The sequence below is a fragment of the Angelakisella massiliensis genome (genome assembly GCF_900104675.1).
Lineage (GTDB): Bacteria > Bacillota > Clostridia > Oscillospirales > Ruminococcaceae > Angelakisella > Angelakisella massiliensis.
In genome coordinates, this window is record NZ_LT629945.1 from 991,034 (window position 1) to 1,048,704 (window position 57,671).

Here is a 57,671-nt window from a genome sequence, read left to right on the forward strand (position 1 = left end):
TTCTACCTTATCCGCGCAACGGAATACCGGTTCCGCATCAAATAAAAACACCGTCGCCCGGAAAAAGTTGCTAGCGCAGCGGAGGCGTCGGGAGGACGTTTACAACCGAGCAGCCGGAGCAAGCGTGACTTTTTCCGGAGAAGCAGACGCAAGGGAGCGGGCGGATGGTCCCCGTACAGGGGACCGGAGCATAGCGGACTTTGCGTCTGCGAGGGCGGCAGCGGAATTCCGGTATTAGCAAGGCGGCGGTATCTGTACTTCCTGCCGTGGGTAGGAGCGAGGGAATGCCGCCCCCGTGTGTCAGGCGGCAACTAAAACTACCTTAGCATACCGAAAAAAGTTGCTAGCGCAGTGGAGCCGTTGTGAGGGCGTTTACCAACCGAGCAGGCGAAGCAAGCGGGACTTTTTTCGGAGAAGCGGGGGCAAGGAAATGGAGTGGATGGTCCTCGCTTAGAGGACCGGAACGAAATGAACTTTGTCCCCGCGTCGGAGCGGAGGGGCGACTTGAAGCGATTTTCCGAGCGTACCAGGCGGGACAGCAAAAGCAGCCGTTCTTTTTTCCTTATACAATGGAAATAACCAACGCCCGGGAAAAGTTGCTAGCGCAGCAGAGGCGTCGTGAGGGCGTTTACAACCGAGCAGCCGAAGCAAGCGTGACTTTTCCCGGAGGAGCCGACACAAGGGAGCGGGCGGATAGCCCCCGCCCAGGGGGCTGGAGCACAGCGGACTTTGTGTCTGCGAGGGCGGCAGCGGAATTCCGGTATTAGCAAGGCGGCGGTATCTGTACTTTCTGCCGTGGGTCGGAGCGAGGGAATGCCGCCCCCGTGTGTCAGGCGGCAAAAAATGGACCACGGGGCGGAGCAGGCCCCTTGGGCCATTTTTCCGAGCGTACCGGGCGGGGAAGCAAAAGCAGCCGTTCTTTTTTCCTTATAAAATGGAAATAACCAGCGCCCGGGAAAAGTTGCTAGCGCAGCGGAGGCGTCGGGAGGGCGTTTACCAACCGAGCAGCCGAAGCAAGCGTGACTTTTCCCGGAGGAGCCGGCACAAGGGAGCGGGCGGATGGTCCCCGTACAGGGGACCGGAGCATAGCGGACTTTGCGTCTGCGAGGGCGGCAGCGGAATTCCGGTATTAGCAAGGCGGCGGTATCTGTACTTCCTGCCGTGGGTAGGAGCGAGGGTATGCCGCCCCCGTGTGTCAGGCGGCAAAAAATGGACCACGGGGCGGAGCAGGCCCCTTGGGCCATTTTTCCGAGCGTACCGGGCGGGGAAGCAAAAGCAGCCGTTCTTTTTTCCTTTAAAACGGAAATAACCAACGACCGGGAAAAGTTGGTAGCGCAGCGGAGGCGTCGTGAGGGCGTTTACCAACCGAGCAGCCGAAGCAAGCGTGACTTTTCCCGGAGGAGCCGGCACAAGGGAGCGGGCGGATAGCCCCCGCCCAGGGGGCTGGAGCATAGCGGACTTTGTGTCGGCGAAGCGGAACGCTGGTGAATTTTGCTTCCTTTGTTTCATTACAAAGGAAGTGCCCGCCCGGCATGAGGGCTGCAGACTAGTGCCTCAGCAAAAAAGTAATCCTCCCCGGCTGTGCCGGGTCCGCAATCTTTCACTTTCTTTTCCAAAAGAAACAGCGTTTGTTTTGCTGCACAAACTTTGTTTTCATGCCAGAGCCTAGGGGCAACTTGAAGCCATTTTCCCAGTGTATCGGGCGGAGAGACAAAATCAGCCGTTCCTTTTTCCTTAAAAAAATAATTTCCGTTGCGCTTTCCTTCCCTCCCTGCCGGACGCATTTCTTTCTCTGGCGGAACAGATGGGAAAACCACCCTGCGGGAATGTAAATTTATCAGGTGGAAAGAGGTAAAAGAAGACATTTCTCGGCCCCATGCACTTTACACTTCCTGAAAAAGGTGATAAAATTTAGATAAGTGTGCGGCACCTTTGCCAGAGTATACGGCAAAGAGGCACACAGGCATGGGAAACCAAAAATAACAGGGAGGAAAAATCTATGGTAAGAAAAATGAAAACCATGGACGGCAATAACGCTGCGGCATATGTGTCCTATGCGTTTACCGAAGTGGCGGGCATTTACCCCATCACTCCGTCCAGCCCCATGGCTGACTACGTTGACCAGTGGGCAGCTGCTGGCCAGAAGAACATCTTCGGCACCGAAGTAAAGGTAATCGAGATGCAGTCTGAGGCGGGTGCTGCCGGTACTGTTCACGGCTCTCTGGCCGCGGGCGCTCTGACCACCACCTACACCGCTTCTCAGGGCCTGCTGCTGATGATCCCCAACATGTACAAGATCGCCGGCGAGCTGCTGCCCTGCGTGTTCCACGTTTCCGCCAGAACCGTGGCTTCTCACGCGCTGAACATCTTCGGTGACCATTCCGACGTCTACGCCTGCCGTCAGACCGGTTTTGCGATGCTGGCTGAGTCCAATCCTCAGGAAGTTATGGACCTGGGCGCTGTGGCTCACCTGGCTGCCATCGAGGGCCGTGTTCCCTTCATCAACTTCTTCGATGGTTTCCGTACTTCCCACGAGATCCAGAAGATCGCTATCTGGGATTACGAGGACCTGAAGGAAATGTGCAACATGGACGCTGTTGATGCGTTCCGTAAGCGCGCTCTGAACCCCGAGCGTCCTGTAATGCGCGGTTCTCATGAGAACGGCGATATCTTCTTCCAGCATCGTGAGGCCTGCAACGAGTACTATGAGGCCGTTCCCGCTGTTGTTGAGAAGTACATGGACAAGGTCAACGCCAAGCTGGGCACCGACTACAAGCTGTTCAACTACTACGGCGCTGCCGATGCTGACCGCGTCATCATCGCTATGGGCTCCATCTGCGATGTGGCTGAGGAAGTTATCGACTACCTGACCGCCAAGGGCGAGAAGGTTGGTCTGGTGAAGGTTCGTCTGTATCGTCCCTTCGCTGCTGACAAGCTCCTTGCCGCTATCCCCGCTACCGCCAAGAAGATCGCTGTTCTGGACCGTACCAAAGAGCCCGGTGCTCTGGGCGATCCTCTGTATCTGGATGTGGTCACCTCCCTGGCCGAAGCCGGCAGAGCGATGAAGGTTGTGGCTGGCCGCTATGGTCTGGGCTCCAAGGATACTCCTCCTTCCAGCATCTTCGCTGTGTACACCGAGCTTGCCAAGGACGAGCCCAAGCGCCGCTTCACCCTGGGCATTGTGGACGATGTCACCAACCTGTCCCTGCCTGAGGAAGTTTCCCCCAACACCGCTGCTGAGGGAACCATCGAGTGCAAGTTCTGGGGTCTGGGCGGCGACGGTACCGTTGGCGCCAACAAGAACTCCATCAAGATCATCGGCGACCATACCGACAAGTATGTTCAGGCTTACTTCCAGTATGACTCCAAGAAGACCGGTGGTATCACCATCTCCCACCTGCGCTTCGGTGATCATCCCATCCGCGCTCCTTACTATATCAACAAGGCCGACTTCGTGGCCTGCCACAACCCCTCTTACGTCATCAAGGGCTACAAGATGGTCCGTGACGTTAAGCCCGGCGGTGTGTTCCTGATCAACTGCCAGTGGGCTCCCGAGGAGCTCAACGAGCATATGCCCGCTGAGGCCAAGAGATACATTGCCAAGAACAACATCCAGCTGTACACCGTTAACGCTATCGACCTGGCTATCCAGATCGGTATGGGCAAGCGTACCAACACCATCCTCCAGGCTGCCTTCTTTGCTCTGGCTAAGGTTATGCCCATCGAGGAAGCTGTTCAGTACATGAAGGATGCTGCTACCAAGTCCTACTCCAAGAAGGGCCAGGACGTGGTGGAGATGAACCACAAGGCTATCGACGCTGGTGTTTCCGCCTTCGTGAAGATCGACGTTCCCGCTGACTGGGCTACCGCCGAGGACAAGAAGGACGACGTCAAGCTGGCTGGTCCTGAGAAGCTGGTCACCATGGTCAAGGATATCATGGAGCCCGTTTCCAAGATGGACGGCGACAGCCTGCCTGTTTCCGCTTTCGTTGCTCACGCCGACGGTACCTTCGAGCAGGGTGCTTCCGCTTACGAGAAGCGCGGTGTTGCCGTTATGGTGCCCGAGTGGCTGCCTGAGAACTGCATTCAGTGCAACCGCTGCTCTTATGTTTGTCCTCATGCCACCATCCGTCCCTTCGCGATGAACGCTGACGAGGCCGCCAAGGCTCCCGAGGCCACCAAGAAGGCTAAGATGGCCGGCAAGGGCTTTGAGAACTACACCTTCACCATGAGCGTGTCTCCTCTGGACTGCATGGGCTGCGGCGTCTGCGTCAGCGTATGCCCCGCCAAGACCAAGGCTCTGGTTATGAAGCCCAGAGAGTCTCAGGAGGTTCAGCAGCCTGTCTTCGATTACATGGTTGCCAACGTCTCCAAGAAGGACGATATGCCTGCTGTTGACACCGTTAAGGGCAGCCAGTTCGCTCAGCCCTACCTGGAGTTCTCCGGCTCCTGCGCAGGCTGCGCCGAGACTGCTTATGCCCGCCTGATCACTCAGCTGTTCGGCGACAGAATGTATGTCTCCAACGCTACCGGATGCTCCTCCATCTGGGGTGGTCCCGCTGCTACTTCTCCCTACTGCACCGACAAGAAGGGCCATGGTCCCGCTTGGGCCAACTCCCTGTTCGAGGATAACGCCGAGCATGGTCTTGGTATGCTGCTGGGTCAGAAGGCTGTCCGTAACCGCCTGATTGCCAAGGTTGAGGCTCTGGCTGCTTCTACCGACAACGAGGCTGTGAAGGCTGCTGCTGAGAAGTACCTGGCCACCAAGGACAACGGCAAGGAGAACACTCCTGCTACCGATGCCCTGATCGCTGCTCTGGAAGCTTGCGGCTGCGACGCTGCCAAGGAGATCCTGAAGGATAAGGAGTACCTGTCCAAGAAGTCCGTCTGGATCTTCGGTGGTGACGGCTGGGCCTATGATATCGGCTTCGGCGGTGTGGACCATGTTCTGGCTTCCGGTGAGGATGTCAACGTGATGGTCTTCGATACTGAGGTTTACTCCAACACCGGTGGTCAGGCTTCCAAGGCCTCCCAGATCGGTCAGGTTGCTCAGTTCGCTGCTGCTGGTAAGGCTCTGGCCAAGAAGAGCCTGGCTGAGATCGCGATGTCCTATGGTTATGTCTATGTTGCTCAGATCGCTATGGGCGCTGACATGAACCAGACCATCAAGGCGATTTCTGAGGCTGAGGCTTATCCTGGTCCTTCTCTGATCATTGGCTACTCTCCCTGCGAGATGCACAGCATCAAGGGCGGTATGGCCAACTGCCAGATGGAGATGAAGAAGGCTGTGGATTGCGGTTACTGGAATATGTTCCGCTTCAACCCCGCTGCCAAGGCCGAGGGCAAGAACCCCTTCACCCTGGACAGCAAGGCTCCTACCACCAGCTACAAGGACTTCATCCTGGGCGAGGCTCGTTATTCCTCCCTCACCCGCTCCTTCCCCGAGAGAGCTTCTGTTCTGTTCGAGAAGGCCGAGGAGAACTCCGTTGCCAGATACAACCACCTGCTGAAGCTGAAGGATCTCTACGAGTAATTTCAGCCGTACGCCGGTTTTATAAGGCATCAAGGCCCCTGCTGGTCCCTTTGGGTCCCGCAGGGGCCTTTGAGCGTGTCGAAAAAGTTCGACACGCTTCCAGGGGGTATCCCATACCCCCTGGATACGCCGCCTGGTTCCTGACGAAACCAGCGGCGATACCCCCGGTTTCGCGCCCCGGTGGGCGCGGGTCGTGGTATAAAAATCAGGCACATGTCCTGATTTTTATGATTTTCAATTTTGTTTTCTCTTTAAAATAGGTTTTTCTACAGTCTGCAAGGTCCTGCTGGTCCCTTTGGGTCCCGCAGGGGCCTTTTACTGCGCCGAAGGGGTTTGGCACACTTCCAGGAGGCCACAGTCCCCCTGGATACGCCGCAGATTCCCCAGAAAACCAGCGACGATATCCACGGTTTCCCGACCTTATGGAGCAGGTCGAGGTATAAAAATCAGGATATGCGTTTGATTTTTTATGACTTTGAATTTGGTTTGTCATGGGAAACATGTTTTGAGACAGATTGGGGGGCGGCGGTTTATCCGCCGCCCCCTTTGGCCGCCTTGGGCGGCCAGAATCTTTTTTCCTTATAAAATGGAAATCACTCCCGCCCGAGAGCAGCGAGTGGATTGTCTGGCTTTACCCAGACAACCGGCGAGCGGATGGCTTTGACGATACTCTGATAGAGACACAAACCTGCCTTTCTGTCCGTTCCCCTTAACACTAAAAGGTACAGACCAAAACTGTGGCAGGCTGTTTGCCGGACTAACTAGATCGCTACAGCCTAAACAATGGGATTCCAAAGGGACGAGTCCCTTTGGGCGTACCCCTTGGTACAAACTTTTCTCCAACTTCCATCCAAAAAAGAGAGTACATCTGCACCTGATCGAAAGCGGCAACTACCCCTGATAAAAGGTTCCCCTTTCTTTTAGAGCCTGGTTGTGCTATCATAATCACTGTAAATGAAGGGGCGGCTTGTATGGATCAGCCTGGAATGAAAGGGGAACAGCATATGGCTATGGAGCGGCAGACCATCGCCGCCATCGCTACCGGCGCCGGCGGAGGAATCGGTGTGGTGCGGATATCGGGACCAGAGGCATTGAAAATTACAGATCGTATATTCAAAGGTAAAAAGTCCCCATTGGATATGAAAGGGTACACCGGCTGTCTGGGACGGGTTCATGATGGGGAAGGGGATCTGGATGAAGCGGTGCTGTTTGTCTATCGGGCTCCCTACAGCTATACGGGAGAAGATGTAGCGGAGCTGAGCTGCCACGGCAGCGCTTTCCTGCTGGAAAAGGTGTTGGCGGCAGCAATCGGGGCGGGGGCGGTTCCCGCCGGACGGGGAGAGTTTACCAAACGGGCTTTTCTCAATGGCAAGATGACCCTGCCTCAGGCAGAAAGTGTGGTTGATCTGGTGGCCGGGGAGAGCCGTCAGGCGGCGAGAGCTGCTTTGCAGGCCCGGGACGGCGCCTTGTTCCACGCTATCCGGGAGATCAATGACCTGCTTATGGATGCAGCCGCGCATATTTCAGCTTGGATCGATTATCCGGAGGAGGATGTGGAGGAGGTACTGATGAGTGACCTGTCCCACACCCTGACAGAGGCTGGGAGCCGTCTGGCCAAGCTGGCCTCCGGTTATGACCAGGGCCGGATGATCCGCCAGGGGATCTCCACCGCTATCGTGGGCAGCGCCAATGTGGGCAAGTCCACCCTGATGAATTTGCTGACCGGTTATGAGAAGAGCATCGTCACCGATATCCCCGGCACCACCCGGGACGTGATCGAAGATACCGTTCGGGTAGGGGATCTGGTGCTCCATCTCAGCGATACTGCCGGTATCCGCAATACCTCCGATGTGGTGGAGCGGATGGGAGTGGAGCGAAGCGTCAGCCGTCTGGAAACCTGCGACCTGATTCTGGCGGTCTTTGATGGTTCCCGGCCCCTCACCGAAGGGGATCGAAGCTTGCTGGAACGGCTGGATGGTCGCTTGGCAATCGGTCTGTGCAATAAAAGCGATCTGCCCCGCCAGGCGGACCTGGATGAAATCCGCCGTCATGTCTGCCGGGTGCTGGAGATTTCCGCCCGGGAAGGAGAGGGGTTGGAACAGCTGGAACAGGCCATCAGTGAGCTGGTGGGTCTCAATCAGCTGGACAGCAGTGCCGGGATGCTGGCAAATCAGCGGCAGCTGTCCTGTGTCACCAGGGCCCTCCGGAGCTTGGAGGAGGCGAAAAACGCTCTGGGCTACGGCCAGACTTTGGATGCTGTCTCAGTGGAGCTGGAGGAGGCCATTGATGCTCTGTTGGAGCTGACTGGGCAAAAGGCCAGTGAAGCGGTGATCGACCGGGTATTTGAGCAATTTTGTGTAGGAAAATAAATACGATTAGTATTATATAGAAAAAGTAAACTGGTAGTATTTATTTTAAATGGGTAAAAATAGTCGAACATAACCATTGTGCCTGGTGTTAGATGGAAAAGAACAAAGCCGTATCACTGTCCTGTGATTGAATCATCGGGCCACTGATTCATGTTTTGGCTTTGCATCTTTTTCTTATGATATTCCGATTTTTATCATGTAACGGCTCTGGATCAAAATATCCAACTATAGGGCCATAGATGGGAAAGCAGCCCATCCTGACAAGGAGGATACAGCAATGGCTTTTTTGGAATTGGAATTTTTTTCTCAGATGCTTCATACCAATGCCCAGCTGCAGGTTATTTTGCCCCAGCCCGGAAGTCAGAGCGGATGGGATGGCAAGACCCCTCTTCCGGTCCTTTATCTGCTTCATGGTCGGGGAGGAGATCACAGCGACTGGCAGCGGATGACTTCGGTGGAGCGGTATGGGGAGAAAAAGCCCCTGGCCATGGTGATGATGTCCAATCTGTTGGGGGAGTACACCAATCAGAGATACGGATATCCTTATTTCGACTATGTCTCCCAGGAGGTTTGGGAAATCAGTCACAGCTATTTTCCTTTAAGCGAAAAACGGGAGGAAAACTTTATCGCCGGACTTTCCATGGGTGGTTATGGCGCACTGAAGATCTGGCTGCGTATGCCGGAACGGTTTTCTTATGCGGCTGGTCTTTCCGCCGCCTGCGACCGGTATAAGCCCCTGCCGGAAGAAGCCCGGAGCATCCAATCCATTGAAGAATTTCGGGCAAAGCGGCAGATGTTTGACCGTGATGTCTATGAAAAAGCCATGCATTTTTATCTCAACTACGGCTCCCCTCAGGAGTTTTTGAATTCACGGGAAGACAATCTTTTCCTCATTGCGGAAGATGCCGCCAAGGGTAACAAAGTCCTTCCAAAACTGATGATGATTTGCGGTACAGAGGATGAATGGGTGCTGCCCTCCAACCGCCGCTTCCATGAGCACCTGCTTTCTTTGGGCATTCCCCATACTTATTATGAATCTCCGGGAGCACATACCTGGGATTATTGGGATACTGAAATCCAGAGGGTGCTGGAATGGCTGCCGGTGTAATCCAGGAGCAGTAAGGATGGATTGCAGTATCCATTTTGTTGGAATTTTCTGCCGGCACCTCCTTGTGATTTTCCCCTTCAAGGGTGATAAATAAATTTACTTTTTGATGAACATAAGCGCATTTCAACTATTTGTATTATATTTTAGACCGAAACAGGAGCGAGAACATGAAAGATACCATGGAACCCTACGCCGCGGGGCGGTTTGATGTGGCAGTGATCGGGGCCGGACACGCCGGAGTGGAAGCGGCTTTGGCGGCGGCCCGGCTGGGCTGCTCGGTGGTGCTGTTCACCATCAGTCTGGATGCCATTGCCAATATGCCCTGTAATCCTTCCATCGGCGGAACTGCCAAGGGCCACCTGGTCCGGGAACTGGACGCTTTGGGAGGACAGATGGGCAAGGCTGCCGATGCCACCATGCTCCAGAGCCGGATGCTCAACCGGGGTAAGGGACCTGCTGTCCACAGCCTCCGGGTCCAGTCGGACCGGCAGGCATACCATCGGTATATGAAACAGGTGGTGGAGACACAGCCGGGTTTGCTGGTGCGCCAGGGCGAGATCGTCTCCCTGGAGGTGGATGATCAGGGCCGGGTGGCTTCGGTGACCACTGCCATGGGCGGACGGTATGAGGTTTCCGCAGCCATTATCGCCACAGGAACCTTTTTGAAAGGCAAAATCTTTGTGGGAGAATATTCCCAGGAGAGCGGTCCTGACGGAATGCACCCAGCCAATCATCTGAGTGAAAGCCTGGAGGCGCTGGGCATCTCCCTGCGGCGCTTCAAGACAGGAACCCCCGCCCGGGTGCTGAAATCTTCCATTGACTTTTCAGTGCTGGAGGAGCAGCCGGGAGAGGAGCCGGTGATTCCTTTTTCCTTTGAGACTGACGCCTCCACCCTTTCCAATAAGATGGTGTGCCATATCGCCTATACCAACGAGGCCACCCATGAGGTGATCCGCCGTAATATTGGCCGTTCCCCCTTGTATGGCGGCAAGATTGAGGGCATCGGCCCCCGGTACTGCCCCAGCATCGAGGATAAGGTGATGCGCTTTTCGGACAAGCCCCGGCATCAGATGTTTATTGAGCCCATGGGTGCCGATACGGAGGAGATGTATCTTCAGGGGATGAGCTCCTCCTTGCCGGAGGAGGTACAGGTGGAGTTGTACCGCACTGTCCGTGGATTGGAGCGGGTGCAGCTGATGCGCACCGCTTATGCCATCGAATATGACTGCATCGATCCCACAGTGCTGCTGCCCACCCTGGAATTCAAACAGGTTCCCGGGCTGTATGGAGCGGGACAGTTTAACGGCACTTCCGGTTATGAGGAAGCGGCGGTCCAGGGCTTTGTGGCTGGCGTGAATGCCGCACGAAAGATTCAGGGAAAATCCCCCCTGGTGCTGGAACGGTCCGGTTCTTATATCGGAACCCTCATTGACGACCTGGTGACCAAGGGATGTATGGACCCTTACCGGATGATGACCAGCCGAAGCGAATACCGTTTGCTGCTGCGGCAGGATAACGCCGATGTCCGTCTCACTCCTCTGGGATATGAGCTGGGCCTGATTTCCAAAGAGCGGTATGAAAACTTCCTGGAACAGCAGCGGCAGAAGGAGGAGGAAAAAGCCCGTTTGGCCCGGGTGACCCTTCCGCCCATTGATGCGGTAAATGCTTACCTGGAAGGGGTGGGTACCGCACCCATCACCCAATGGACCAGGATGACCGATCTTCTTCGCCGTCCTCAGGTGGATTATGCGGGGTTGGCTCCCTTTGATCCGGAACGGCCCCAGCTCCATCCCCATGTGGTGGAACAGGTGGAAATTGAGATCAAGTATGAAGGCTACATCAAAAAGCAGCTGGCGCAGGTGGAGCAGATGCGCCGTTTGGAATCCACCTCTCTGGAGGGGATCGAGGACTTTCATGAGATCCGAGGACTGCGTCTGGAGGCCATCGAGAAACTCAACCGTATCCGTCCCCTGAGTTTGGGACAGGCTTCCAGAATTTCCGGGGTGAGCCCGGCGGATATTTCGGTGCTGCTCATTTCCCTGGAACAACGGAAGCAAGGAGGGACCCGCCATGATTGAAAAACAGGCTTTTTTGGATCTTCTTTCTCAGGCAGGAATAGAGCCGATGGAGGAAGATTATCTAAAATTTTCCATTTATTGCCAAATGCTCCAGGAGTGGAATGAAAAAATCAATCTCACCGCCATCACAGACGATGAAGGTATTGCAGTAAAGCATTTTGTGGACAGCCTGCTGCCCATGACCATGTTTGATCTGCCGGAGCATCCCCGCCTGATCGATGTGGGGACAGGAGCGGGTTTTCCCTCCATCCCCATGAAGCTCATTCGCTCGGATATTCAGCTTACCCTTTTGGACAGCCTGGAAAAGCGGCTGAATTTCCTGCGGAATCTTTCCGCCCGGTTGGGTATTGATGCTGTCACACTTCATGCCCGGGCGGAGGAAGCGGGAAAGGACCCCAAACACCGGGAAAAATATGATGTAGCTACTTCACGGGCAGTGGCGGCTATGGGTGTATTGGCAGAATATTGCCTGCCGCTGGTGAAGGTGGGGGGCGTATTGCTGGCCCTCAAGGGAAGCAGCGGCCGCCAGGAAGCGGAGGATGGAAAGCGGGCCATTGAGCTGTGCGGCGGCAGGGTGGAGGCGATTCATGACTACGCTTTGCCCAATGGCGACCCCAGAACTTTGGTGATTGTGCGAAAGATATCGCAAACTCCCCCTAAATATCCCAGAAACGCTGGTCAAATTTCAAAAAGACCGTTGTAAAGAGGCGAAATTGATCTTTTTCAGCGGAATTTTCACGGACGAAAAGCTTCGCCTTTTTTGGCGCCTGATGGTATGATAGGTCCAGAAGGACCTGAACCGGGACAAGCCCGGCTGCCACAGGCGCTGTTTTTTTGGAGGTGAGGGGATGAAATTCGGCGGACGGCCCAAGGTGGTCAATAAAGTGGTGCTGCTGCCGGTGGAGGAGATTCATCCCAGTCCCTATCAGCCCCGCCGGTATTTTGGTGAGGAGGAGCTGGATAGTCTCGCCCGAAGCATCGCTCAAAATGGTCTGCTCAGTCCCATTATCGTCCGAAAGGATGAGGAGGGCGGATATCAGCTGATTGCCGGGGAGCGGCGGTTGATGGCCTGCCGAAGATTGGGACAGTGGGAGATCCCCGCCATTGTGCAGGAGAAGGATGATCTTTCGGCGGCGGTGCTTACCCTCATCGAGAATCTACATCGGGAGAATCTCAGCTTTTTTGAGGAAGCGGAAGGAATTTACCAGCTGATACAGGAAAGCGGACTGAGCCAGCAGAAAATATGTGCCGTGCTGGATATGGCTCAGCCTACTGTCGCCAATAAACTGCGGCTGCTGCGTCTTTCTCCGGCTGTGCGGGATACGGTGGAAGAACTGGGTTTGACAGAGCGGACTGCCAGAGCGCTTCTTCGGTTGGAAGGAGAGGAACGGCAGCTGAAAGCCTGTCGTTATATTGCGGCCCATCATCTCACATCGGCCCAAGGGGAAAGCTATATTGCCCGTTTGGCAGAGGAGCAGGGAAGAAGGAATCGGCCATCGGGACATTTGCGGGATTATCGTTTGATTTTTTCCACCATGGATAAGGCGGTGGCACAGCTGAAGGAGGCAGGTATTCCGGTAAAAACGGAGAAATCCGAAGAGGAGGACTGTGTTTGCTACACTGTTCGGGTGCCAAAGGCCAAGACTGCAAAAAAACGGTCTCAGACGGTTGCAGTTTGAAAGAAGGCTTTTTATTTTACAGTCACTCTCTCTCATCAGAGAGTTGATCATATCACTTCCCAACCTGATCTGTTCTTCGGAGCAGAAGAAAGGAGCCGGTCCTGAGGGCCGGCTTTTTTCTTTTCAGGCAAAATGGATGGAATGAAACGTAAAATGGCGGAAAACAGGACTGCGGATATCCTGCGTTTCTCAATTTTTTCAGCAGCAGCAAGAAAATCCTTTCATTCCAGGACTTGAGAAAAATCCGGAGCTGTTTTGAATGTGGGTTGCCAGAGACACAGCAGCAAGGGGGGACAGTGGAGAGAAAAAATGTTAGAATAAATTAACCTTGTTATTGCTTTCATATCTGGTGAGAACTTGTGGTTTTATCCTGAAGAGCGGCAAGCTATCTGATGGGGAAAATGGAGTGGTGGTGGAGATAAGAACGGTGTTGGTGAAGCAGGCAAAGAAGTATGATCTTTGGGCTGAAAGGAAAAATACCGGTTCAAGAATTGCCGGGCTGCTTTTATAATGGCTATCTTTTCGGAAACGATGAAGCCTCTGCTGAGGAACCGCGGAAGAATCAGTAAGGTCAAAGAAATTACAGGGAGGAGGTCTTACATGATTTTGCCTCTTAAAAATCTATTTTCAGCGGTTATATTGCATCTTTCTTCTGAAAATCCTTTTCTGGCTCCTGATGTTTCACGTGAAACATTACTGATTTGGCCGGAACCAGGCTGGACGTGTCTGTTCCATGCTGCCATTGTTTGAAAAGCTTTCTCTCAGTGTGATTTGAGAGGAACGGGTGATGTTTCACGTGAAACACTGCTTGATCTGGCAGGAGCAAATTGTTTAGAGCTATCTTCTTGATGCTGCTTTTTGAAAAACTTTGTTTTCCAACTGCTTTGACAAAGACATCCTGGGTCATGTTTCACGTGAAACATTTTCTGAAACCAGTGAAGCACCCTTGTTACACCCATAAAAAGTGTGCTATAATAGTTTTTGTCGAAGAAAGAACGCTCTTTTACCTCGGTTTTCAGGAGGAAAAGGAGTGATTTGTCCCCCAAAAGGGGATTTCCAAAGGATTTTGGCCCCATGGTGGGAAGATCCCTGGAAGATGATGCAGCGATCCCTGGAGAGCCACAGATCGGCCCAGGAGAGGGAACAGCCGCTTCACCGGCTGGAGCAAAACAAGGAGAGATGGAAAAATGGGCAAAATTATTGCTGTGGCCAACCAGAAAGGCGGCGTGGGAAAGACCACAACGGCAGTGAATCTGGCGGCCGGACTGGGTGAAAAGGGCAAAAAGGTGCTGTTGGTGGACCTGGACCCCCAGGGAAATGCCACCAGCGGCTTTGGCATCAGTAAAAAAGAGGTGGAAATTTCCGGCTATGATGTGCTGATTTTAAGCACTCCGGTGGAAAAGGCCACCATCCGTACCAAATTTAAGAATGTCAGCATCGTTCCCAGCCATATTTCCCTGGCAGGAGCGGAAATCGAGCTGGTGGAGCTGGAAAACCGTTCCCTGGGCCTGCGCGCCTCTCTCCTTCAGGTAAAGGACCAGTATGATTTCATTATCATCGATTGTCCGCCCTCTCTGGGGTTGATCACCGTCAACGCTTTGGCGGCTTCGGATACCATCCTCATTCCCATTCAGCCGGAATATTACGCTTTGGAGGGCCTTTCTCAGCTGATGAGCACCGTGCGCACCGTAAAACGGATGTACAACAGCCAGCTGGAAATCGAAGGGGTGCTGCTGACCATGTACGACAGCCGCCTGAATCTCACCCTCCAGGTGGTGGATGAAGTGAAAAAATTCTTTGCGGGCAAGATTTTCAAAACCATTATTCCCCGGAATGTCCGGCTTTCTGAGGCGCCCAGCTTCGGCCAGCCAATCATGTATTATGACCGCAGTTCCCGGGGAGCGGAAGCTTATATGAACCTGACTGCGGAGGTCATCCGCAACAACAGGACCAAAAAATAAAGGAGGGACCTGAAAATGGCCAAAAAAGGCGGTTTGGGCAAGGGGCTCAATGCCCTGTTTTTGGATAATGAAGCGGAAGAATCCGGTTCCCTGATGCGGCTGCGGCTTTCAGATGTGGAGCCAAACAAGGATCAGCCCCGGGACCGGTTTGATCAGGAAGCCCTCCAGGAGCTGGCGGATTCCATCCGGGAGCATGGGGTGCTGCAGCCCATTGTGGTGCGGGCTATTCCCGGCGGCACCTATCAGATCATCGCCGGAGAGCGTCGGTGGAGAGCCTCCCGTCTGGCGGAGCAGCGGGATATTCCCGCCATTGTGGTGGATGCCGATGATAATAAGGTGATGGAACTGGCCCTTATTGAGAACCTTCAGCGGGAAGATCTGACGGTGATTGAGGAGGCTCAGGGCTACAAAGCACTGATGGAAACCTATGGCATGACCCAGGAACAGGTGGCTGCACGGGTAGGAAAATCCCGTCCGGTTATCGCCAATGCCCTGCGGCTGCTGTCCCTGCCGCCCCGGGTGCTGGATGAACTGGAAAACGGCGGCATCACCCCTGGCCATGCCCGGGTATTGGCAGGTGTGGAGGAAGAGCGGATAGACAGTCTGCTGGACCGGGTGATTGTGGAGGGACTGACAGTCCGGCAGCTGGAACAGCTGGCCAAAAAGCCCGATGCCCCCGCCAAAGAGCCCAAGGAAAAGGAAAAATCCGCTTGGGGTGATTCCTATTATAAAGAAGTGGAGCTGAGCCTGCGGGATACTTTGGGCAGAAAGGTGAAGGTCCGCAAAAAAGGAGACACCGGCACCCTGGAAATCCAGTTTTATTCCCGGGAGGAGCTGGAGGATCTGGCCGCCCGGCTGGCAAAAGAGGAGCAGTAAAGTCACTTGGGGCAGCAGCGCTCTTTTGTGACAGACCGCATTCTCAATTCCCAATAACATCAAAAGCAGAAAAGGGCGTTTTCCCATTGCTTTTCAGGGGAAAATCGCCCTTTCCCTTCTTGATAATGGTTTAAAACAAGGCGACTTTGATAAAATACCATATTTAATTTTGGACAAGATATACAGCAAATCAATGCTATTAGGACACCAAAGGAGAAAACCATGGACCAACGACTGACCCTGATCAAAGAAATGGCACGCCCCTGCCGCTGCGGGGCGGATATCGGCACCGATCACGGTTATCTGATCTGTTCGCTGGTGGAAGAGGGAATCGCTCAGCGTGGCATCGCCGCGGATATCAATGCCATGCCTCTTGATAAAGCCCGCCAGGAAGTGATCCGCCGGGGATTGGAGGAGCGTATTCAGCTGGTGCTCACCGACGGTCTCACCGGCATCGACCCCGAAGAGGTGGACGAGGTGTTTATTGCGGGAATGGGCGGGGATTTGATGGCCCAGATCCTGGACCGTTGGCCCGGCAGCCGCCGGTCAGACAAGGTCTTTTGCCTCCAGCCCATGTCCAAGGGGGAACACCTGCGGAGATTTCTGTTCCAGGAAGGGTTTTATGTGGAGGAAGAGAAATGCTGCGTGGCCGCCGGACGTCCCTATTCGGTGATGAGAGTGATCTATACCGGCCGGAGGGAAGCCCATCTGCCGGAGGAAGAATATGTGGGAAAAATCGACTTTTCCACCGATGAAGCTGAGGCCTATGGGAAAAAGGTGCTGGCGGCGCTGGAAAAGCGGCGGAAAGGGCTGGCTCAGGGAACCGGCGACCGGATGGGAGAGCTGCAGGAAACGGAAGCACTGATACAAGCTGTCAAAAGGAGGATGGAGCAATGAAAATCAAAGAAGTGGTACGCTGCGGGGATCAGCTGGCCCCGCTGAACAGCGCTTTGGATTGGGACAACAGCGGTTTATTGGTGGGGGACCCGGAGGAAGAGGTAACAGGTATCCTCACTGCGCTGGACGCTACCCTGCCGGTGGTGAAAGAAGCGGAGGCCAAGGGCTGCAATCTCATTGTGACCCATCATCCGGTGATTTTTCATGCTCAAAAGAGATTTACCGCCGGAAACATTGCCTTTGAGGCGGCCCGCCGGGGAATCTCCATCCTTTCCCTGCACACCTGTTATGATATGGCGGATCAGGGGGTCAACCGGGCGCTGGCGGAGACATTGGGACTTGAAAATATCCGCCCGCTGCTGAGAGAAAAAATGAAAAACTGGAAAAAACTGACAACCTATGTGCCCAAGGCCCAGGCGGAACAGCTGTATCAGGCTTTGTCTGAGGCTGGCTGCGGCGATGGGGGAGACTACAGCGGCGTTTGTTTCTTCACCCAGGGCCAGGGCCGCTTCTGTCCCATGGAGGGCTCCCATCCTGTGTTGGGAACGGTGGGACGTATGGAAAAGGTGGAGGAAGTGCGGATGGAAACCGCCTTTCCCCCGGAGCTGGAATCCCAGGTGGTGGAGGCTTTGAAGCAGAATCACCCCTATGAAAAACCGGTATGGGATATCTGGACCCTGGAGAACTTTGGGGAAGAATATTGGCTGGGCTGTGTTGGAGAGTTGCCGGAACCCATGACCGAGAAGGCTTTTGCCCAGCTCATCCAGGAGCGGCTGCATATAACGCCCAGGTACAATCCTGGCCAAAGATTGATCCGCCAGGTGGGACTGTGTGGAGGAAGCGGCGGGGAACTGATGGCCGAAGCCATGAAAGCCCACGGATGGCAATACCAGGCCTTTGTGACCGCTGAGGTCAAACATCATCAGTTTATGGAAGCTGAGCAGCTGGGGGTCACCCTCTATGACGCCAGCCATTACGCCACTGAAGTGGTGGCCATCCCATGGCTGACCCGGCAGCTGGCCGCGCAGGTGGTGGAGAAAGTTCCCGTTGCCATGGCCACAGCCTATCAGGGGGAGATTGCAGGCTGAAAGGAAAGGGGACAGTGAGGAGCTTTCCCTCTCCCTCCCATTGAAGGGCGAAGATTTCAGCCGGCAAGGGAGCAGATCTTTTCCGGCACCAGCAGGGCGGTTGTGTCTGGGGACGGGATTTCAAGAGAACGGGGGGTTGGGTGCGGTTTGCTGCCGCTGGAATCCCTTTTTCCTGGAGCGGCTTCTGTCCCGCCGGCTCTGATTCGCCGGTAAAATCCGCCCACTTTCCACACTGCGGGGAAGATTGCGTGGAAAACTTTTCAGATCAAACCGCCCCGGAGCAATGATAAGGAGAATAAAATGGCATTTGACGGAGCCTTTCTGCATAAAATCAAACAGGAGATCGACGCCCTGGCGGGAAGCCGGGTGGACAAGATCAGCCAGCCGGACCGGGAAACCATCATCATCGTTCTTCGGGGAAACGGCGGCAATCACAAGCTGCTGCTGTCCGCTTCGGCGGCCGCGGCCAAGCTGCATTTTACCAAAAACTCCATTGAAAACCCCAAAGCCGCGCCCATGTTTTGTATGCTGCTGCGAAAGCATCTGGGAAGCGGAAAGCTGCTGCGAACTGAGCAGGAGGGAATGGACCGTATTCTTACTTTGGTGTTTGAGTGTGTCAACGAGCTGGGGGACCGGGTGGAACTGCGGCTGGTTTGCGAAATTATGGGCCGGCACAGCAATATCATCCTGACTGATGCCTCAGGAAAAATTCTGGACGCCGCCAAGCGGGTGGATTTTGTCACCTCAGAAGTGCGGCAGATCCTGCCGGGCATTACCTACCGTTTGCCTCCCATGCAGGATAAGCTCAATCCCCTCACCGCCACAGCCCAGCAGATGGGAGACCAGATATTGTCAGGGCGGGATATTCCTCTGTCCAAGGGAATCCTGGAGCAGATCCAAGGATTTTCCCCCACCCTTTGCCGGGAGATCGCCCATTTTGTCTGTCCCCAGGGGGAGCAGACGATAGCCAATCTCACGGAAGAACAGCAGCGGCGGCTGGTGTTTTATCTGGGGATGGTGAAAACCGCTCTGGAGCCGGGAGGCGGTACGCCGGTGATGGTCCGGGACAGCCGGGACAAACCGGTGGAGTTCGCTTTTCTGGAGCTGTCCCAGTATGGTCAGGGGTATACCATCCAAAAGATGGACAGTTTCAGCGCTGTACTGGATGAATTTTATGGGGCCCGGGATCTGGCCGAGCGGATGCGGCAGAAAAGCGCCGACCTCCACAAGCTGCTGGCAAATGTCCGGGACCGTCTGGTGCGGAAGCTGGCAGCGCAGCAGCAGGAGCTGGAGCAGTCCCAGGACCGTGAAATCAAGAAGCAATGGGGAGATATTATCTCAGCCAACCTATACTCTATGTATAAAGGGCAGACAGTTCTCCATACGGTCAACTTTTACAGCCCGGATCAGGAGGAAATTGACATCCCCCTGGACCCCATGCTCGCCCCCGCCAAGAATGCCCAGCGATATTATAATGAGTACCGCAAGGAGGCCACCGCTGACGCCAAGTTGCGTGAGCTGATTGAAAAGGGGACCCAGGAATTGGCTTACATTGAAACGGTATTGGGGGAGCTGGCCCGGGCGGAAACCGAGGCGGAGCTTCAGGGTATCCGGGAAGAAGCGGTAAGTCAGGGATATCTGCGCCTTCAAAGCCAGACAAGCCGGAAGCCGGTGAAGTTGGCGCCCCGGCGGTATCGTTCCTCTGACGGCTTTTTGATCCTCTCCGGCAGAAACAATCTCCAGAACGACCAGCTGACTCTGCGGGAAGCCTCCAATTATGATCTGTGGCTCCATACCCAGAAGATTCCCGGCTCCCATACCATCATCATCACCGACGGCGTCCGGGAGATTCCCCAGCGCACCATTGAGGAGGCGGCAGTCATCGCTGCCTGCAATTCCAGTGCCAGAGAAAGCGCCAAGGTACCGGTGGATTACACCTATATCAAGAATGTGCGCAAGCCCCGGGGCGCCCGTCCGGGAATGGTGATTTATGATCCTTATCAGACTGCCATTGTGGACCCGGACCTGAAGCGGGCCGAAGCGCTGCGGGAGAAATAAAGCCTGTAAAGCGGGAAGGGGAACCCCTGTTCCTTCTTTCCAGGGGAGGGATGCACCTGCAGAGGAAAGGGAAATTGACCGGCGGCTTGAGCGGAAAGACACCGGAAGGAGCTGCGTCCTTTTTGGAACCCCGCTGTGGCGGCACGGGTGGTCTGGCTGGCAGAGAAAATCTGCTTGCCTGTGTTTTGCTGGTTTTCTTTTGGTTTTGCAGGGAACAGGCCGGGAAGATGCTGTTTGCTTTGCCTGAGTTTGGATGATATCCGCCACTTGGAGTTCCTGGGGCAAAGATGCTTACAGGGGGCTCCACATAGTGTGCCCGGGTGGCTGCTGCGGCATTGGTCAGGCGCACAGGGAAGCTTGCGCCAGGTCAGGACCATCTGCTGCTTTCCGCTTTTGGGTCAATGTTTGGGACAGAGTTTTTCTGCCTGTTGCAGCGGCAAAGAAACATCATTTCAAATACTTTAAGCATAAAAATATAACTTAATTACTTTTAGTATTATAATTTTATGAATAAAGTGTGAAAACAGGCTTTACAACCTGTGGGATTTTTGCTATAATTTCGGTTTGAAAAGTGCTGACAGGTGTAAAAAGAAAGGGGGCCGCCGCAATGCTTAAGCAGATGAAAGAAAACCAGCTGTTGTTGGCGGAGCCGTTTTTTCTTTCCCCGTTTTCTTTTTTCAGTTGAAATACAGAGGCATTGGTTTTTTCTTTTGAAAAACCGGTGCCTCTTTTTTTGGCCTGCCGGCGGTCCCCAAAAGATAGAGGAGGTCTAAATCAATGAGCAACGAAAAAATCCAAGTTGGAGAGGAAGGCATTTATGATGCCCGGGTGCTGGGTGTGCCCAAAATGATGATCCTGGGCTTCCAGCACGTTTTCGCCATGTTCGGCGCTACTGTGCTGGTGCCGCTGATCACCGGACTGAATGTTTCCACCACCCTGCTGATGGCCGGCGTAGGTACCCTGCTGTTCCACCTGATCACCAAGGGGAAGGTTCCCGCCTTCCTGGGTTCCTCCTTCGCCTTTTTGGGTGGATTCGCCCTGGTGGCTCCCAAGCTGGCAGACGCCAATGGTGAGCTGACCATCGCCAATGTGGAGCGGCTGCCTTATGCCTGCGGCGGCGTGGTGGCTGCGGGTCTGGTTTATGTCATCGTGGCGCTGCTGATCGGTGTTTTCGGCGTCAATCGGGTCATGAGATTCTTCCCCCCCATTGTCACCGGCCCCATCATCATCTCCATTGGACTGATTCTTGCTCCCTCCGCTGTTACCAACGCCAGTTCCGACTGGCTGCTGGCCATTATCGCCCTGGGCTGTATTGTGGTATGTAATATCTGGGGTAAGGGTATGGTAAAGATCCTCCCCATCCTCATTGGTGTGGCTGTTTCCTACGGGGTTGCGGTACTGACCAATAAAGTGGACTTCAGTCTGGTGGCCCAGGCGGATGCCTTCGGTGTGGCTCTCAATCCCTCCGCCTTTGCCAAGTTTGATGTGGGTTCCATCCTCACCATCATGCCCATCGCTCTGGCTGCCATGATGGAGCATATCGGTGATATGGCCGCTATCAGCGCCACCGTGGGTAAGAACTACATTGCTGACCCCGGCCTCTGCCGCACCCTTCTGGGAGACGGTCTGGCCACCTCTCTGGCCGGTTTGTTCGGCGGTCCTGCCAACACCACCTATGGCGAAAATACCGGCGTGCTGGCGCTTACCAAGGTCTATGACCCCAGAGTTATCCGCATTGCCGCGGTGGTTGCCATCCTGCTCTCCTTCTTCCCCAAGTTTGATGCCATTGTCAATACCATTCCTTCTGCCATCATCGGCGGTATTTCCCTCATCCTCTACGGTATGATCTCCGCTGTAGGCGTGCGCAACGTGGTGGAAAATCAGGTGGACTTCACCAAGAGCCGCAACCTGATCATTGCCGCTGTGATTCTGGTTTCCGCCCTGGGCTTCAACAGTGTGGGCGGCCTGGTCCTCTACAGCAGCGAATCCCTCACCGTCAGCCTGTCCGGTCTGGCCATTGCTGCTATCCTGGGTATCTTCCTCAACGCGGTTCTTCCCGGCAACGATTATCAGTTCGGCAAGGATCTGGAAGGAGACACCTCCGCCAATCTCCAGCTGTAAAAAGTAAAATCTCAGACATAAATGGCCGGCCGGAAGATAATTCCGGCCGGTCAGACTGTAGAAAAACCTATTTTAAAGGGAAAACAAAATTAAAAATCATAAAAATCAGGACATGTGCCTGATTTTTATACCACGACCCGCGCCCCGGTGGGCGCGAAACCGGGGGTATCGCCGCTGGTTTCGTTAGGAACCAGGCGGCGTATCCAGGGGGTATGGGATACCCCCTGGAAGCGTGTCGAACCTTTTCGACACGCTCACCGGCCGGAAGATAATTCCGGCCGGTTTTATGCTGTCAAAAGCTTGTGACCCAAAGGGAGATTCCTTCCCGGACATAAAAACAGGATAGACCCATAAACAGGGAAAAGCCATACTTTCAGCAGATCCGGGAAAGGCGGCTCAACGGCTTTTTCCTCAAGGGTTACAGACCCCGTTTGGGCAGAATAAAGGAGCGTCAGGACATTATCCCGACGCTCCTTTCAGACTGCAGAAAACCCTGTTTCAAAGGACAAATAAAATTCAAAATCACAATAAAAATCAGGCGTATGTCCCTCTGTGTGTGCTGAACTTTTTCGATACGCTCAAAGGTCCCGGAAATCATTGCAAGCAGATTCTTTTCCACTTGCCGGTGCGATACTCCAGGAAAGAGATAATCCAGTTGACAAGCCAGCCCAGGGGTACCGCATACCAGACCATGGCAATACCATATATAGGGGCAAAGACCACAGCGAAGGAAACCCGGATAAAGAGGTTGACCAGGTTGGCCAGAGTAAACATTTTTACATCTCCGGAGCCCCTGAGGACGCCGTCCACAGCGCATTTGAAGCCCATGAGGCAGAAAAAGAATCCTGTAAAGGCCAGATAATCGCATCCGGTGGACATAGCCACGGCAGTACCGTTTTCTCCCAAAAACAGAGAGATGATCTGCCGGTTGAACAGCTCCAACACCACACAGATGATGACAGAACAGAAAAGAACCAGCAGATTGGCTACTTTATAGCCCTCCGTCACCCGGTGCTCTTTCTGTGCGCCGATGTTCTGAGCGGTATAGGAGGAGACAGCGTTGCCCAGGCTGGTGAAGGGGACGATCACAAGGGACTGAATACGGATGCCGGCGGAATAACCTGCCAGAGCCTCGGAGCCGAAGCTGTTGACCACCGACTGCACCAGCATCATACCGATGGAAACGGTGGATTGCTGGAGGATGGAGGGGAGAGCGATCTTGACCATGGCGGGAATCTCCCGGAAGGAAAAGATCCCGTCATTTTCCCGGCTGATACTTGACAGCAGCCTGAGCAGCACACCGAAGGACAGCACCGCCGAGATACTCTGGGCGATAAGCGTAGCCCAGGCCACACCGGTGACCCCCATTTGGAACTGAGTGACCAGAATCCAGTCCAGAGCGATATTGAACAGGGAAGAGAAAATAAGAAAATACAAAGGGATCTTGGATTTGCCCAAAGCATTGAACATGGCCGAAAGCACATTATACATAAAGAGGAAGGGCAGACCCAGGAAATAGATGTTCAGATAATCAATGGCCATATCCAGCACGTCCGCGGGGGTATTGAGCGCTGTCATGATCTGCTCACTGAGGAGCAGTCCCACACCTCCCAGCAGAATGCTGATGGCCAGAAATGCGATGAGGGCGGTAAAAATCGCGGTACACATCTTTTTATAGTGATGGGCGCCGAAATACCGGCTGACCACCACCGAGGAACCAATGCCTCCGCCGATAGCCACACAGATAAAGATGTTGGTCAAAGAATAGGAGGCTCCTACAGCAGCAAGAGCCTGTTCACTGACAAAGCGCCCCACAATGGCGGAGTCGGCCATGGTGTAGGTCTGCTGAAAAAGGTTTCCCACAATAATGGGCAGTGAAAACAGGACCAGCGCGTTGAAGGGCTTTTTTTGAATCAGATAATCATTTTCCATATCCCTGTTCCTCCAAGATGAAAAAAGTCAGGCTGATATCCATGGGAGAATTGCTTCAGGGATACTCCTGATTCTCTGAGGCGGTGCTTTCCACAAACACAAAAAAATGAGCCGCCATTCCGGCAGCCATCAAAGGTTTGGCTGGTATGGCTTCTTTTGGAATGGTGAAAAGTATCATAATCAGTCTAAAAAATGATTATAAATACCTAAAAAGAAAATGTCAATGAAAGGGCGGAGAAGAAAATGTATGTGGTAAACAAGCTGTGATGGATCCCGGTGGGCAAGCGTCCCTCAACGCCCCATTTCCATTTTGCATTCCAGCTCATAAGAGGCTTTGAGGATTGAGCAAAAGCCCATCCGTTTCAAATGCAGAACGGATGGGCTTTACAAATGTCAGAGGTTTTACATCAGGTTTGGTGGGGCAGATCAATCCTCATGCAATACAAAGCGATCTACCTGGTCTTTCATGACCTGAGACTGGCTGGACAACTCCTCGCTGGCAGCAGCACTTTCCTCAGCAGTGGCAGAGTTGGTTTGTACGACGCTGGAAATTTGATCGACACCTTGGGTGATCTGCGCGATGGAATCTGCTTCTTCCAAAATATTATCCACAACGGTCTCGATAAGTGTGACAGCATCGCTTGCCAAAGCAGTAGTTTCATCCAAAGCCGCGCTTACTTCTGTGGTCAGTGCGCTGCCCTTCTCCACATTTTCAGCAGACCGCTGGATGAGCTCCTTTGTGTGCTTGGCTGCCTGGTCGGATTTGGTGGCCAGGCTGCGTACCTCGTCCGCCACTACAGCGAAGCCCTTGCCGGCAGCACCGGCCCGCGCGGCTTCTACAGCGGCATTCAGGGCGAGAATGTTGGTCTGGAACGCGATATTCTCAATGGTACTGATGATTTCTCCAATTTCCTCATGTCCCAGCAGAATATCAGACATGGCAGACTGGAGCTTTTTCATTTTCTCATTGCTCAAGGTGATTTGCTCACCGGCAGCATTTGCCTTATCCTTGGCAGACTGAGCGGCCTCACGATTGTTTTGGGCTCTGGAATTGATCTCATCAGTGGTAGCGGAAAGCTGTTCCACCGCACTGGCCTGTTCGGTGGCTCCCTGTGCCAGGGCCTGTGCGCCGGAGGACACATTTTCGGCACCGGAGGATACTTGACCGGCAGCGTCTTCAATCTGACGCAGCGTGTTGCTCAGGCTGCGGCTGATATGGCGCAGAGACTCCAATACAACGGCGATATCTTTCTGATAAATCTCGTAATTGCGGGAGCGAACATTCAGATTGCCCTGAGCCATTTCGCCCAGCAAATATCCGATATCGTCAAAGAGCGCATTGAGGGAGGACACAATCTGGCAGGTGGAGTTTGCCAGCACGCCGATTTCATCATCGCGGTTGAACTGAGGAGTTTCGCTGGACAGATCACCCTGGGCCAGCAAATTCAGGCGCTCTGCACAGGCGCGAACAGGCACGCTGATGCCCCGGGCCTGATGAACAGAAATAAACACAGCCAGGACAATGATCACTGCCAGCAGCACCAGCATAATGACGATGCTCAAATAAGTGGAGGCAAGGAAATCACTGGTATAAGAGGTGACGCCGAGGCTCCAGCCGTCGGTGCCGGGAATGGGAGCGTAACCGATACATTTGTCAATGCCGTCCATTTTATATCTTCCCTGGCCGCTTTCACCGGCCCGCATCTTGGCATGGATATCTGCCAAAGCCTGAAGGGAGCTGTCGCTTTCGGCCATCTGCTCAATATTCTGGACAGCCACAGTTTCAATGGTGGTGTCGGCAATGGTGGTTCCGTTCTTGTCGATCATATAAGTGCCGCTGTGCTCACTGGTATGGATGGTAGCCATAATGTCGTTGAGGAATTTCTCAGGCGGCACAAAATATACCACGCCCACCACAGTGCTGTTGATGATGCCGTCCTGCCAGATGGGCGCAGCTACCATGATAGACAGTTCACCGGTGATTTTACTGATGGTAGGTGTGGAAATGGACACCTCACCCTGAATGGCACTCTGGAAATACTCCCGGTCGGCATAGCTGTTGCCGTCAAAAAGGCTGACGCCGGAAGCGTCCAGCAGATTGCCCCGGACCATGCCGTAGGTGGAAGCCCATTGATCAATGATCTGCTTCTTTTTTTCGATGGGGGTTTCACTGTCGCTCAGTCCCGGCAGCATACCCAAGCCCTCTACAACATTTTTATATGAGGTCAGTTCATAGGCAACCCGCTGTGCCACGGTTTGGGCAGTAATGGTCAGTTCCTGTTCCAGAAGCTGGTTGGAATTGGTGTAGTTGGTAAAAATACCTACTCCTCCGCACAGAAGAGCAGCACACAACACCAATACCAGAGTGTTGGTTACCAGCTTCCTTTGAATACTTTTCATGGTATCCCTCCAAAAGAAAATTTAATCTGAATCAATACCTACTATTGGTAATCGGCTGATACGCGCAGAAAATAATGGTTTTCCTCTGAAAAGTTAACAAAATATGACTATTGTATTTCTCAGGAAAAAACACAAGCAGTTCCGGAGGCTGTATGGGACCTGGAAAAAGGAAAGAATCATCCCAGAGGGACACAGTTTTACGCAAAAAAACACCTCCGTCCATTTAAGACGGAGGTGCGAAAATACAGGTGTTCTGAAAAGGTCGATGGAAGATCAAAGCTCCCGAATTACCGGAACAACACCGGAAGCGGTTATATCCAGGCACAAATAGCTGCAAGGCGTCACATGACCATCCAGTACACTGCCGGGATTGATCAGATATAAGCCGTCCAAATATTCAACGCAGGCGCAGTGGGTATGACCATACAGAGCGATATCCACGTGCTCCTCCCGGGCCGAACGCTCGAAATCGTCAGTGCCGAATTTCACCCGGTACAGATCTCCATGGGTGATCAGGACCCTCTTGCCCCCACAGACCAGCTGTTTGGTTTTTTTCTCCATGCTGCCCCAATCGTTATTGCCCTTGACAGCTACAAAATGCAGCTGAGGATAAAGCAGATGAACATCCTCAAATTCCTCCAGGCCGTCTCCCAGATGGATATACATATCGGCGGTATCCTTGGTGGAATCGACGATCCGCTTGACGCGGTCGAAGCTGCCATGACTGTCGGACATCACAATAACGCGCATGATTAACTCCTTGTCTCCCTGAAAGGGCCGCCAGGCGGTGCTGTTAAAGCGGACAATATCATTCTATGCCCCTCATGGTCAGGGTGTTCCCGGCACGGGGAAAGGAGGCAGGGCATAGAATGAAGCATGGCGGCCGTACGGTGGTCATATATAGAAATAATGTATCATAAATATGGTAAAAATGGAAGTGGCGGTGAGATTCTTGCAACAAAAAAACAATCTGGAATCCGGACAGATGGAACATCTGCTGCGCATGGCAGCGGAAAAGCTGGGTACCGACCCCCAGACCCTGGAAGCGAAACTGCGGCAGGGGGGCGTTCCCGGCGGCCCTGGAATGGAGCGTCTGCAACAGATTATGGGCGATCCTCAAGCGATTCAATCACTTCTGCGGTCGCCTCAGGCCCAGGCACTGCTGAAAAGTTTGAAAAAGCAGCAAAAATAAAGCGGTCACACCCCCATGCACCGGGGGCCGGGACAGGGGGGAAGCGGTCATGGAGGATTTGGGGGAGCGGGTAGCGCAGCTGCTGGGCAGTGAGGAAGGTATGGAACAGGTGCGCCAGCTGATGGCCTCTTTGTCAGGGGGAGATGGCGGCCCCGACCTGAGCAGTCTGTTGGGAATGCTGGGAGGAGCAGGTGGTGAAAATGGAAACTGTTCTCCCAGCGGACAGCAGCAAAACAGTTTTGGGGACCCGGGGATGATGCTGGAGCTGACCCGGGCCCTTTCCGCTGTCCGACGGCCCGATCCCAATGTGGCGCTGCTGGAGGCGCTGCGTCCCTTTTTTGAAGAGCCGCGCCGGAAAAAGGTAGACAACGCCATCCGGATGATGAAATTGATGGAACTGCTGCCGGTTTTGCAGCAAAGCGGCCTGCTGTCCGGTCTGCTGGGAGGGGAAGAAAATGGCTGAGAAATGGACCGCCGAGGATGAGGCCTTATTTCTGCGTTTAACCAGTCAGGCGGCGGAAGAGGCGAGACGATACTACAGCAGACGCACCCCAGAGAGGGAAGAGCCTTCTCCCCGGTTCCAGTCCCCTGGGGACAACTATGGTGCCCAGGCTTCAGCGTATGCCGGGGCGCCTGGAGAAACGTCTGCCCATGGGGCAAACATGGAACCTCCCCATGCTGAGGAACCATCCATCCCCCCAAAAGCGGCGCCGTCATCTCCAGACCAAAGAGATGATACTTTTGGTTTTCATTCTCAGAAAAAACACGGAGGGGAAGTCGCCGCACCACTCAGCCAGACGCAGCGGGAAAAGCCCGGCGCTGATTCTTTTGAGAATGATGAGGAAAACGCTTTTCGCCGGGCCTCTGGTCCCCAGACACAAGAACGGGAAAGCCAGATGTGGGGAGCCTCACAGCAGCAAAGACAAAAGAGTTTGGAGCAAAACGTCTCTGGGGCATCAGATCAGCCCCATAGGTGGGAAGAGAAACAGGAGGGTATGTCAGGGGAGCGGGAGCCCTTTTATCCTCCAAAAGAAGACAGGGGACAGGGGAGGAGAGAAGGCCAAAATGGCTCCGGTACCTCTGGGCCATATTCTCCGGCGGAGAGCCGACAGCAAAGACATCTTTCCACAGCGGACCGTCCCCATGGTGGAAAAAATGCCGCCTCTTTCCAAAGTGGGGAAGGGGAGGGGCTGCTGGGGTCCATCAGCAAAATGTTTCATCAGATGGATCAGGAAGCGCTGCTGATTGCGGCGGTATTGCTGCTGCTGTATCAAAAACAAGCGGACCGAAAGCTGATTTTGGCGCTGGTTTATATACTGTTAGGATAAAATATTTGTAATTATACAAATATCAAGGCGTGGGAATCTGTTTTTGTGGAAAATCCAAGGGAGATGGAAAGGGGAAGCTCATCCATTTAGGGGTGAACCGGAGCTTTCCTTTGCAGCTGCTCCCGCCGCAAAGCGGAACAACTCCTCCTTTCCTCCATAGTGGAAAACTTTATAAAGAACCGCTGTAAACGATCCTCTATCCTCAAAGGCGGATTTCCTTTGGAAGCGGCAGGAGCTCAAACCACCGCAGCCCTCATTTTCAGGGCGATCAAAAGGTATTGTAAAATCCCAGACAGATACTTTCCCGCCGGGACCGGGCCGCTTCAAAGGATGGGTTCCCTTGGATGCCATTGCCGCGGCCCCTTTTTTATCCCAGTAAAAAAGCCTTCTCCGCAACAGGAAGAAGGCTCAGATTTTGTGCTGATATTTTTATTTGGATTCCGGCAGGAACTGACGCAGCCATCGGGTGAGATCCCGGGAGCCCTGCTTGACATCGGCGATCAGTTCGCTGATGCCCCCCTCCAGGTCCAGCTCCTCCTCCGCGCCGAAAAAGTCCCGTTCCCGGGCCTTGGCATACCGGCGGCGGATGGCCAGCTGCTCTTTCCGGGGGTCCCCTACGCTGACCCCTTCATAGAACCGGGCGATGTCCAGCAGCAGCTCCCGGAATTCATCGGAGCTTTGCCGTTTGAAGGCGGCAATCAGCTGGAGCTCATCCTCCTCGTCCAGAAAGCGCAGCTCTGTCAGGCAGCTTTCGCCCCCCATGGCCTTGATTTTGGCCGCCAGGGTGCGGATATTCTGCAAGTTCCGGTGGGTATTGGGCAGCACCGCTACCCCGTGCTTGAGATACTCGGCGCCCATTTCCTTGAGCTTGCGCCAGATATACACTCTGTTCTTGGAGGGCTGGATGGGGACGTTATAGCTTACGGACAGCCAGCTGTAGCGAGACATGTACCCTCTCCTTTCTGGTAGGGAGCCGTGGGCGGACTTTTTATTTGGGGACAAGGCGCCGCCGTGATGACAGACCGGGGATGATTCTGCCTGGGGCAGTGAAAAAATCCCCGGAAGAATGGTTCTTTCTTATTGTAACAGGTTCCGGTCAAGGGCGCAACGGGTAGGAAAAAAATACCCATGCACAGCATTTTGGAGGGAGATAATAAGGCGCCGGCGGCAGTTTCGAGTTGAAAAAACAGCCCTTCGGTGGTACAATAGAACAATAATTTTTACCAGATAAAAGGTGGTCGAGGGGATGAAAATACTCCATGAGGGAAAGGGCCTGCTGATTCCGGAAACCTATCTGTCCAAGCTGGATCTTCTGGAAACAGAGCGGGCCATCAAACTGACCAAGGATACCTTTGAGCAGAAGCTGGCTCAGGCGCTGGAGCTGACCCGTGTTTCCGCTCCGCTGTTCGTCCGTCCTGAAACGGGACTGAATGATGACCTCAACGGAGTGGAGCGGCCGGTACAGTTTGATATCCTGGATCTGAAAGCGGATGTGCAGATTGTGCAGTCCCTGGCAAAATGGAAACGGATGGCTCTGGCGGCTTACGGTTTTGCCCCCGGCACCGGACTGTATACCGATATGAACGCCATCCGCCGGGATGAAGATCTGGACAATCTCCATTCAGTGTATGTGGACCAGTGGGACTGGGAGAAGGTCATCACCCCCCAGCAGCGGAACAAGGAGACCCTTCGGCAAACGGTGGAGAAGATCTGGCAGGTGTTTCTGGACACCCAGGCCAAGGTTTGCGACGCCTTTCCGGCCATTTCCCGGTACCTGCCCCGGAAGCTCCACTTCGTCACCACACAGGAGCTGGAGGATCGGTGGCCCGAAAAGACCCCCAAGGAGCGGGAGGACGCCATCGCGCTGGAACATGGGGCGGTGTTTCTCATGGAGATCGGCGGAGCGCTCCACAGCGGCAAGCCCCATGACGGCCGGGCTCCCGACTATGATGACTGGAGCCTCAACGGAGATATTTTGCTGTGGTACCCGCCTTTGGAGCGGGCGGTGGAGCTGAGCTCCATGGGCATCCGGGTGGACCGGGAGGCACTGGAGCGGCAGCTGGCCATCCGGGGTGCTGAGGAGCGGAAAAAACTCACCTTCCACCGGATGCTGCTGGAGGACCGGCTGCCTTTGACCATGGGCGGCGGTATCGGCCAGTCACGGATCTGTATGGTGCTGCTGGAGAAGGTGCATATCGGTGAGGTGCAGGCTTCAGTCTGGCCGGAGGAAATGATTCGCCACTGTGCAGCCCATGGTGTTCATCTGCTGTAAAATACAAAATGAAATAAATTTTGGAAAAATACAAAAAGTTTAAATTTGCGGTATACCAAAGCTGCTCAGAAGCAGCTTGGCCAGAGAAATCAAATGTTGTGTGTGGGCCGCCCTTTTGACGGGAAAGAGCGGAAGAATGGAGGAAAACGATGGAATTGACCGAACTGTATGGGTCCAAGGTATTCAACAAGCGGGTAATGGCGGAGCGCCTGCCTGCCGATGTGTTCCAAAGCCTGGAGAACAGCGCCCATCCCGGCGGCCGGCTGGACCCGGCGATCGCCCCGGTGGTGGCCGAGGCAATGAAAAACTGGGCCATGGAACAGGGTGCTACCCATTTCACCCATTGGTTCCAGCCCATGACCGGCATCACCGCGGGTAAGTTCGACGCCTTTCTCTCCCCTGACGGAGAGGGCGGGGCGGTGACGGAATTTTCCGCCAAATCCCTGATTATGGGAGAGCCGGACGCTTCCTCCTTCCCCTCCGGCGGCCTGCGGGCCACCTTTGAAGCCCGGGGCTATACCGCCTGGGACCCCACCTCTCCGGCCTTTGTCAAGGGTACCACGCTGTACATTCCCACCGCTTTTTGCTCCTATACGGGAGAAGCCCTGGACGCCAAAACACCCCTTCTTCGTTCCATGGAAGCGGTCAACCGGGAAGCTACCCGCCTTTGCCGCCTGATGGGGATGTCCGATGTCACCCGGGTGGAGCCTTCCGCCGGAGCGGAGCAGGAATACTTTTTGGTGGACCGGCAGCGGTATGAGCAGCGGCTGGACCTGAAGCTGTGCGGCACCACCCTTTTTGGCGCCAAGCCCCCCAAGGGGCAGGAGCTGGATGACCATTATCTGGGACGCATCCGGCTGCGCATCAGCAAATATATGGAGGAGGTGGACCGCCGCCTGTGGGAATTGGGGGTGCCCTCCAAGACCAAGCACAATGAGGCGGCTCCGGCCCAGCATGAGCTGGCTCCCCTTTATGCCGGATGCAACATCGCCTGTGACAATAACCAGCTGATTATGGAAACGCTGCGCACCGTGGCCAAGGAACAGGGCTTGGCCTGCCTGCTCCATGAGAAGCCCTTTGCCGGGGTCAATGGTTCCGGCAAGCACAACAACTATTCCCTCACCACCGACACCGGCGTGAACCTTTTCTCTCCCGGCAAGCTGCCCAAGGAGAACCTCACCTTCCTGGTGTGCCTGTGCGCCTTTATCCGGGCAGTGGATTCCTATCCCCATCTTCTGCGTATGTCCGCCGCCACCGCCGGCAATGACCGCCGTCTGGGAGGAAGTGAGGCTCCCCCCGCCATCATCTCCATGTTCCTGGGTGACAGTATGCTGGGGATGCTCAAGGATGTGGCCATGGGCAGCAGCAGCACCCGGGGTGAGGAGGCGGAGATCCTCCGTATTGGCGTAGCCACGCTGCCGGAGCTGGCAAAGGATGATTCCGACCGCAACAGAACTTCCCCCCTGGCCTTTACCGGCAATAAGTTTGAGTTCCGCATGGTGGGCTCCAGTCAGTCCATCGCCCTGGCCAACACGGTCCTCAATACCATTATGGCAGACAGCTTCCGGGCTTTCAGCAACTATTTTGAGCAGGCGGGATTTTCCGCCCAGACCGTCGCCGAGGTGGTGGCGGAGACCCTCCGCAGCCATGGCCGCATCGTCTTTAACGGCAACAACTACGAGAAAGCCTGGGAAGAGGAGGCACGCCGCCGGGGACTGCCGGTGATCAATTCGGCGGTGGAGGCTTTTGAAGCCCTCACCCAGGAGCGAAGCATCCTGCTGTTTGAGCGGTTCGGTGTGCTGTCCCGGGCGGAATGTCTGGCCCGGTATGAGATCATGCTGGAAACCTATAACAAAGTGGTGTCCATCGAGGCGGCCACCATGGTGGAGATGGCGGAGCGTCAGCTGCTGCCTGCCGTGGCGGAGTACACAGGGGTCATCGCTGCCGCCAGCCGGGATTATTCCCAGGCGGCGGGCCGGAGCCAGCGTTATCTGGAGCGGCATCTGGAGGATCTTTCCCGGACCCTGGACGAGATGGCCGAAGGGCTGGATCAGCTCAAGCAGCAGCTGGAGGAAGAGCCGGCGGATGTTCGGGAGAAGGCGGAATATATCCGGGATCAGATTCGTCCCGCCATGGACCGGCTGCGGGAGAGCTGCGACCATGGAGAGCGGATCACCGACGCCAAGTATTGGCCCATTCCCACCTACACCGATCTGCTTCATCGGGTATAAACAAACAGTATTACGGCGGCCCGGCGCTTTGTCGGGCCGCTTGACGTATATCCGGCAGGCGGGGAAAAGACAGAAAGCATCAGCCTGTGGAAAAAAGGAGAACCTTTATGGCCAATGTGCGGGATTTTGAATATATCACAGAGATCGCCCGGTACGGCAGCATCTCCAAGGCGGCGGAGGCCCTGTACCTTTCCCAGCCTACCCTGACCAAGTTCTTGCAGCGGGTGGAGCGGGAAGCGGGACAGCCGTTGTTTCATCGGGTGGGCAAAAGGTTTGTGCTTACTCCGGCGGGGGAGGTCTATGTGGCCCGGGCAAAAAGCATCCTCCAGCTGGAGCATCAGCTGCAGCAGGAGCTGTCGGACCTGGCGGCGATGCGCAGCGGCAACATCCGCCTGGGAGCCACCGCGGGCCGTGCCAGCTATATTGCCCGCCAAGTGGCCCCCCGGTTCCATGAAGAGTATCCCGGGGTGCGGCTGATGCTCACCATCAGCCATACGGAGCGTCTGCTGAAAATGATGCAGAATAATGAATTGGATATGGCGCTGGCAAACTATGACCAGGACTTTCCCACACTGGCGGCCAACCCCATTGGGGAAGATGAAATGGTGCTGGTGGTGCCTGCCTCCAGCCCTTTGGTGCAGAAGGCGCAGCGGCAGCCTGGATTCCGTTTTCCGGTCATCGGGGCGGAGCATTGGAAAGAGCAGGAGTTTATTCTTCCTTCCTCTATTTCTCACTCCTATCACCTGGCCATGGATTACTTCCGGGAACTGGGAATCACCCCTCATGTGGTCATGGAAATGCAGGATCTCCGTTCTGTCATGGACGCAGTGGAAGTGGGGATTGGCATTTCCATGTTTGTCTCAGTGCCTTACCGCAGCGGACGGGCCCTGAGGTATCTTTCCCTGGGGCGAAAGGATGCGCCCAAACAGGAAGTTTCGGTCATCACCCGGCAGGGAGCCTATTATAATGAGGCCCAGCGGCGGCTGATGGCACTGCTGAAGGAATGCTATCACTTGCCTGAGGACTGAGACCGCTGCCATTTGGCCGGTATTTTCAGGGCGAAGGGTGATTTTGGTAATTCATCAACTCTGTTATTTTCACAACAGTTTTCACAGACCGGGCGGCGGCAGTTTATCTGCCGCCGCTTTTTTGTGATGCGGGAAGCAGGGCACTTTTTCAGCAGATTGACAAGAGGAGACAAGTTTTCTTTGTAGAAAAAGAGATTTTGATTGCAAAATGCTATGTAACAATGAATATTATGAATTTGATTTATGATTTCGACAGTGTTATGCTTATAACAAAGAGAAACGGGCAGCCCAACGCGGGGGCCGCCGGCAAGCTCCTCTGAAACCCGGCCGGGAAGAGGAGCAAGGCAAAGGAGAGAGCATATGGATCTGGAAAAGTACCGAGCCAATTATGAGCAAATCCAGAAGCTTCAGCAAACCAAGAACCTGGATTTTTACGCCTATCCGGCAAAATATTACTGCCACCCCTTCCGTATTGTGGGGAATCTGTATTACATCGGAGACCAAAAGGTTTGTTCCCATTTGGTGGACACAGGCGACGGTCTGCTGGTGTTTGACAGCGGTTTTCCCTGCACCACCCACCTGATGATTCAGGCCATCTGGGAGCTGGGCTTCAATCCAAAGGATGTCAAGTGCATCATCCATTCCCATGAGCATTTCGACCACATCGGCAGCGCCTGCGAATTCCGCCAGCTGTTCGGTACCCAGCTGCTCATCAGCGAAGAAGGAGCACGGGTGATGAAAGAACGTCCCGAGTGGGTGTATATGGAGGCCAGCGAAGGCAAGCATTCTCCCATCTTCACCCCGGACAAGACACTCCGGGATGGGGAGCGCTTCACCCTGGGCAACACCACAGTGGAGTGTGTCCATACACCGGGACATTCCCCCGGCGTCATGAGCTTTTTCTTCCAGGCGCAGGATGGAGACAAACGATGGAATGTGGGCTACTTTGGCGGAGCCGGCTTCAACACCCTGTATAAAGAGGCGCTCAAAGCCGATGGACGGCCCCTGGAAGCACGGGAGCAGTTCCTGCAGTCCCTGGCCAAGGTCCGGGACCGTCAGGTAGACATTGTCCTGGGCAACCATCCCCGGCAGAACGAAACCCTGGATAAACGCCGCCGGATGCTGGAGGACCCCTCGGTCAATCCCTTTATCGATCCCCAGGAGTGGCAGCGCTTCTGCGATACCATGTCGGAGCAGTTCCGGCAGTTTATGGAAAACGGCAACTGATCGTTTTGAGGAGGAAATGATATGACGCAAACTGTTATGGCCGCCATTATTTTGGTGGTGATCGTATATCTGTTTTTCAGCCCCCGTTTTCCCAACAGTGTGGTGGCTATCCTGGGTACCATCGTCATGGGTGTTTCCGGTATTTTGCCGGTGAAGGAAGTGTTTCAGTATTACGCAGCCTCCACCTGTGTGCTGATGATCGGCATGATGATCATCGGCGGCGGCATGATGCACACCGGCTTTGCCGGATGGCTGGGCAACAAGCTGGTGGGTATGACCGGAAAAGGAGAGCGGAACCTGATGCTCATTGCTGTGCTTTCCGGCTGGATCATGTCCTCGGTGTGCAGCGGCTCCGCCTCCATGATGATCCTTTATCCCATCATCTGCAGCATTTGTATCGCCTCCAAAATCTCCATGTCCCGCATCATGTTCCCCATGTTCGCCGGTATCGGCATGGGCAGCCTGATGACTGTGGCCGGAAGCGGTATGTGCGGCGCTACCAGCGCCATCCTGGAGGAAGCGGGCTTCCGGGGCTGGAGCTTCTTTGAGCCTGCGTGGATCGGTTTGCCCAGCGCCATTGCCGGTACGCTGATCATTTATTTCTTTGGACAGAAGCTGCTGCCGGACCGCATGGTGCTTCCTGACGCGGCCCAAGCGGAAAAGGCACAGAATATTCCCGACAAGTTTGGCGGAAAAATGTGGGTTTCCGCCACCATCCTGGTGCTGACCATCATCGGTATGGTGATCGATTCCCCCGTGCTGCCCATGTATATGTGCGCCGCCCTGGGCGCCTGCGCCAGCGTTATTACCGGATGTCTCAACCAGAAGCAGATGTTCGCCAGCATCAGCTGGAACACCATCTTTATGATCGGCGGTATGACCGCGGTGGCCAAGGGTGTGGAAGCCAGCGGCCTGGGCCAGGTGATCGCTGGTGGAATCATGAATATGGTGGGCGCCGATGCTTCTCCCATCCTGGTCGTTATGATCATCTATCTGGTCACCGGACTGATCACCCAGTTTATGTCCAACAACGCCGCCGCCAGCCTGATGGCTCCCATTGGTATTTCTCTGGCTTCCGCCATGGGTATTGAGCCTTATGCCTTTGTGGCTGCCGCTTTGGGCGGTTCTCTGATCGCCATGCTCACCCCCATTGCCACACCTACCATGGCTTTCGCCATGGAAGGCGGCAAGTATACCCCCAAGGAAGTATTTATCTGGGGTGTTTTCACCCAGCTGATTCCCAATATTATCGTAGCCCTGGTCTTTATTCCTCTGGCCTGGCTGTAAAAGCTTATTTCGTTCTTCTCATACAATCTCTGGGACAAACATGGAAATCCCCGGACCGTTGCGGTCCGGGGATTTGCGCGTGTCGAAAAACTCCGGCACACTCAGAGGGACATATGCCTGATTTTTATGATTTTGGATTTTACTTTTCCCTTCAAACAGATTTCTGCTGTTGAATGAACTTTTTTACCATAGCAGCGCCCCTGATTTCCCAATAAAAATTTTGCATCATATACAGCTGCCCCCAGCCCAATAAACGAAAACGGACGCCTCGATACCTGAAGGATCGGGACGTCCGTTTTATCTGCTTATGTAAAACTGCCCATCATGACAAAAGCCTGTTGGGAATATGGAGGATGTGGGGGAAAATGTTACAGCTCCAGCCCACGAAAGAATTCATCAGTGGAGGAAACAAAAAATTTGCCCTGTTCTGAATCAAACAAAAGGGAGAGGGGAGGCTGACGTTGAGTGAATTTGTCCTGCAGCTGCTTCCGGGAAAGGAAATGATTTTCTTTGTAAGAAATGCCATCGCTGAAAACAATAAAGCGGCTGGCAAAGGTTTTCCAAAAGTTGGCGCTGAAAATTTCAAAGGTGGACAAAATCAGCGCATCCGCTTCATTCATTTCCTCTCCGTAGACCAGTTGGGCTACATACAAAAGAAATTTCTTTTCAATGCCCGCCATCACAACCACTTCACGGTGATCCCGGTTATAAATCAGCTGCTGGTAGACCGCTTCACCAAAGTATTCACCGCTGTAGCTGGTGTTGATAACAGTGGCATGGATATCCAGATTCAATGTGGAGGCAAAAAGAAGATTGATCTCCTGCTCCATGCTCTCCTTGCTGACAAAGGGTGTTCTGGGCTGGCTCAAAAGGCCCCTTCCCACAATGGCCATATCAGCGGTGGAGATATGTTCCAGCAGCCAGCCTATGCCCAAGCCCACAAAGTCCAGAATCTCTTCCTTGGAGCAGCCGCCCTGGTTGATGATGTTTTCATATTTTACCAGCTGGATGTCCTGGAACTCATCATGAAGACGCTTGTGGAAAACATAGTCGCTGTAGCCTATCTGACGCATATAGGCTTCTTCACGTTTGGCATGGTTGTCAAAATACCCTCGCAGGTATCGGATGCCTTCCCGGAGGATAAACATTCGTACAGAGGAATTGTCGCCGCCCTCCTGAACTGTGTTGATAATTTTTTTGGAAATGGCAAACAATTTCTGGTGATCGTCATCCAGATCACCAATCCCCATCATAAACCGATCGCTCCACTCAACCATGCCCTGCCCTCGCTTCCTGTAAAATAAACGATTGCTGCTGGCGACTGCTGTGCCAACAGTCAAAAGCGTTGCTGATAAAATCCCTTAATGTAAAATTATAATACATTTTCGGTATAGTTTCAACTAGCAGGATGTGGTCAGAATGTCAATAAAAACAGATTTAAAGAAAAAGTGCGGGACAAAAAATCACTTTTGTCCCACACTTTTCTTTGTTTGCCAAAAATTGTATCGCTCAGCCCGGTGGAAAGGAACAATGATTTTCCATCTTCATCCAGCCGGTTTTGCGCTGATTCCCACAAAGGACCATGGCCTGTGGAAGGGCTTTATACCTGCTCTACCACAACACTCTCGATGACCACCGGCTTGCGGGGCTTATCCCGTCCGTCGGTGTCCACATTGGAAATGGCTTCCACGATGTCCAGCCCCTCGATGACCTGACCAAAAACAGTATATTTCTGGTCCAGGAAGGGATAGCCGCCTACCTGAGCATACTTGTCTACCGCCGCCTCAGGCCAGCCTCCGTCCTTCATCTGCTGAAGGGTATCGGCGTCCAGATCAATGCCCTGAACGATGTAGAACTGGCTGCCGATGCTGTTGGGCATACTGGATTTGGCCATGCACAGAGCGCCCCGGAAATGGTAGAGATTGAGAGAATATTCATCGGCGATACCATGTCCCCAGATGCTCTCTCCTCCCATGCCGGTGCCTTCAGGATCTCCGCCCTGGATCATGAAATCCTTGATGACCCGGTGGAAGATCACCCCATTGTAATAGCCGTTTTTGGCGTGGGTAAGAAAGTTTTCCACACACTTGGGCGCTTCCTGTGGAAAGAACATCAGCTTGATGTCTCCCATGTTGGTTTTCAGCGTGGCGACTTCCCCCTCGGCGGGTTGGAATTGCTGGAGAATGACTTCTTTCATGGATGGTTCCTCCTGTTTATTCATCGGTTGATGGGGTTTCGCTAATGGTAATGGAAAGGATGGTGACATCCTCCACCGGTTTGGCGCTGTCATCCGTGGCCACAGCCGCGATGGCGTCTACCACATCCATGCCTTCAATCACTTGGCCAAAGACGGTGTGTTTGTTGTCCAGCCAGGGAGTACCGCCCACCTCGGCATATTTATCCAGTGCGGGCTGAATCCGCTCCACATATTCCTCTGGAGCGGGGGCGGAGGCAAGAGCGTCATAGGCCGCCTGCTCTTTTTCCATATATGCGGTCACTTCCTCCTGGCTCAGGCCCTGGTCGATCTTGTCATAAATGCGCCGCTGGGCCTGGTTGAAGGCGAGATTGGTATACAGGACCTGAGCGTACTGGCTCATCATTTCCTCGGTAATGGTATCGCCGCTCTGGACAATGAAGAACTGGCTGCCATTGGTGTCGGTGCCGGAGTTGGCCATGGACAAGGCTCCCCGGAAATTGTGAAGGCTGTCGGAAAACTCGTCCTCAAAGGGTGTGCCCCAAATGCTCTCGCCGCCGGTGCCGTTGCCGTTGGGATCGCCTCCCTGGATCATGAAATCATCAATGACCCGGTGGAACAGCAGTCCGTCATAATAGCCTTCCTTGGCATGGGTGATAAAGTTTTCCACTGCTTTGGGGGCTTGCTGCGGAAAAAGCACCACCACGATATCTCCCATGGAGGTGGAGATGGTGGCCTGAGGGCCGGTGGGCTCCTCAAATTGGATCAGCTCCACGGGAGCGGTATCCAGGGTGACGCCGGGGATTTCCTCTCTATCTGCGGAGGAGGACTGGCTTTCGGCAGAACTGGCTGCGGAAGAAGTTTGGGAAGAGCCAGAGGAAGAGCCGCTGCTGCCGCATCCGGCCAATAAGGCCAGAGCGAGGACCAGGGCGAGGAATGTGCAGGCGTATTTTTTCATCAAAAGGGAACCTCCTGTGTTTTTACTGTTTTCCCCAGCGCATAGACCGGGGAAGGTACGGATATACTTTGATAGGTACAGCACAGATTTTATCTATTATACAATACACAGGGGCAAAAATACAAGGGAAAGCCCCCATTTCCTGACGAGCAGCCTGAAGGACCCGGGCAGGGATGAAAAAGGGATGAACGATTTGAAAATTCATTTTACCAGCCATCAAAAACGGTTTGTACTTTTTGGGTGAAACAGGAAAAATTTTACCTGCCGGTTGACAGGCGGGCTACAATTCGGTAAGATAATAGTGCACGCAGGGATCGTTCAGGTCCTTTCTGTGCAAAAGCAACAACACAGTTCCTTTGTATCACAGGCGGCGCCGCCGCGGATAGGAGTCGGATTATGGATCAGGAAATGGAAAAGGATCTTATCAGTTTGCTGGATGAGGAAGGTCACGAGCATCAGTTCGAGATCGTCGACGCGGTAGAGCTGGAGGATCAGGAATATTTGGCGCTGGTGCCGGTGTTTGATGACCCGTCCGATTCTTTGGAGGACAGCGGTCAGCTGGTGATTTTGCGTATCAGCGAGGAAGAGGACGACAGCGGCGAGCAGTTCCTGGAGGCCATTGAGGATGAGGATGAGTACAACCGGGTGGCCCAGCTGTTTATGGAACGGCTGTCTGACGAGTTTGATTTTGAAGATGAGGATGCCCCGGAGGATGGGGAATAAACAGCTTGAAAGTTACCCTGTGGTGTGCGTGATTACCGCTTAATATAATCCAACACTTATATTAAGGGAGCGTGAACTCCGGTCTGGGATTGCAGACCTCCCGGCTTTGCCGGACGAAGGGAGCAGGAAAAGAAGGGAACGCACCCACCTGTCTATGACGGGTTCTATTGTTCGGTGTAACGGCATTTGCGGGGTACTTGAAAAAAACAGCAGGGCGGACGTCAGTCCGCCCTGTTTTGCGTGCCGAAAAAGTTCGGCACGCTTCCAGGGGGACCCAGTCCCCCTGGATACGCCGTCTGGTTCCTGACGAAACCAGCGGCGATACCCCCGGTTTCGCGCCCCAGTGGGCGCGGGTCGTGGTATAAAAATCAGGCACATGTCCCTCTGAGTGTGCCGAAGGGGTTCGGCACACTTCCAGGGGGACCCAGTCCCCCTGGATACGCCGCAGGTTCCTGGCGAAACCAGCGGCGATACCCCCGGTTTCGCGCCCCAGTGGGCGCGGGTCGTGGTATAAAAATCAGGCACATGTCCCTCTGAGTGTGCCGAAGGGGTTCGGCACACTTCCAGGGGGACCCAGTCCCCCTGGATACGCCGCAGGTTCCTGGCGAAACCAGCGGCGATACCCCCGGTTTCGCGCCCCAGTGGGCGCGGGTCGTGGTATAAAAATCAGGCACATGTCCTGATTTTTATGATTTTAAATTTTGTTTTTCCTTGAAAACAGTTTTTTCTGCAGTCTGTCCTGTTCTGCATTTATGGCAGCTTTTTTCAGGGGAAGGATTGTTTTTCAGGCTGGAAGAAAAAGCCGCGTCAGGGAAGGACGGCTGTTGGCGCCATATCAGTGGAATTTTTGCTGGATTTATTGGTAATGAGCGCTAAATTTTTTATAAATAATGAAAAACATTTCTTGACTTTTGCCTTTTCTTCTCCTAGTATGGAACCATACGGGAAACAGCCCTTTCCCGGAATACCGTAAGCGGCCTCAGGCCGGCGGGGAAGAAAGGAATGGTTTGCGATGTCTAAGTGGGATGATTTTTCCTCCAGATTGGACGCCTACATGAAAGCCCATGAGCAGGAGCTGATTGATAATCTGGCTCGGGTTGTCCGTCAGCCCAGTGTCAGCAGCACCGGCGAAGGTGTGGAGGATTGCTGTGAGCTGATTTACCAGCGGATGAAGGGTATGGGGCTGGAAGTGGAGAAATATCCTGTAAAGCCCTATCCGGTACTGGTTGGACGGTGGGGCAACGATCCTGCCAAAAAGACAGTGCTCATTTATGCCCACTATGATGTGCAGCCCCAGGGCGATCTGTCCAAGTGGCGTACCCCTCCTTTTGAACCCACCATTGTGGACGGCGCTATGTATGGACGGGGCACCGCCGACAATAAAGGCCCCCTGACCGCTCATCTTAACGCCATTGAGTTCTGGCTGCGGGAGTATGGTGAGCTGCCGGTAAACGTGCGCACCATCTTTGAAGGCTGTGAAGAGAACAACAGCGCCGGTCTGGAGGAATTCCTCCGGGATCACAGAGACCTGCTGAAAGCGGATATGGTTTACTTCAGCGATGGTTCCAGAAACCACAACGAGCAGCCCATTATCGCCCTGGGCGTTAAGGGTATGCTGTATGTGGAACTGGAGCTGACCTCCATGACCCGGGATGTCCATTCCCAGTATGCGTCGGTGCTGCCCAGCGCCGCCTGGGAAATGGTGGAGCTGCTGCACAAGCTCAAGAGCGATGGCGTGGTGCATGTTCCCGGCTTCTATGACGATATCGTTCCTCCCACGGAGAAGGAAAAGGCCATCTATGCCACGCTGCCCAATGTGGATGAGAATCTCCGCAAGGGCTACGGCACCAGCCCCATTTATGATCCTGAAAAGGGTTATTACATCCAGCTTAACAATACCCCCACTTTCAATATTTCCGGTATGTGGTCCGGTCATACCGGTCAGGGAGGGGCTACCGTCCTGACCTCCAAGGCGTTCGCCAAGATCGATATGCGTCTGGTGGTCAACCAGTCCGGTGAGAAGATCCTGGCGAACCTCAAACAGTATATCCACGACCTGGGTTATGATAATGTAGAGGTGCGCTGCACCGGCATTACACCTCCCGCCAAGACCCCTGTGGAAACTCCCTGGCTGGAGCCGGTGAGCAAGGCGGTCCAGGAGGTGCTGGGAGATCATATGGTATATCCCAACCGTCCTTCTACCGCGCCGGATTACCTGTGGACCAATGTTCTGGGCCTGCCCACCATTCAGGTGCGGTGGTGTGATTCCACCTCTGACAACCATGCCCCCAACGAGCATTTGTCTCTGTGCAATTATCTGGGCGGAAGCCGTTTGACTGCCACCGCCCTCAAGGAGTTGGGCGAGGCTCAGTTCTGAGAGAATAACAACAAAACAATGGCCCCTGTGCGGTTGAGTTTCATGCCGTACAGGGGCGTTTTTTCTTGTAAAAAGCTACCTTCGGGAACGCTGTCAGGGAGGCGCAGCCTGTTGGACCCCAGTCTCCCGCAGCGACCAGCCAATTGGTCCCCAGGGTGTTCGCCGCAGTTTTGGCGGGCCCTTTTTCTTTTGAAAAAACAGAGGGAAAGGTGGATTTCCATTCCCTTCGGGGGCTGGGGAACCTCACGGGATATTCCCATGATGGGAGCCCTTGCCTGCTTCGGGGAAGGGCCGGCCGCCCTTGGGCGGCCGAAAAAGGGACGGCGGATGAACCGCCGTCCCTGCTGGAGTAAAAGATTGTGGAAAAAAGGATGACCGGGCGTTTTCCTGTTTTTCTTGGGGATATGCCCCTTGCCAACTTTGTTGTAATGCTGGGATTACCGCTCCCCGGCCTCCGCCCGCTGGGAGAAGGTCACCAGCAGATAACCCAGGACAAACAGTGCCGCCAGCGCCAAAATGCCGTAGGTGGAGGAGCCCAGCAGCACCGCCGAAGCGGACATGATCATGGGGCCGAAAAAGTCTGCGAATTTGCCGAAAATATCAAAAAGACCAAAATATTCATTGGACTGCTCCTTGGGCACCATCTTGCCGAAGTGGGAACGGGAGATGGCCTGAATCCCTCCCTGGCACATCCCCACAGCTACCGCCAAAGTCCAGAATTCCCATTCCTGATCCAGCTGGAACCCAAAAAGGCAGATGCCGATATAGATGAGAATAAAGCTTTTGATCATGGGCAGGTCTCCGATTTTCTGAGACAGCTTGCCGCTGAGAATGGCGAAGGGGAAGGCCACCAGCTGCGTCAGCAGTAAGGCCAGCACCATGCTGCTGCTGGAAAGACCCAGTTCACCGCCATAGACAGTGGCCATGGAGATGATGGTGTATACTCCGTCGATATAGCAGAAATATCCCAGAATGAACAGCAGCATTTTTTTATCCTGGCGTACCTTCCGGAAGGTTTGGGCCAGCCGCCGGAAGGCATGGTTCAGCTTCCCCTGGCGGTTTTCCAGGTAATGGGTCTGCCGCACGTTCCGCAGCAGCGGAATGGTAAGAGCCAGCCACCATACTCCTGTAAGGAGGAAGGAGAGCTGGGTGGCCTGCTGGGTGTTCAGACCAAAGGGGGTGGTGAAAATCAGCGCCAATCCAGCCACAAAGGGGATACAGCTGCCCAAGTAGCCCCAGGCGTATCCCTGGGAGGAGAGCATATCCATCCGTTGGTCTGTGGTGACGTCTACCAGCATGGAATCATAAAAGACATTGCAGGCGGAATACCCGATACGCACCACCACAAAGGCCACCAGAAAGGCCTGCCAGCCGGAAACGGTGGACAGCACTGCCACGCCCCCCAGAGAGAGGACCAGAAACAATCCAAACAGCCGTTTTTTCATTCCCCGGTAGTCTGCCAGGGCCCCTAAAATGCAGGAAAAAAGCCCCATCACCAGCACCGCCGCCGAAGTGGCCCAGCCCCATAAAGCGCTGGCGTATTCCGGAGAAACGCCGTCCGCTTCCGCATAGCTGCGAAACAGGATGGGAATGGTGGTGGAGATAAGCATGGTAAAGGCGGAGCAGGCTACGTCATACAGAACCCAGCTTTTTTCCGCCCGGGTCATAGGAGATTTGGACATGAAAAATCCTCTCTTTTCAGTAGGGTTTATGGAAATTCCCTTGGGTGGGAAATACTCTTCGCATACAGTGCTGCGGATCAAAGTGCAGCCAGCCAAAGGAGGCGGAAATTTGAAAACCGTAAACGGCCGACAGATTTTGTGGAGAAGTCTGTGCCGGTTTTACACAAAAGCTCTTCGCTCTCAGACAGCCATAATGGCTGCCGGAAGATAAAAGAAAGCCATCTGCAAAAAGCCCCAAAATCTCCTGTCTGTCAGCGTCAAGGATGGAAGCCGAAGGAATGACCGCTTCACTGCTGAGGGTATTGTACCCTTTTTAAAGGGGAAAGTACAGAGAAAAGGGGAAATTTTCCCCGTTTTTACAGCGCTGCCCCATGAGATGAGCCTGAGGCGTATAAAAAGACTTTTTGGGCAGATAGTACTATGGAAAGAAAATAAAACTGTTTGAACGGCTGGATTTTCTCCGGTCAAACCATTTTCCCCGAAGAGCAGGCTGATAGTGCCGACGATTATCAGCTTCACGGATACTGTGTAAAAAACCGGGACCAGCATAAATTGGCGGCAAAGCGATGTCCGCAGGGGGAGATGGTCCTTTGACAGATCTGCCTGTTTCCGGTGGGGCTGCGGCTTTGACACAGTCCATGGAATGAAAAAGAGAAAAACACCAGCGTTCGATTTTTCGCCCCAGTCCCTGGGGACAATTGTGGAAAGGAGGGGAGTTTACAAATGAAAGACAAATGGAAAGGGTTGCTGGGAAGCAGCGCGGTAGGCCTTCTCAACGGACTGCTGGGAGCGGGAGGAGGCATGATCCTGGTGCCCTTGCTGGAAAAGCTGGGGGTCAAGGGGAAGAACAGCCATGCCACCTCCCTGGCGGTGATTGTCCCCCTGTCGGCGGTGAGCGCCTTTCTTTATTGGAGAGAGGGATGGCTGCGCCTGGACCAGGGGCTGCCGCTGCTGCTCCCCGGGCTGGCCGGTGGGGTGCTGGGAGGCCTTTTGATGGGAAAAATCAAGCTGGGGTGGCTTAAAGCGGCTTTTGGCGTGCTGCTGCTGTGGGGCGGAATACGGAACCTGCTGTAGCGGCCGATGAAGCAGCGGCGGCATTTTTATGGTGTTGGGCGGCTGCGCTGCGATATATTTTCCCGGTGAGAAAGGAGATTGCCACAGGTGAATGGATGGAACGATTGGCTGGGGGCCGCTGCGGCTTTGGGAGCGGGAATATTGGGGGCCATGGGCCTGGGAGGCGGCGGCGTACTGCTGCTGTGGCTGAACCTGACGGGAATGGATCAGCGGCAGGCCCAGGGACTGAATCTGCTGTTTATTCTGCCGGTGGGGCTGGCGGCACTGTGGTTCCACCGGAAAAACGGTTTGATCCAATGGTCGCTGCTCCCCTGGCTGCTGGCAGGAGGTGCTGCGGGAGTGCTGGCAGGGCATAGTGTGGCAGGCTTGCTGCCGGAGGAGGCGCTGCGGAAGGGCTTTGGTCTTTTGCTGGTGATCACTGCTTTGGGTGAGCTGAAAACAGCCTGGAGGCTGCTTCACCGGCAGGGGGAGGAAAAGAAAAACGGCGAACAAAGCTGAAAAGATTCTGACTGCTTGCCCACCGGCGGCAGCAGGGAGGGAAAATACCTGGAGCAGGGACGTTTTATGGGGAAAATATCGCCTTCCTTTCAGGAGGGAAGGCGGATGGTGTGAAAGCACTGAAACAGGGTGTGTTTTTTCTTCCTTTCCCCCAAAAACCTGCTGTATAAACCGGCAAGGGACGGTACAAAATAGGGGTGAGGTGATAAAAGATGCCCCAGAACAATAAAATCAGCCTGTTTATGAAAGACAAAGGGTTTTACATCGTCCTGGCCGTCTGCATCGTCGGCGCGTCCGCCGCCGCCTGGGTGACAGCCAACAAAACCCTGGACAGCATTGAGGAAAACAACAAAAAGATCGTGGAACAAAGTGTCAGCGGAGAGGAAAAGATATGGAAAGACGATTCTCCGGGGATCTCTATCCCCGATACACCGGTGCCAGCGGAGCAGCCCGTCTCCGAGGCAGAAAAGCCGCTGCCCTCCTCTTCCTCGCAGCCGCCTGCTTCCTCCTCCTCCGGGAATACGGCAGATTCCGTCGCGGGCTCCGAGCAGCCCAAACAGCAGCAGAGCTCACCGGCCTTATCCTATGTCTTGCCCCTGGATTCGCTGGGGGTTATCACACCCTACAGCAATGGCGAGCTGGTGAAGAATAAGACCCTCAACGTCTGGCGGACCCATGACGGCGTGGACCTGCGGGCCGAGAAGGGCGCGGCCGTTAAAGCGGTGGCGGACGGCACGGTGGCCGAGGTGCGGGTGGACCCCCTGTGGGGCGGCACCATCACCCTGACCCACAGCGATGGTCATGTGACCACTTACTGCGGAGTGACAGTGGATAAAAATCTGAAAAAGGACAGTCAGGTGAAATCTGGCCAGCAGCTGGGTACTGTTTCGGAGATCCCTGCGGAAATCTCCATGGAGTCTCACATTCATCTTACCTTCCGTAAGAATGACAAGTATGTGGATCCTGCAACCCTGCTGCCGCTGAAGGCAGACCAGTCCTGACACATTCTCATCACAGCCAAAGGCAGACGGGCCGGCATACAGCCGACCCGTCTTATACTGTAGAAAACCTGTTGCAAGAAAAAACAACATTCAAAATCATAAAAATCAGGACATGCGCCTGATTTTTATACCACGACCCGCGCCCACCGGGGCGCGAAACCGGGGGTATCGCCGCTGGTTTCGTCAGGAACCAGGCGGCGTATCTAGGGGGACGGGGTCCCCCTGGAAGCGTGTCGAACTTTTCGACACGCATTAGACGGGCCGGCATACAGCCGACCCGTCTTTGTCTGTCCCATATGCTTTTGGAAAAATATTCAGCCTCTGCTATGACAAAAAAGGGCCGGATTTCCTCCCCGCAAACAGCCCGGGGAGCAACCCTCACCGCCGCTCTCACAATGGCTGGCAGGGGAGAAATCCTCCGGGACCCCCTTGTTTTTCTCCAGCTTTTCCACACAACAGCGCCCCTGGCCCAGAGAAAAGGAAAATATTATTTCACTGTCTCCCCGATGCTCAGGAGAGGAAGGAAATTCGTGATGGAATTCATCACTTCGCCCTTTTTTTCCAAAAGCCGCTGTGTTATAATCCAATTGAGACCAAAAGGCGGATTGCCGCCGCCGGAAAGGGGAAAGTATCCATGGCGTATCTCATCTGCACCCAGCCGGTCAATCCCCGGATGGATGCCCTGCCGGCCTATAAGATCATTCATTATCCACTGGAAAAGCGGGATTATAAACCCTTTGCCCAGGTGAAGCTGTGTCTGACGCCCCAGGAGCTGGTGGTACAGATGTGGGCTTTTGAAATGCTTCCCCGCCCGGAAAGCAATCTCCAGGGTCTGCTGACTGCTGACGGTTCCCGCCGTCTGTGGCTGCGGGCCTGGCCGGACGGCCGGTGGGAGTGTACCGCCGACGGACCGGAAGGAAGCCGGAAACTGGACGCTATCGCCCACACGCTGGATGGCGAGGATCTCCAGGGAATTTACTGGGGAATGTCCATCCGGGTTCCCCTGCGCCAGGCGCAGCAGGTGTTGGGGGCAGAAAATCTTCGTCCCGGGGGACATCTGCTGGGAAACTTCTACAAGCTCAGCGACAACAGGGACAAGCCTCACAAGGGCAGCCTCTACCCGGCGGATTTTGCGGGAGAGCGCCCATACGCTCTGCCCTCTCTGGGGCAGTTCCAGGTAGTCAATTATTGACGGCGTGCCGTTTCTGATTTCTGGGACATAAAAAGGACAAAATGCCGGCCAGATAGAAGTATGGTGGCTTCCGGCTCACAGCCGGCAGACCACCTTTAAAAGATTGGAGGAACCAATTGCTATGAAAGTCATTTCTTGTCTGATCAATCTCATTGTAAAGCTGACAGTTGCGGCTGCCGCTGTGGTTCTGCTCCTGGAACTGGCGGATCACTGGAGCGGACGGGATTCCCGGTATCCCATCCAGGAGGATTTTGACGACTGACAAGCCCTGAGGCAGGACAAAACGGATTTCTTTCACCGTTGTCCCAAACCTTTTGAAGACGGCTGGAACAGCAGAGAAACAGCCTGTTCCCGGTCTTTTTTGGGATGTGATTTTTAATGATCAGTTCAGAGGGGAAGAACAGGAAAACAAGGCTTTTCCATCACTTCCCCCGAAGGACAGAACAGGCAGTAAAAATGAGTGACGGAAGTGCGGGAGTTATACCCGGGCGCTTACCGTTGTGTGTTTATACGGGTTATGATGGTGGAAAACCCCTCTGTATCCAGGATGCAGGGCGGTTTCATCCGGAAGGGACGAAGCGCTCCGGCGTATCGTCTCTCCCATAGATCAATTCCAAAGAAAAGGAGATCAGCAACATGGATCAGCAGCTTTACGCCAAAATCGAGGCTTATATCAGTGCCAATCGCGCGGCCATTGTGGAGGATCTGAAAACTTTGGTCCGTATCCGCAGCGTCAGTGAAAACGGCAGCGGAGACAAGCCTTTCGGAGAAGGATGCGCCAAGGTTCTCAGCCGGGCAGTGGAGATGGCCCATGAGAAGGGCCTGACCGCCCAGAGCCATGGCGGCTATTACGGCACCGTCACCTGGGGTGAAGGAGACAAGACCATCGGTATTTTCTCTCACCTGGATGTGGTGCCCGAGGGCAACGGATGGCAGTATGATCCCTATAATCCGGTGGAAAAGGACGGTTATCTCATCGGCCGGGGCGCCACCGACAACAAGTCTGCCGCTGTGCTGGGAATGCACGTCATGAAGTGCCTGGAAAGCCTGGATGTCCCCTTCCGCAGCAAGGTAAGCCTCTTTATGGGATGCAGCGAGGAAACCGGTATGGACGATATTGCCCGGTATGTCCAGGAGCAGCCCATGCCTGATTTCTCCATTGTGCCGGATACCAATTTCCCCGTTTGCCATGGTGAAAAGGGAATCCTCCAGGTAGATGCCATGTCTGACCGGGCTTTTGAGCAGGTGCTGGAATTCTCCGGCGGCCTTGTGAGCAACATGGTGGCTGACAGCGCCCGGGCCCTGATCACGATGGATCCCCAGCTGCTGGACGAGCTGCGCCATCTGGCGGAAAGCACCCCCCGTATCCAGGTGACCCTGACAGAAAAGGGAATCCTGGTGGAGGCAACCGGTGTGGCCGCTCATGCCTCTATGCCTGACCAGGGCCTCAACGCCATTCATGAGCTGACCCATTTCCTCATCCGCAGCAAGATCCTGTGTGAAAATGACCGGCATCTGCTGGCCTTTATTGACAACACCATTGCCGACAACGGCGGCAAGGCCATGGGTGTGGACTTCCGGGACGAGCCTTCCGGCCCCCTCACCTGCATCTGCGGCGTATGCTCCACCAATGAGGGACGCCCCTGCCTGGATTTCAACATCCGCTATCCTGTTACCGACAAGGGCAGCCGTATCGTGGAAGGGATGCAGAAGCACTTCTTCCAGGCGGAGTGGAAGGTGACCAATTGGGATGACAGCGCTCCCGCCTATGTTCCCAAGGACGATCCCATGGTGGTGGAGCTGTCCCGGATCTATCATGAGATCACCGGCGCCGACGCCACCCCCTATACCATGGGCGGCGGCACCTATGCCCGGAAGCTGCGCAATGCCGTTGGCTTCGGTATGGAGAGCGATGAGCGTCCTCCCATGCCCGCTGGACATGGCGGGGTCCATCAGCCTGATGAAGCCCAGTCCATTGAGGGGCTGCTGGAGGGCCTGAAGATCTATGTGCTGTCCATTCTGGAAATTGATCAGATCCTTCATCGGTAAAACTCCTTCCATCTGCTGAAAGCGGATGCAGACAAAAAATCAATACCGCCGCTTGCTGCTTTTTGAGGCAGAAAGCGGCGGTATTTTTGTACTGCTGTAAAAAGAGGAAGTGGAGCCGGCCCGGAAATCCTTGATCCCTATAAGGCGAAACATCCATTCGATCAATACCAGGGGATTGGGCGGGCTTAAAAGCTTTTTTTCGCCCCTGTGTTTTCCAGACATCCCTGAGAAAAGCTCTCCGCCAGAGGGATCTCCTCTACCTGTCCCCCCTGGATCATGGCGCTGTACAGATCGATCAGCTCCTGAGCCCGGTGGGCGGCCTGCTCCATCAGCTGAGGAACACTGTCGGTACGCACCTGCTCCGCCCGTGATGGATCTCTCCAGGCCCTGCCGGAAAGATTGAGACTGTCCCATTGAGGGCGATGGAGTTTTACATGGGCCCGCAGAACGCCTCCCTGCCGCAGCAGCAGATCCCCCACAGAGGCCACCCTCCACAGGGAGTGGGAGCCGGAATACAGCAGCCTTTGGACCCGGAGCATCTCATCGGCGGCAGCCGCGATCTGCTGGGGCGCGATTACCAGGCCGTACACCTGACGGATGACCTGGGACAACAGCGCACCCAGCACCTCTTTGTCCTCGCCATCCAATCCATGGCCCTCCCGGGGGTCGTACCGGCTGATGGGCTGATGCTTGTAATAGCTGTACAGATCAATATCCATATCCGCTTCAATACGGCAGTGGAGCGCCCCGGGATGCTCTCCCGGACGCTTTGCCGCCAGACGGTACTGATGATGGAATACATAGGGGTGTACTACGCTGTCCAGCCCATAGTGCCCCAAAAAGCCATAGAAATAGGCCTCCGCCCGCTCCCGCCGGGAGGGCTCCTTCTGGGCGGCGCAGAACCTGGCCATGGCAGCCAACAGGGGAGAGGTGTGCTGATCGTGCATCCGGTTGCCCAAGGTGTGGAGAGGCGCCCCGGTGAGGACCCGGTAATAGAAAAACAGATCCGGCCCCTGGAGGCCCCAGCGGAACAGAGCTTCATAGCGCTGTTCCAGGTGGCGGGGACAGGAAAGAAATTCTCCCAGCAGGTCGTGGGCAACAAAATCAGCCATGGTATAAAAACTCCTTTCAAGGGCGCGTGGAAAGCGTCCGGGTGAGTGGGATTTATTCTGTGGGCAGCGGGAAAAGAGAAACTGAAAGGACCCTTGTTTTGGCTATGTCCAAAAGGTCCGGCACTTTTCCACAGGGGATTTCGTACCCTGTGGATACCAGCCTGGTCATCAGGTTGGATGCTTTCAATTTCACGCCCCGGCGGCTCTTTTTCCGGTATAAAACACAGGCATATATCCTGGGGTTTATGGTTTTACAATTGTTTTTTGCTCAGCCAATGCTTTTTTCCAGGCCGGAGGTTCTTCCGCTTTCTCCGCTGCAAAGATGTGATGTAACCTCTGGGATGGAAAACAGGACGCGAGCTTTAAGAAGCCTGTCCTAAAGAGTTACAAATGCGGCGAGCCATCCACTGAAACGCAATTGAGCTCGGGTGGAGAAAAGGGAATGCCGGCTTTTTATTCCGGCCACAAGCCCTGTCTGCGCAGATACTGCCGCACTGCCCCATAAGCCAGCAGATATCCCGCGGCAGGGGGTACAAAGGGCGTACTGCCAGGAGCATGGCGGCCTTTCTCACTTTCGGCACAGACGCTTTTTACCGGCAGCTCCACAGAATATACGGTTTCCAGCCGCTCCACCCCTCTTTTTTTCAGCTCCCGGCGCATCACCCGGGCCAGAGGGCAACCGTTTCCCGCCGTTTGGGACACATCCCCCAGACGCAGGCAGGAGGGGTCCTTCCGGTTACCGGTGCCCATGGAGGAGACAAGACCAATATCCCGGTCCCGGCAAGCTTGGGCCAGATGGAGCTTGGCAGTGACGGTGTCGATGGCGTCCAGCACCACATGAGGGCCCCAGCCAAAAAGAAAATCACTGTTTTCCGGCAGATAAAAGCTGCGGACCACCGTGATATCGCACTGAGGATTGATGTCCAGCAGCCGCTGCCGGGCGGCCTCTGTTTTATCCTGTCCCTGAGTGGAATGGAGAGCCAGCAGCTGGCGGTTCAGATTGCTGTGGGAGACCTGATCGCTGTCCACCAGCAGGAGGCGTCCCACGCCCGCCCGGCAGAGGGCTTCTGCCGCCGAACCGCCGACACCACCCAATCCCAGCACCGCCATGGAGGCCCTTTCCAGAGCCTCCACCGCGGGGGCCCCCATCACCAGAGCTGTTCGTTCCAGAAAATCAAACATCAGTTTTGCTCCTTTTCCTTTACTGCCGGGGCGCTGTGTCCAGTGAAAGCGCTCCTGGGCCTATTATTCCCCGGACAGCGGTCCAACAGCGGTTTGCTGGGGCTCCTTCCCCCATGGATAGGGATGGAAGAAAAGATCACCTGCCCGGTTTTCACAGGCAGGCGCTATTTTTTGCGCAGGAACCGCCACTTCTTTTTTTCTCCTCCCGCCAACAGCACCTGATCATACAGGCCCTGATAAGCGGGTGGGATCATTTTGTTCTGATGGTAACGGCCAAAATACCATTTCTCAAAGGAGGCGCTGCGCTGAAGCTCGTCCAAAAACGCGGTGAGCAGCGTGACGTCGCAGACCCTTCCATTGACGCAGGCGTCAATATTGGTGGGAGCCTGGTGGGAAAGAATAAAATCCAGCTTCCATCGATGCTCTTCCATCTTCTGGCGGAATCCAGACAGCTCCTCCTCCCGGGGCAGCATCCCGGGCCACCAATTGACTCCTTTTTCCAAAGGAGCGTTGTCGTCGCTGCTGCCGCCTCCCATAGCCAGAAAGGTCATCCCTTCCAGCGTGAAAACCTCGCCCCGGATCAGATGGACCAGATTGGGGCGGATACGATGGACCTGTCCGCCGTTCCAGTCCTCCCGGGGAAAAGCTTCCACCAAGTCCAGATTATCATGGGTTCCCTCTACAAAGGCCACCTGATAGTTCCGCTTGGCGATAAAATCCAGTGTCTTTTCCTCTTCAGCGCCCCCCTGCCACAGAAAACCGAAGTCCCCGCACACAAGGAGAGTATCATCCTTTTTCAGGGCCCGAAAGGGGGAGGAAGAAAAGCGCCTGAGGTCTCCATGAAGATCTCCGGTGACATAAATCATGATAAAACCGCCTTTGCAACAGGAATTGAGGGAGGAGACAAAAAGAGAAAATGGGGGGATAGAAAAAGTGGCGCTAGCTTGGGTGCAAAGAGAAATTTCCTTTTAGAATATGGAGGGAAAGTATCTGGACCCGGCACAGCCGGGGAGGATTACTTTTTTGCTGAGGCACTAGTCTGCAGCCCTCATGCCGGGCGGGCACTTCCTTTGGAACGAACCAAAGGAAGCAAAGTTCGCCAGCGTTCCGCTTCGCCGACACAAAGTCCGCTATGCTCCAGCCCCCTGGACGGAGGCTATCCGCCCGCTCCCTTGTGTCGGCTCTTCCGGGAAAAGTCACGCTTGCTCCGGCTGCTCGGTTGCCTGTGCCCTTTAGGGTAGTAAACGCCCTCCCGACGCCTCCGCTGCGCTAGCAACTTTTCCCGGGCGCTGGTTATTTCCGTTTTATAAGGAAAAAAGAACGGCTGCTTTTGCTTCCCCGCCCGGTACGCTCGGAAAAATGGCCCAAGGGGTCTGCTCCACCCCGTGGTCCATTTTTTACCGCCTGACACACGGGGGCGCCATTCCCTCGCTCTAACCCACGGCAGAAAGTACAGATACCGCCGCCTTGCTAATACCGGAATTCCGCTGCCGCCCTCGCAGACGCAAAGTCCGCTATGCTCCGGTCCCCTGTACGGGGACCATCCGCCCGCTCCCTTGCGTCTGCTCCTCCGGAAAAAGTCACGCTTGCTCCGGCTGCTCGGTTGTAAACGTCCTCCCGACGCCTCCGCTGCGCTAGCAACTTTTTCCGGGCGACGGTGTTTTTATTTGATGCGGAACCGGTATTCCGTTGCGCGGATAAGGTAGAACCTAAATCCGCCACGGGCGGATGGGGCTTGAGACGAAAGTAAACAAACAGGACCGCTCTCCTGCAAACCGCCGGTTTTGTTCTTTTATAGGCGGCGGATAAACCGCCGCCAGCGGGTTTCTCCAGCTCTCCAGAAAATCACAAGGCTTGTAGGCTGTAATAGGATGACAATCCTTTCCTGCTAACCGTGGATTTTACCCTCTTTAGGGGCGGCATATCTGCGGCGCTATCCAAAATTTCCTCTTGAATTTTAATAGCCTTCGCCCGAAAAAAGTTGCTAGCGCAGCGGAGGCGTCAGGAGGGCGCTTGTTACCCTAAAGGGCACAGGCAACCGAGCAGCCGAAGCAAGCGGGACTTTTTTCGGAGGAGCGGGGACAAGGGAATGGAGTGGATGGTCCCCGCCCAGGGGACCGTAGCGGAATGGACTTTGTCCCCGCGAGAGTCCCTTTGGGCGCATCCCTTCGTATCCCCCTTGGCCACTGGCACAATAAAAACCTTTAGATACACTTCTGCCCGATCCTCTTTGTACCATCGGGGGAATGCAGGCTGTTATTTGGAAGCTTTGGCAATAGCCTGATCCAGATCTGCGATAATATCCTCCACATTCTCGATGCCCACAGAAATCCGCACGGTTTCGGCGGAGATGCCGGAGGCTACCAGCTGTTCCTCTGAGAGCTGGCTGTGGGTGGTGGTGGCAGGGTGGATCACCTGGGTTTTGGAATCGCCCACGTTGGCCACGTTGGCAATCAGCTCCAGGCTATCAATGAACTTGCCGCCGGCTTCCCGGCCTCCCTTCAGGCCGAAGGTAAAGACGGCGCCGCCCCGGCCGCCCAGATATTTCTGAGTGAGGTCATAGTAGGGGCTGGAGGGAAGAGCGGGATAGGAAACGAAGGAGACGGCAGGATTTTCCGACAGATATTTGGCTACTGCCAGGGCATTGGCGCAGTGGCGTTCCATCCGCAGGCTGAGGGTTTCGATGCCGGTGAGGATGAGGAAAGCGTTGAAGGGGGACAGGCATCCTCCCAGATCCCGCAGGAACAGAACCCGCAGGCGGGTGCAGAATCCGGCGTTTCCGAAATCCTTGGCAAAGACGATGCCGTGATAGCTGACGTCAGGCTGGTTATACTGAGGGAAGCGGGGATTGCCCTCAAACTGGAAAGTACCGCAGTCCACCGCCAGACCCGCCAGGGAATTGCCATGGCCGCCCAGGAATTTGGTGGCGGAATGGATGATGATATCCGCGCCGTATTCCTTGGGACGAATGAGGGCGGGGGTGGTGAAGGTAGAATCCACAATGAAGGGGATGCCGTGGCGCTTGGCCACCTGGGAGATAGCTTCCAGATCGGCTACATTGGCGTTGGGATTGCCCACCACTTCCAGGAAAAAGGCCTTGGTCTTGGGTGTCACCAGGGCCTCCCAGTCCTCGGGATTATTGCCGGTAACAAAGTTTACTTTAATGCCCAGATTGCCCAGGGTAACGCCGAACATATTGATGGCGCCGCCGTAAATGTTCAAAGAGGAGACCACCTCATCCCCGGCCTGAGCCAGGCAAAGAATGGTGCTGAAGATGGCGGCATGGCCGGAAGAAAAGGCAACCGCCCCCACGCCTCCTTCCAGAGCGGCAATGCGCTCTTCCAGAACGGTGACGGTGGGATTGCCCAGACGGGAATAGATGTTGCCTCCCGCCTTCAGCTCGAACAGCTCCTGGGCGTGCTGGGTGGAACGGAAACGGTAAGCGGAGGTCTGATGAATCGGTACCTCGGTGGAGCCTTCACAGGCGTCTCCGGAAAAACCGGCATGAAGGGCCAGTGTGTCAAAACCCAGTTTGTTCAAATCCATAAAATGATCCCCCTTTTGGTTGTTTCAGTATGGATTCTCCGGGGCCGGAAAATGTTTACAATTGCCGTGTAGGCAAAACGGCCTTTTTTTGTTATACTAAAGCAGAGCGAAACCTGCCTTTCCCCGGTCCCGCGGGAATGGATACGGAATTTTTAATCTCATTTTATACGATTCAGAGGGGAATGTCCATGAAAAAAATGAGTTTTCTGCTGTCGGTGGTGATGATTCTCACCCTGGCATTGTCTCCGGTGACGGCCTATGGCCAGACCACCTATACCCCGGACTTTGAGGTGCGGGCGGAGGCAGTGTATATGAAAAACCTGGATACCGGCCAGGTGATCTATGAAAAGAACCCGGACCAGCGGATGTACCCAGCCTCTCTGACCAAGATCATGACCGCCATCGTCACGTTGGAAAATGTGGAGGACCTGGATGGGGAAACCGCCTACCTGAAGCTGTACCTCCAGGATATGATTTATGGTACAGGCTCCTCCACCGGCGGCTTTTACCTCAACGATGAAGCCAGTATCCGGGATATTCTTTATGCCACACTGCTGCAATCAGCGGGTGAATGCGCCCTGATGCTGGCGGATTATGTGGGCGACGGTTCGGTGGACCACTTTGTGGACATGATGAATGACAAAGCGGCGGAACTGGGCTGTACCGGGACCCATTTTGCCAATCCTCACGGCCTGTTTGATGAAAACAATTACACCACCGCCCGGGATATGGCCATCATTTCGGAATATGCCATGAGCATTCCCGAATTTGCCGAGATCGTGGGCACCTATACCCATCCGGTACAGCTGCTCAACCGGGACGCTACCCTCAATGAGCTGAGCACCAACTCTATGCTCAGCCCTTCCAGCCAGTATTACTACGCACCTGTGTACGGCATCAAAACCGGAACCCTTCCGGAAAGCGGCCGCTGCCTGTCCACCATCGCCAAGTATAACGGCTACACCTATCTGCTTATCCTTTTGGGCGTGCCGGAAACCGAGGCGGACGGTTCTGCCACCGATCCTGCCATTTACAGCTTCTATGAGGCAAAACGGCTGTTCCAGTGGGCCTTCAATAACTTCAGCGTCCGTACCGCCGTGGAAAAAGGGGAACAGCTGCTGGAGATCGATGTCAAATATTCCTTCCAGACTGATTTTATGATGCTGGAAACCGACCGTCAGTTTACCACCCTGATGCCAAATGATCTGGATTTGTCCAGCATCCAGTACATTCCCGATGTGCCGGATTATCTGGAGGCCCCTATTACCAAGGGAACCCAGGTGGGAGAGCTGTCCATGGTGCTGGCGGGAGAGGAGATCGGCAGGGTGCCCCTGATTACCACCCAGAATGTCAGTGCCTCGCAAATCCTTACCTTTTTTGGCTGGCTGGATAATGCCATCCACTCTTATTGGCTGAAA

The 57,671-nt window shown here is 54.6% G+C and carries 41 protein-coding genes, 1 other RNA gene and 1 pseudogene (1 of these 43 cut by a window edge); 30 read left to right on the forward strand and 13 right to left on the reverse strand.

The features are described 5' to 3' along the window. Nucleotides 1–1,508: 1,508 nt before the first annotated feature. Nucleotides 1,509–1,865 carry a hypothetical protein gene (locus tag BQ5383_RS10040; protein ID WP_071431649.1) on the reverse strand — a complete coding sequence of 119 codons (357 nt, stop codon included), beginning with the start codon at nt 1,863–1,865 and terminating at the stop codon, nt 1,509–1,511. A 134-nt stretch (nt 1,866–1,999) separates the two neighbouring features. On the opposite strand from BQ5383_RS10040, the gene nifJ reads away from it, so the two are divergent. The 13 genes from nifJ to BQ5383_RS10115 all read left to right on the forward strand — a co-directional run bounded on the left by nifJ (nt 2,000) and on the right by BQ5383_RS10115 (nt 21,768). Next, nucleotides 2,000–5,533 carry a pyruvate:ferredoxin (flavodoxin) oxidoreductase gene (gene nifJ / locus BQ5383_RS10045; protein WP_071431651.1) on the forward strand — a complete coding sequence of 1,178 codons (3,534 nt, stop codon included), beginning with the start codon at nt 2,000–2,002 and terminating at the stop codon, nt 5,531–5,533. Between the two features lie 971 nt (nt 5,534–6,504). Next, nucleotides 6,505–7,902, forward strand: a complete 1,398-nt coding sequence (mnmE, locus tag BQ5383_RS10055; RefSeq protein WP_235821966.1) for a tRNA uridine-5-carboxymethylaminomethyl(34) synthesis GTPase MnmE — start codon at nt 6,505–6,507, stop codon at nt 7,900–7,902. Nucleotides 7,903–8,179: 277 nt separating this feature from the next. Then, nucleotides 8,180–9,010, forward strand: coding sequence for an alpha/beta hydrolase (locus BQ5383_RS10060; RefSeq protein WP_071431655.1), 831 nt, complete (start codon nt 8,180–8,182; stop codon nt 9,008–9,010). 167 nt (nt 9,011–9,177) lie between these two features. Further along, nucleotides 9,178–11,088, forward strand: coding sequence for a tRNA uridine-5-carboxymethylaminomethyl(34) synthesis enzyme MnmG (mnmG, locus tag BQ5383_RS10065; RefSeq protein WP_235821967.1), 1,911 nt, complete (start codon nt 9,178–9,180; stop codon nt 11,086–11,088). Continuing rightward, nucleotides 11,081–11,791, forward strand: a complete 711-nt coding sequence (gene rsmG / locus BQ5383_RS10070) for a 16S rRNA (guanine(527)-N(7))-methyltransferase RsmG (RefSeq protein WP_071431657.1) — start codon at nt 11,081–11,083, stop codon at nt 11,789–11,791. The genes mnmG and rsmG overlap by 8 nt, the downstream gene beginning before the upstream one ends. A 145-nt stretch (nt 11,792–11,936) precedes the next feature. After that, nucleotides 11,937–12,767: a ParB/RepB/Spo0J family partition protein gene (locus tag BQ5383_RS10075; protein WP_071431659.1), complete on the forward strand. Its 831-nt coding sequence runs from the start codon at nt 11,937–11,939 to the stop codon at nt 12,765–12,767. Between the two features lie 600 nt (nt 12,768–13,367). Beyond that, nucleotides 13,368–13,517, forward strand: coding sequence for a hypothetical protein (locus BQ5383_RS21105; RefSeq protein ID WP_172724612.1), 150 nt, complete (start codon nt 13,368–13,370; stop codon nt 13,515–13,517). Nucleotides 13,518–13,954: 437 nt separating this feature from the next. After that, on the forward strand, nt 13,955–14,728 hold the full coding sequence (locus tag BQ5383_RS10085) for a ParA family protein (RefSeq protein ID WP_071431663.1): 774 nt from the start codon (nt 13,955–13,957) through the stop codon (nt 14,726–14,728). A gap of 15 nt (nt 14,729–14,743) precedes the next feature. Further along, nucleotides 14,744–15,604 (forward strand): ParB/RepB/Spo0J family partition protein, encoded by an 861-nt coding sequence (locus tag BQ5383_RS10090; RefSeq protein ID WP_071431665.1) that lies wholly within the window; start codon nt 14,744–14,746, stop codon nt 15,602–15,604. Nucleotides 15,605–15,826: 222 nt separating this feature from the next. Next, complete coding sequence (locus tag BQ5383_RS10095) at nt 15,827–16,501, forward strand: class I SAM-dependent methyltransferase (RefSeq protein ID WP_071431667.1); 675 nt, start codon at nt 15,827–15,829, stop codon at nt 16,499–16,501. Beyond that, nucleotides 16,498–17,589 carry a Nif3-like dinuclear metal center hexameric protein gene (locus tag BQ5383_RS10100; RefSeq protein ID WP_071431669.1) on the forward strand — a complete coding sequence of 364 codons (1,092 nt, stop codon included), beginning with the start codon at nt 16,498–16,500 and terminating at the stop codon, nt 17,587–17,589. The genes BQ5383_RS10095 and BQ5383_RS10100 overlap by 4 nt, the downstream gene beginning before the upstream one ends. A gap of 300 nt (nt 17,590–17,889) precedes the next feature. After that, nucleotides 17,890–19,647: an Rqc2 family fibronectin-binding protein gene (locus BQ5383_RS10105; protein WP_071431671.1), complete on the forward strand. Its 1,758-nt coding sequence runs from the start codon at nt 17,890–17,892 to the stop codon at nt 19,645–19,647. Between the two features lie 777 nt (nt 19,648–20,424). Continuing rightward, nucleotides 20,425–21,768, forward strand: a complete 1,344-nt coding sequence (locus BQ5383_RS10115; protein WP_071431675.1) for a uracil-xanthine permease family protein — start codon at nt 20,425–20,427, stop codon at nt 21,766–21,768. Nucleotides 21,769–22,362: 594 nt separating this feature from the next. Here the strand turns inward: BQ5383_RS10115 and BQ5383_RS10120 are convergent. The 3 genes from BQ5383_RS10120 to BQ5383_RS10130 form a co-directional block, all read right to left on the reverse strand. Next, nucleotides 22,363–23,700, reverse strand: a complete 1,338-nt coding sequence (locus BQ5383_RS10120; protein WP_071431676.1) for an MATE family efflux transporter — start codon at nt 23,698–23,700, stop codon at nt 22,363–22,365. Nucleotides 23,701–24,126: 426 nt separating this feature from the next. Next, the gene (locus tag BQ5383_RS10125) at nt 24,127–26,100 is read right to left on the reverse strand and encodes a methyl-accepting chemotaxis protein (protein WP_071431678.1); all 1,974 of its coding nucleotides are present in this window, start codon (nt 26,098–26,100) and stop codon (nt 24,127–24,129) included. Nucleotides 26,101–26,373: 273 nt separating this feature from the next. Then, on the reverse strand, nt 26,374–26,850 hold the full coding sequence (locus tag BQ5383_RS10130) for a YfcE family phosphodiesterase (protein ID WP_071431680.1): 477 nt from the start codon (nt 26,848–26,850) through the stop codon (nt 26,374–26,376). A 202-nt stretch (nt 26,851–27,052) separates the two neighbouring features. On the opposite strand from BQ5383_RS10130, the gene BQ5383_RS10135 reads away from it, so the two are divergent. The 3 genes from BQ5383_RS10135 to BQ5383_RS10145 are packed head-to-tail and all read left to right on the forward strand — an operon-like array spanning nt 27,053 to nt 28,620. Beyond that, a complete protein-coding gene (locus BQ5383_RS10135; RefSeq protein WP_139193401.1) occupies nt 27,053–27,292 on the forward strand; it encodes a hypothetical protein in 240 nt (79 codons plus the stop codon). A 49-nt stretch (nt 27,293–27,341) separates the two neighbouring features. Continuing rightward, the gene (locus tag BQ5383_RS10140) at nt 27,342–27,755 is read left to right on the forward strand and encodes a hypothetical protein (protein ID WP_071431683.1); all 414 of its coding nucleotides are present in this window, start codon (nt 27,342–27,344) and stop codon (nt 27,753–27,755) included. After that, entirely contained in the window at nt 27,748–28,620 is an 873-nt protein-coding gene (locus BQ5383_RS10145) for a hypothetical protein (RefSeq protein WP_071431685.1), read from the forward strand. The genes BQ5383_RS10140 and BQ5383_RS10145 overlap by 8 nt, the downstream gene beginning before the upstream one ends. 429 nt (nt 28,621–29,049) lie before the next feature. Here the strand turns inward: BQ5383_RS10145 and BQ5383_RS10155 are convergent, their stop codons facing one another. Beyond that, nucleotides 29,050–29,568 carry a Chromate resistance protein ChrB gene (locus BQ5383_RS10155; protein WP_071431689.1) on the reverse strand — a complete coding sequence of 173 codons (519 nt, stop codon included), beginning with the start codon at nt 29,566–29,568 and terminating at the stop codon, nt 29,050–29,052. 298 nt (nt 29,569–29,866) lie between these two features. On the opposite strand from BQ5383_RS10155, the gene asnA reads away from it, so the two are divergent. From asnA to BQ5383_RS10180, 5 genes are all read left to right on the forward strand, one after another. Continuing rightward, nucleotides 29,867–30,892, forward strand: coding sequence for an aspartate--ammonia ligase (gene asnA, locus BQ5383_RS10160; protein WP_071431691.1), 1,026 nt, complete (start codon nt 29,867–29,869; stop codon nt 30,890–30,892). A gap of 149 nt (nt 30,893–31,041) precedes the next feature. Further along, the gene (locus BQ5383_RS10165; protein ID WP_071431693.1) at nt 31,042–33,123 is read left to right on the forward strand and encodes a glutamine synthetase III family protein; all 2,082 of its coding nucleotides are present in this window, start codon (nt 31,042–31,044) and stop codon (nt 33,121–33,123) included. 107 nt (nt 33,124–33,230) lie between these two features. Next, nucleotides 33,231–34,151, forward strand: coding sequence for a LysR family transcriptional regulator (locus BQ5383_RS10170; protein WP_071431695.1), 921 nt, complete (start codon nt 33,231–33,233; stop codon nt 34,149–34,151). 360 nt (nt 34,152–34,511) lie between these two features. Further along, nucleotides 34,512–35,378: an MBL fold metallo-hydrolase gene (locus tag BQ5383_RS10175; protein WP_083389919.1), complete on the forward strand. Its 867-nt coding sequence runs from the start codon at nt 34,512–34,514 to the stop codon at nt 35,376–35,378. 21 nt (nt 35,379–35,399) lie between these two features. Next, complete coding sequence (locus BQ5383_RS10180) at nt 35,400–36,665, forward strand: SLC13 family permease (protein ID WP_071431697.1); 1,266 nt, start codon at nt 35,400–35,402, stop codon at nt 36,663–36,665. 368 nt (nt 36,666–37,033) lie between these two features. On the opposite strand, the gene BQ5383_RS10185 is transcribed toward BQ5383_RS10180, so the two are convergent. From BQ5383_RS10185 to BQ5383_RS20085, 3 genes are all read right to left on the reverse strand, one after another. Next, complete coding sequence (locus tag BQ5383_RS10185) at nt 37,034–37,942, reverse strand: bacteriohemerythrin (RefSeq protein ID WP_083389920.1); 909 nt, start codon at nt 37,940–37,942, stop codon at nt 37,034–37,036. A 323-nt stretch (nt 37,943–38,265) separates the two neighbouring features. Continuing rightward, on the reverse strand, nt 38,266–38,862 hold the full coding sequence (locus tag BQ5383_RS10190; protein ID WP_071431701.1) for a peptidylprolyl isomerase: 597 nt from the start codon (nt 38,860–38,862) through the stop codon (nt 38,266–38,268). Nucleotides 38,863–38,878: 16 nt separating this feature from the next. After that, entirely contained in the window at nt 38,879–39,817 is a 939-nt protein-coding gene (locus BQ5383_RS20085) for a peptidylprolyl isomerase (protein WP_083389921.1), read from the reverse strand. 396 nt (nt 39,818–40,213) lie between these two features. Between BQ5383_RS20085 and BQ5383_RS10200 the strand changes: the two genes are divergently transcribed. The 3 genes from BQ5383_RS10200 (at nt 40,214) to BQ5383_RS10210 (ending at nt 42,917) form a co-directional block, all read left to right on the forward strand. Further along, nucleotides 40,214–40,540 carry a DUF1292 domain-containing protein gene (locus tag BQ5383_RS10200; protein ID WP_071431703.1) on the forward strand — a complete coding sequence of 109 codons (327 nt, stop codon included), beginning with the start codon at nt 40,214–40,216 and terminating at the stop codon, nt 40,538–40,540. Nucleotides 40,541–40,551: 11 nt separating this feature from the next. Beyond that, nucleotides 40,552–40,739, forward strand: a non-coding RNA gene (gene ssrS, locus BQ5383_RS10205) — 6S RNA. Nucleotides 40,740–41,552: 813 nt separating this feature from the next. Then, nucleotides 41,553–42,917 carry a M20/M25/M40 family metallo-hydrolase gene (locus BQ5383_RS10210; RefSeq protein ID WP_071431705.1) on the forward strand — a complete coding sequence of 455 codons (1,365 nt, stop codon included), beginning with the start codon at nt 41,553–41,555 and terminating at the stop codon, nt 42,915–42,917. 437 nt (nt 42,918–43,354) lie between these two features. Here the strand turns inward: BQ5383_RS10210 and BQ5383_RS10220 are convergent, their stop codons facing one another. After that, nucleotides 43,355–44,599 (reverse strand): MFS transporter, encoded by a 1,245-nt coding sequence (locus tag BQ5383_RS10220; protein WP_071431709.1) that lies wholly within the window; start codon nt 44,597–44,599, stop codon nt 43,355–43,357. Between the two features lie 723 nt (nt 44,600–45,322). Between BQ5383_RS10220 and BQ5383_RS21885 the strand changes: the two are divergent. From BQ5383_RS21885 to BQ5383_RS10250, 5 genes and pseudogenes are all read left to right on the forward strand, one after another. Further along, nucleotides 45,323–46,171: pseudogene (locus BQ5383_RS21885) on the forward strand (sulfite exporter TauE/SafE family protein). A 212-nt stretch (nt 46,172–46,383) separates the two neighbouring features. Further along, the gene (locus BQ5383_RS10240) at nt 46,384–47,172 is read left to right on the forward strand and encodes a M23 family metallopeptidase (RefSeq protein WP_071431718.1); all 789 of its coding nucleotides are present in this window, start codon (nt 46,384–46,386) and stop codon (nt 47,170–47,172) included. Between the two features lie 634 nt (nt 47,173–47,806). Next, nucleotides 47,807–48,364 (forward strand): hypothetical protein, encoded by a 558-nt coding sequence (locus tag BQ5383_RS10245; protein WP_071431720.1) that lies wholly within the window; start codon nt 47,807–47,809, stop codon nt 48,362–48,364. A 121-nt stretch (nt 48,365–48,485) separates the two neighbouring features. Beyond that, nucleotides 48,486–48,626 carry a hypothetical protein gene (locus BQ5383_RS21110; RefSeq protein ID WP_172724613.1) on the forward strand — a complete coding sequence of 47 codons (141 nt, stop codon included), beginning with the start codon at nt 48,486–48,488 and terminating at the stop codon, nt 48,624–48,626. Nucleotides 48,627–49,000: 374 nt separating this feature from the next. Further along, nucleotides 49,001–50,413, forward strand: coding sequence for a Sapep family Mn(2+)-dependent dipeptidase (locus BQ5383_RS10250; RefSeq protein ID WP_071431722.1), 1,413 nt, complete (start codon nt 49,001–49,003; stop codon nt 50,411–50,413). Between the two features lie 185 nt (nt 50,414–50,598). Here the strand turns inward: BQ5383_RS10250 and BQ5383_RS10255 are convergent, their stop codons facing one another. The 4 genes from BQ5383_RS10255 to BQ5383_RS10275 all read right to left on the reverse strand — a co-directional run bounded on the left by BQ5383_RS10255 (nt 50,599) and on the right by BQ5383_RS10275 (nt 56,253). Next, nucleotides 50,599–51,525: a zinc dependent phospholipase C family protein gene (locus BQ5383_RS10255; RefSeq protein WP_071431724.1), complete on the reverse strand. Its 927-nt coding sequence runs from the start codon at nt 51,523–51,525 to the stop codon at nt 50,599–50,601. A gap of 453 nt (nt 51,526–51,978) precedes the next feature. Then, the gene (locus BQ5383_RS10265; protein ID WP_071431729.1) at nt 51,979–52,707 is read right to left on the reverse strand and encodes a tRNA threonylcarbamoyladenosine dehydratase; all 729 of its coding nucleotides are present in this window, start codon (nt 52,705–52,707) and stop codon (nt 51,979–51,981) included. A gap of 164 nt (nt 52,708–52,871) precedes the next feature. After that, the gene (locus tag BQ5383_RS10270) at nt 52,872–53,573 is read right to left on the reverse strand and encodes a metallophosphoesterase family protein (RefSeq protein WP_071431731.1); all 702 of its coding nucleotides are present in this window, start codon (nt 53,571–53,573) and stop codon (nt 52,872–52,874) included. 1,390 nt (nt 53,574–54,963) lie between these two features. Beyond that, nucleotides 54,964–56,253, reverse strand: a complete 1,290-nt coding sequence (locus BQ5383_RS10275; protein ID WP_071431733.1) for an O-acetylhomoserine aminocarboxypropyltransferase/cysteine synthase family protein — start codon at nt 56,251–56,253, stop codon at nt 54,964–54,966. 188 nt (nt 56,254–56,441) lie between these two features. On the opposite strand from BQ5383_RS10275, the gene BQ5383_RS10280 reads away from it, so the two are divergent. Beyond that, a protein-coding gene (locus BQ5383_RS10280; protein ID WP_071431735.1) for a D-alanyl-D-alanine carboxypeptidase family protein crosses the window boundary here: on the forward strand, nt 56,442–57,671 show its 5' portion. The gene runs 132 nt beyond the window's last position; the window shows 1,230 of its 1,362 coding nt (coding positions 1–1,230); it begins with the start codon at nt 56,442–56,444; its stop codon lies off the right edge, out of view.

What these genes read in the sequence shown, in the direction of transcription:
- BQ5383_RS10040 (WP_071431649.1), bottom strand. Translation starts at nt 1,865, where the DNA reads ATGTCTTCTTTTACCTCTTTCCACCTGATAAATTTACATTCCCGCAGG.
- nifJ (WP_071431651.1), top strand. Translation starts at nt 2,000, where the DNA reads ATGGTAAGAAAAATGAAAACCATGGACGGCAATAACGCTGCGGCATAT.
- mnmE (WP_235821966.1), top strand. Translation starts at nt 6,505, where the DNA reads ATGGATCAGCCTGGAATGAAAGGGGAACAGCATATGGCTATGGAGCGG.
- BQ5383_RS10060 (WP_071431655.1), top strand. Translation starts at nt 8,180, where the DNA reads ATGGCTTTTTTGGAATTGGAATTTTTTTCTCAGATGCTTCATACCAAT.
- mnmG (WP_235821967.1), top strand. Translation starts at nt 9,178, where the DNA reads ATGAAAGATACCATGGAACCCTACGCCGCGGGGCGGTTTGATGTGGCA.
- rsmG (WP_071431657.1), top strand. Translation starts at nt 11,081, where the DNA reads ATGATTGAAAAACAGGCTTTTTTGGATCTTCTTTCTCAGGCAGGAATA.
- BQ5383_RS10075 (WP_071431659.1), top strand. Translation starts at nt 11,937, where the DNA reads ATGAAATTCGGCGGACGGCCCAAGGTGGTCAATAAAGTGGTGCTGCTG.
- BQ5383_RS21105 (WP_172724612.1), top strand. Translation starts at nt 13,368, where the DNA reads ATGATTTTGCCTCTTAAAAATCTATTTTCAGCGGTTATATTGCATCTT.
- BQ5383_RS10085 (WP_071431663.1), top strand. Translation starts at nt 13,955, where the DNA reads ATGGGCAAAATTATTGCTGTGGCCAACCAGAAAGGCGGCGTGGGAAAG.
- BQ5383_RS10090 (WP_071431665.1), top strand. Translation starts at nt 14,744, where the DNA reads ATGGCCAAAAAAGGCGGTTTGGGCAAGGGGCTCAATGCCCTGTTTTTG.
- BQ5383_RS10095 (WP_071431667.1), top strand. Translation starts at nt 15,827, where the DNA reads ATGGACCAACGACTGACCCTGATCAAAGAAATGGCACGCCCCTGCCGC.
- BQ5383_RS10100 (WP_071431669.1), top strand. Translation starts at nt 16,498, where the DNA reads ATGAAAATCAAAGAAGTGGTACGCTGCGGGGATCAGCTGGCCCCGCTG.
- BQ5383_RS10105 (WP_071431671.1), top strand. Translation starts at nt 17,890, where the DNA reads ATGGCATTTGACGGAGCCTTTCTGCATAAAATCAAACAGGAGATCGAC.
- BQ5383_RS10115 (WP_071431675.1), top strand. Translation starts at nt 20,425, where the DNA reads ATGAGCAACGAAAAAATCCAAGTTGGAGAGGAAGGCATTTATGATGCC.
- BQ5383_RS10120 (WP_071431676.1), bottom strand. Translation starts at nt 23,700, where the DNA reads ATGGAAAATGATTATCTGATTCAAAAAAAGCCCTTCAACGCGCTGGTC.
- BQ5383_RS10125 (WP_071431678.1), bottom strand. Translation starts at nt 26,100, where the DNA reads ATGAAAAGTATTCAAAGGAAGCTGGTAACCAACACTCTGGTATTGGTG.
- BQ5383_RS10130 (WP_071431680.1), bottom strand. Translation starts at nt 26,850, where the DNA reads ATGCGCGTTATTGTGATGTCCGACAGTCATGGCAGCTTCGACCGCGTC.
- BQ5383_RS10140 (WP_071431683.1), top strand. Translation starts at nt 27,342, where the DNA reads ATGGAGGATTTGGGGGAGCGGGTAGCGCAGCTGCTGGGCAGTGAGGAA.
- BQ5383_RS10145 (WP_071431685.1), top strand. Translation starts at nt 27,748, where the DNA reads ATGGCTGAGAAATGGACCGCCGAGGATGAGGCCTTATTTCTGCGTTTA.
- BQ5383_RS10155 (WP_071431689.1), bottom strand. Translation starts at nt 29,568, where the DNA reads ATGTCTCGCTACAGCTGGCTGTCCGTAAGCTATAACGTCCCCATCCAG.
- asnA (WP_071431691.1), top strand. Translation starts at nt 29,867, where the DNA reads ATGAAAATACTCCATGAGGGAAAGGGCCTGCTGATTCCGGAAACCTAT.
- BQ5383_RS10165 (WP_071431693.1), top strand. Translation starts at nt 31,042, where the DNA reads ATGGAATTGACCGAACTGTATGGGTCCAAGGTATTCAACAAGCGGGTA.
- BQ5383_RS10170 (WP_071431695.1), top strand. Translation starts at nt 33,231, where the DNA reads ATGGCCAATGTGCGGGATTTTGAATATATCACAGAGATCGCCCGGTAC.
- BQ5383_RS10175 (WP_083389919.1), top strand. Translation starts at nt 34,512, where the DNA reads ATGGATCTGGAAAAGTACCGAGCCAATTATGAGCAAATCCAGAAGCTT.
- BQ5383_RS10180 (WP_071431697.1), top strand. Translation starts at nt 35,400, where the DNA reads ATGACGCAAACTGTTATGGCCGCCATTATTTTGGTGGTGATCGTATAT.
- BQ5383_RS10185 (WP_083389920.1), bottom strand. Translation starts at nt 37,942, where the DNA reads ATGGTTGAGTGGAGCGATCGGTTTATGATGGGGATTGGTGATCTGGAT.
- BQ5383_RS10190 (WP_071431701.1), bottom strand. Translation starts at nt 38,862, where the DNA reads ATGAAAGAAGTCATTCTCCAGCAATTCCAACCCGCCGAGGGGGAAGTC.
- BQ5383_RS20085 (WP_083389921.1), bottom strand. Translation starts at nt 39,817, where the DNA reads ATGAAAAAATACGCCTGCACATTCCTCGCCCTGGTCCTCGCTCTGGCC.
- BQ5383_RS10200 (WP_071431703.1), top strand. Translation starts at nt 40,214, where the DNA reads ATGGATCAGGAAATGGAAAAGGATCTTATCAGTTTGCTGGATGAGGAA.
- BQ5383_RS10210 (WP_071431705.1), top strand. Translation starts at nt 41,553, where the DNA reads ATGTCTAAGTGGGATGATTTTTCCTCCAGATTGGACGCCTACATGAAA.
- BQ5383_RS10220 (WP_071431709.1), bottom strand. Translation starts at nt 44,599, where the DNA reads ATGTCCAAATCTCCTATGACCCGGGCGGAAAAAAGCTGGGTTCTGTAT.
- BQ5383_RS10240 (WP_071431718.1), top strand. Translation starts at nt 46,384, where the DNA reads ATGCCCCAGAACAATAAAATCAGCCTGTTTATGAAAGACAAAGGGTTT.
- BQ5383_RS10245 (WP_071431720.1), top strand. Translation starts at nt 47,807, where the DNA reads ATGGCGTATCTCATCTGCACCCAGCCGGTCAATCCCCGGATGGATGCC.
- BQ5383_RS21110 (WP_172724613.1), top strand. Translation starts at nt 48,486, where the DNA reads ATGAAAGTCATTTCTTGTCTGATCAATCTCATTGTAAAGCTGACAGTT.
- BQ5383_RS10250 (WP_071431722.1), top strand. Translation starts at nt 49,001, where the DNA reads ATGGATCAGCAGCTTTACGCCAAAATCGAGGCTTATATCAGTGCCAAT.
- BQ5383_RS10255 (WP_071431724.1), bottom strand. Translation starts at nt 51,525, where the DNA reads ATGGCTGATTTTGTTGCCCACGACCTGCTGGGAGAATTTCTTTCCTGT.
- BQ5383_RS10265 (WP_071431729.1), bottom strand. Translation starts at nt 52,707, where the DNA reads ATGTTTGATTTTCTGGAACGAACAGCTCTGGTGATGGGGGCCCCCGCG.
- BQ5383_RS10270 (WP_071431731.1), bottom strand. Translation starts at nt 53,573, where the DNA reads ATGATTTATGTCACCGGAGATCTTCATGGAGACCTCAGGCGCTTTTCT.
- BQ5383_RS10275 (WP_071431733.1), bottom strand. Translation starts at nt 56,253, where the DNA reads ATGGATTTGAACAAACTGGGTTTTGACACACTGGCCCTTCATGCCGGT.